General features: G+C 67.3%; 51 protein-coding genes (2 of these 51 only partly in view). 24 read left to right on the top strand and 27 right to left on the bottom strand.

Features of this window, described 5'->3' with window-relative positions; genetic code table 11:
• The 3 genes in view from trpS to DKG74_RS16205 are tightly spaced (at most 58 nt apart) and all read right to left on the bottom strand, a layout consistent with a single transcriptional unit that may run on beyond the window.
• On the bottom strand, nucleotides 1-259 hold the 5' portion of the coding sequence (gene trpS, locus DKG74_RS16215) for a tryptophan--tRNA ligase (protein WP_109907223.1). 740 nt of this gene lie to the left of the window's left edge; 259 of the gene's 999 nt are visible here — the first part of the coding sequence; it begins with the start codon at nucleotides 257-259; its stop codon lies off the left edge, out of view.
• A 58-nt stretch (nucleotides 260-317) separates the two neighbouring features.
• A complete protein-coding gene (gene murJ / locus DKG74_RS16210; protein ID WP_207779383.1) occupies nucleotides 318-1,871 on the bottom strand; it encodes a murein biosynthesis integral membrane protein MurJ in 1,554 nt (517 codons plus the stop codon).
• A 13-nt stretch (nucleotides 1,872-1,884) separates the two neighbouring features.
• The gene (locus tag DKG74_RS16205; RefSeq protein ID WP_109907222.1) at nucleotides 1,885-4,683 is read right to left on the bottom strand and encodes a [protein-PII] uridylyltransferase; all 2,799 of its coding nucleotides are present in this window, start codon (nucleotides 4,681-4,683) and stop codon (nucleotides 1,885-1,887) included.
• 159 nt (nucleotides 4,684-4,842) lie between these two features.
• On the opposite strand from DKG74_RS16205, the gene DKG74_RS16200 reads away from it, so the two are divergent.
• Nucleotides 4,843-6,045: a low temperature requirement protein A gene (locus tag DKG74_RS16200; RefSeq protein WP_109907221.1), complete on the top strand. Its 1,203-nt coding sequence runs from the start codon at nucleotides 4,843-4,845 to the stop codon at nucleotides 6,043-6,045.
• Nucleotides 6,046-6,049: 4 nt separating this feature from the next.
• Here DKG74_RS16200 and mutS read toward each other — a convergent pair whose 3' ends face one another.
• Genes mutS through DKG74_RS16180 form a run of 4 tightly spaced genes read right to left on the bottom strand, consistent with a single transcriptional unit; the run spans nucleotide 6,050 to nucleotide 10,099 of the window.
• Complete coding sequence (gene mutS, locus DKG74_RS16195) at nucleotides 6,050-8,764, bottom strand: DNA mismatch repair protein MutS (protein ID WP_243404154.1); 2,715 nt, start codon at nucleotides 8,762-8,764, stop codon at nucleotides 6,050-6,052.
• Between the two features lie 26 nt (nucleotides 8,765-8,790).
• Nucleotides 8,791-9,096, bottom strand: a complete 306-nt coding sequence (locus DKG74_RS16190; protein WP_109907220.1) for a type II toxin-antitoxin system RelE/ParE family toxin — start codon at nucleotides 9,094-9,096, stop codon at nucleotides 8,791-8,793.
• Between the two features lie 2 nt (nucleotides 9,097-9,098).
• Complete coding sequence (locus tag DKG74_RS16185) at nucleotides 9,099-9,377, bottom strand: ribbon-helix-helix domain-containing protein (RefSeq protein ID WP_109907219.1); 279 nt, start codon at nucleotides 9,375-9,377, stop codon at nucleotides 9,099-9,101.
• 53 nt (nucleotides 9,378-9,430) lie between these two features.
• Nucleotides 9,431-10,099, bottom strand: a complete 669-nt coding sequence (locus tag DKG74_RS16180; protein WP_109907218.1) for a GntR family transcriptional regulator — start codon at nucleotides 10,097-10,099, stop codon at nucleotides 9,431-9,433.
• Nucleotides 10,100-10,366: 267 nt separating this feature from the next.
• Between DKG74_RS16180 and DKG74_RS16175 the strand changes: the two genes are divergently transcribed.
• The 4 genes from DKG74_RS16175 (at nucleotide 10,367) to DKG74_RS16160 (ending at nucleotide 16,421) form a co-directional block, all read left to right on the top strand.
• Nucleotides 10,367-11,530: a benzoate/H(+) symporter BenE family transporter gene (locus tag DKG74_RS16175; RefSeq protein ID WP_109907217.1), complete on the top strand. Its 1,164-nt coding sequence runs from the start codon at nucleotides 10,367-10,369 to the stop codon at nucleotides 11,528-11,530.
• Nucleotides 11,531-11,662: 132 nt separating this feature from the next.
• Nucleotides 11,663-13,924 carry an NADP-dependent malic enzyme gene (locus DKG74_RS16170; protein WP_109907216.1) on the top strand — a complete coding sequence of 754 codons (2,262 nt, stop codon included), beginning with the start codon at nucleotides 11,663-11,665 and terminating at the stop codon, nucleotides 13,922-13,924.
• A 25-nt stretch (nucleotides 13,925-13,949) separates the two neighbouring features.
• A complete protein-coding gene (locus tag DKG74_RS16165; RefSeq protein WP_109907215.1) occupies nucleotides 13,950-15,293 on the top strand; it encodes an ATP-binding protein in 1,344 nt (447 codons plus the stop codon).
• Between the two features lie 96 nt (nucleotides 15,294-15,389).
• Nucleotides 15,390-16,421, top strand: a complete 1,032-nt coding sequence (locus tag DKG74_RS16160; RefSeq protein ID WP_109907214.1) for a PstS family phosphate ABC transporter substrate-binding protein — start codon at nucleotides 15,390-15,392, stop codon at nucleotides 16,419-16,421.
• A gap of 122 nt (nucleotides 16,422-16,543) precedes the next feature.
• Here the strand turns inward: DKG74_RS16160 and DKG74_RS16155 are convergent, their stop codons facing one another.
• Nucleotides 16,544-18,274, bottom strand: coding sequence for a calcium-binding protein (locus tag DKG74_RS16155; RefSeq protein ID WP_165837724.1), 1,731 nt, complete (start codon nucleotides 18,272-18,274; stop codon nucleotides 16,544-16,546).
• Nucleotides 18,275-18,644: 370 nt separating this feature from the next.
• Here DKG74_RS16155 and DKG74_RS16150 point away from each other — a divergent pair, with 370 nt between their 5' ends.
• The 6 genes from DKG74_RS16150 (at nucleotide 18,645) to phoB (ending at nucleotide 24,760) form a co-directional block, all read left to right on the top strand.
• Nucleotides 18,645-19,703, top strand: coding sequence for a substrate-binding domain-containing protein (locus DKG74_RS16150; protein ID WP_109907212.1), 1,059 nt, complete (start codon nucleotides 18,645-18,647; stop codon nucleotides 19,701-19,703).
• Between the two features lie 96 nt (nucleotides 19,704-19,799).
• Nucleotides 19,800-21,173, top strand: coding sequence for a phosphate ABC transporter permease subunit PstC (pstC, locus tag DKG74_RS16145; protein ID WP_109907211.1), 1,374 nt, complete (start codon nucleotides 19,800-19,802; stop codon nucleotides 21,171-21,173).
• Entirely contained in the window at nucleotides 21,170-22,492 is a 1,323-nt protein-coding gene (gene pstA, locus DKG74_RS16140; protein ID WP_109907210.1) for a phosphate ABC transporter permease PstA, read from the top strand. The genes pstC and pstA overlap by 4 nt, the downstream gene beginning before the upstream one ends.
• Nucleotides 22,493-22,497: 5 nt before the next feature.
• A complete protein-coding gene (pstB, locus tag DKG74_RS16135; protein WP_109907209.1) occupies nucleotides 22,498-23,298 on the top strand; it encodes a phosphate ABC transporter ATP-binding protein PstB in 801 nt (266 codons plus the stop codon).
• A 19-nt stretch (nucleotides 23,299-23,317) separates the two neighbouring features.
• On the top strand, nucleotides 23,318-24,034 hold the full coding sequence (gene phoU / locus DKG74_RS16130; RefSeq protein ID WP_109907208.1) for a phosphate signaling complex protein PhoU: 717 nt from the start codon (nucleotides 23,318-23,320) through the stop codon (nucleotides 24,032-24,034).
• Between the two features lie 15 nt (nucleotides 24,035-24,049).
• Nucleotides 24,050-24,760 (top strand): phosphate regulon transcriptional regulator PhoB, encoded by a 711-nt coding sequence (gene phoB, locus DKG74_RS16125; protein WP_109907207.1) that lies wholly within the window; start codon nucleotides 24,050-24,052, stop codon nucleotides 24,758-24,760.
• Here phoB and DKG74_RS16120 read toward each other — a convergent pair.
• Nucleotides 24,754-25,785 (bottom strand): AraC family transcriptional regulator, encoded by a 1,032-nt coding sequence (locus tag DKG74_RS16120; RefSeq protein WP_109907206.1) that lies wholly within the window; start codon nucleotides 25,783-25,785, stop codon nucleotides 24,754-24,756. The genes phoB and DKG74_RS16120 overlap by 7 nt on opposite strands.
• A 136-nt stretch (nucleotides 25,786-25,921) precedes the next feature.
• On the opposite strand from DKG74_RS16120, the gene DKG74_RS16115 reads away from it, so the two are divergent.
• Entirely contained in the window at nucleotides 25,922-27,388 is a 1,467-nt protein-coding gene (locus DKG74_RS16115) for a flavin-containing monooxygenase (protein ID WP_109907205.1), read from the top strand.
• Here the strand turns inward: DKG74_RS16115 and DKG74_RS16110 are convergent, their stop codons facing one another.
• From DKG74_RS16110 to DKG74_RS16085, 6 genes are all read right to left on the bottom strand, one after another.
• The gene (locus DKG74_RS16110) at nucleotides 27,389-28,243 is read right to left on the bottom strand and encodes an EamA family transporter (RefSeq protein WP_109907204.1); all 855 of its coding nucleotides are present in this window, start codon (nucleotides 28,241-28,243) and stop codon (nucleotides 27,389-27,391) included.
• 95 nt (nucleotides 28,244-28,338) lie between these two features.
• A complete protein-coding gene (locus DKG74_RS16105) occupies nucleotides 28,339-29,475 on the bottom strand; it encodes an alpha-hydroxy acid oxidase (protein WP_109907203.1) in 1,137 nt (378 codons plus the stop codon).
• A complete protein-coding gene (locus tag DKG74_RS16100; RefSeq protein ID WP_109907202.1) occupies nucleotides 29,472-29,753 on the bottom strand; it encodes a hypothetical protein in 282 nt (93 codons plus the stop codon). The genes DKG74_RS16105 and DKG74_RS16100 overlap by 4 nt, the downstream gene beginning before the upstream one ends.
• The gene (locus DKG74_RS16095) at nucleotides 29,750-30,178 is read right to left on the bottom strand and encodes a putative toxin-antitoxin system toxin component, PIN family (RefSeq protein ID WP_109907201.1); all 429 of its coding nucleotides are present in this window, start codon (nucleotides 30,176-30,178) and stop codon (nucleotides 29,750-29,752) included. Before DKG74_RS16095 ends, DKG74_RS16100 begins: the two co-directional genes overlap by 4 nt.
• Nucleotides 30,179-30,228: 50 nt before the next feature.
• Nucleotides 30,229-31,404 carry a dual-specificity RNA methyltransferase RlmN gene (gene rlmN, locus DKG74_RS16090; RefSeq protein ID WP_109907200.1) on the bottom strand — a complete coding sequence of 392 codons (1,176 nt, stop codon included), beginning with the start codon at nucleotides 31,402-31,404 and terminating at the stop codon, nucleotides 30,229-30,231.
• Between the two features lie 17 nt (nucleotides 31,405-31,421).
• The gene (locus DKG74_RS16085; RefSeq protein ID WP_109907199.1) at nucleotides 31,422-31,883 is read right to left on the bottom strand and encodes an invasion associated locus B family protein; all 462 of its coding nucleotides are present in this window, start codon (nucleotides 31,881-31,883) and stop codon (nucleotides 31,422-31,424) included.
• A gap of 177 nt (nucleotides 31,884-32,060) precedes the next feature.
• Between DKG74_RS16085 and DKG74_RS16080 the strand changes: the two genes are divergently transcribed.
• Complete coding sequence (locus DKG74_RS16080) at nucleotides 32,061-32,627, top strand: sigma-70 family RNA polymerase sigma factor (protein ID WP_109907198.1); 567 nt, start codon at nucleotides 32,061-32,063, stop codon at nucleotides 32,625-32,627.
• Entirely contained in the window at nucleotides 32,627-33,304 is a 678-nt protein-coding gene (locus DKG74_RS16075; RefSeq protein WP_109907197.1) for a ChrR family anti-sigma-E factor, read from the top strand. Before DKG74_RS16080 ends, DKG74_RS16075 begins: the two co-directional genes overlap by 1 nt.
• Before the next feature lie 46 nt (nucleotides 33,305-33,350).
• Here the strand turns inward: DKG74_RS16075 and DKG74_RS16070 are convergent, their stop codons facing one another.
• The 3 genes from DKG74_RS16070 to DKG74_RS16060 all read right to left on the bottom strand — a co-directional run bounded on the left by DKG74_RS16070 (nucleotide 33,351) and on the right by DKG74_RS16060 (nucleotide 37,328).
• Complete coding sequence (locus DKG74_RS16070; RefSeq protein ID WP_109907196.1) at nucleotides 33,351-35,663, bottom strand: calcium-binding protein; 2,313 nt, start codon at nucleotides 35,661-35,663, stop codon at nucleotides 33,351-33,353.
• Nucleotides 35,664-35,787: 124 nt separating this feature from the next.
• Nucleotides 35,788-36,228, bottom strand: coding sequence for an SRPBCC family protein (locus DKG74_RS16065; protein WP_109907195.1), 441 nt, complete (start codon nucleotides 36,226-36,228; stop codon nucleotides 35,788-35,790).
• A 113-nt stretch (nucleotides 36,229-36,341) separates the two neighbouring features.
• A complete protein-coding gene (locus DKG74_RS16060; protein ID WP_109907194.1) occupies nucleotides 36,342-37,328 on the bottom strand; it encodes a 2-hydroxyacid dehydrogenase in 987 nt (328 codons plus the stop codon).
• A gap of 201 nt (nucleotides 37,329-37,529) precedes the next feature.
• On the opposite strand from DKG74_RS16060, the gene DKG74_RS16055 reads away from it, so the two are divergent.
• The 3 genes from DKG74_RS16055 to DKG74_RS16045 all read left to right on the top strand — a co-directional run bounded on the left by DKG74_RS16055 (nucleotide 37,530) and on the right by DKG74_RS16045 (nucleotide 40,122).
• Entirely contained in the window at nucleotides 37,530-38,081 is a 552-nt protein-coding gene (locus DKG74_RS16055; RefSeq protein WP_109907193.1) for an SH3 domain-containing protein, read from the top strand.
• Entirely contained in the window at nucleotides 38,078-39,085 is a 1,008-nt protein-coding gene (locus tag DKG74_RS16050) for an asparaginase (RefSeq protein WP_109907192.1), read from the top strand. Before DKG74_RS16055 ends, DKG74_RS16050 begins: the two co-directional genes overlap by 4 nt.
• 62 nt (nucleotides 39,086-39,147) lie before the next feature.
• Entirely contained in the window at nucleotides 39,148-40,122 is a 975-nt protein-coding gene (locus tag DKG74_RS16045) for an NADPH:quinone oxidoreductase family protein (RefSeq protein ID WP_243404153.1), read from the top strand.
• A 146-nt stretch (nucleotides 40,123-40,268) separates the two neighbouring features.
• On the opposite strand, the gene DKG74_RS16040 is transcribed toward DKG74_RS16045, so the two are convergent.
• The 4 genes from DKG74_RS16040 to DKG74_RS16025 all read right to left on the bottom strand — a co-directional run bounded on the left by DKG74_RS16040 (nucleotide 40,269) and on the right by DKG74_RS16025 (nucleotide 43,910).
• A complete protein-coding gene (locus DKG74_RS16040) occupies nucleotides 40,269-40,727 on the bottom strand; it encodes a VOC family protein (RefSeq protein ID WP_109907191.1) in 459 nt (152 codons plus the stop codon).
• A gap of 49 nt (nucleotides 40,728-40,776) precedes the next feature.
• Nucleotides 40,777-41,592: a class I SAM-dependent methyltransferase gene (locus tag DKG74_RS16035; RefSeq protein ID WP_109907190.1), complete on the bottom strand. Its 816-nt coding sequence runs from the start codon at nucleotides 41,590-41,592 to the stop codon at nucleotides 40,777-40,779.
• 149 nt (nucleotides 41,593-41,741) lie between these two features.
• Entirely contained in the window at nucleotides 41,742-42,956 is a 1,215-nt protein-coding gene (locus DKG74_RS16030; protein WP_109907189.1) for an argininosuccinate synthase, read from the bottom strand.
• A gap of 63 nt (nucleotides 42,957-43,019) precedes the next feature.
• Nucleotides 43,020-43,910, bottom strand: a complete 891-nt coding sequence (locus DKG74_RS16025; RefSeq protein ID WP_165837723.1) for an acyl-CoA thioesterase domain-containing protein — start codon at nucleotides 43,908-43,910, stop codon at nucleotides 43,020-43,022.
• Between the two features lie 100 nt (nucleotides 43,911-44,010).
• On the opposite strand from DKG74_RS16025, the gene DKG74_RS16020 reads away from it, so the two are divergent.
• On the top strand, nucleotides 44,011-44,535 hold the full coding sequence (locus DKG74_RS16020; RefSeq protein WP_243404152.1) for a winged helix-turn-helix transcriptional regulator: 525 nt from the start codon (nucleotides 44,011-44,013) through the stop codon (nucleotides 44,533-44,535).
• 19 nt (nucleotides 44,536-44,554) lie between these two features.
• On the opposite strand, the gene DKG74_RS16015 is transcribed toward DKG74_RS16020, so the two are convergent.
• The 4 genes from DKG74_RS16015 to DKG74_RS16000 form a co-directional block, all read right to left on the bottom strand.
• Nucleotides 44,555-46,036: a M81 family metallopeptidase gene (locus DKG74_RS16015; protein ID WP_109907186.1), complete on the bottom strand. Its 1,482-nt coding sequence runs from the start codon at nucleotides 46,034-46,036 to the stop codon at nucleotides 44,555-44,557.
• A 95-nt stretch (nucleotides 46,037-46,131) separates the two neighbouring features.
• On the bottom strand, nucleotides 46,132-46,881 hold the full coding sequence (locus DKG74_RS16010) for a Bax inhibitor-1/YccA family protein (RefSeq protein WP_109907185.1): 750 nt from the start codon (nucleotides 46,879-46,881) through the stop codon (nucleotides 46,132-46,134).
• Nucleotides 46,882-46,941: 60 nt separating this feature from the next.
• Complete coding sequence (locus DKG74_RS16005; RefSeq protein ID WP_109907184.1) at nucleotides 46,942-48,306, bottom strand: ATP-binding protein; 1,365 nt, start codon at nucleotides 48,304-48,306, stop codon at nucleotides 46,942-46,944.
• Nucleotides 48,303-49,040, bottom strand: a complete 738-nt coding sequence (locus tag DKG74_RS16000) for a response regulator (RefSeq protein ID WP_109907183.1) — start codon at nucleotides 49,038-49,040, stop codon at nucleotides 48,303-48,305. The genes DKG74_RS16005 and DKG74_RS16000 overlap by 4 nt, the downstream gene beginning before the upstream one ends.
• 155 nt (nucleotides 49,041-49,195) lie before the next feature.
• Between DKG74_RS16000 and DKG74_RS15995 the strand changes: the two genes are divergently transcribed.
• From DKG74_RS15995 to DKG74_RS15985, 3 genes are read left to right on the top strand one after another with little or no spacing between them, the layout of a single operon-like run.
• The gene (locus DKG74_RS15995; protein ID WP_109907182.1) at nucleotides 49,196-49,600 is read left to right on the top strand and encodes a hypothetical protein; all 405 of its coding nucleotides are present in this window, start codon (nucleotides 49,196-49,198) and stop codon (nucleotides 49,598-49,600) included.
• Between the two features lie 22 nt (nucleotides 49,601-49,622).
• The gene (locus tag DKG74_RS15990; protein WP_109907181.1) at nucleotides 49,623-49,874 is read left to right on the top strand and encodes a hypothetical protein; all 252 of its coding nucleotides are present in this window, start codon (nucleotides 49,623-49,625) and stop codon (nucleotides 49,872-49,874) included.
• A 27-nt stretch (nucleotides 49,875-49,901) separates the two neighbouring features.
• Entirely contained in the window at nucleotides 49,902-50,738 is an 837-nt protein-coding gene (locus DKG74_RS15985; RefSeq protein ID WP_109907180.1) for a sterol desaturase family protein, read from the top strand.
• A 79-nt stretch (nucleotides 50,739-50,817) separates the two neighbouring features.
• Here DKG74_RS15985 and DKG74_RS15980 read toward each other — a convergent pair whose 3' ends face one another.
• Entirely contained in the window at nucleotides 50,818-52,317 is a 1,500-nt protein-coding gene (locus DKG74_RS15980; RefSeq protein ID WP_109907274.1) for a CoA-acylating methylmalonate-semialdehyde dehydrogenase, read from the bottom strand.
• 146 nt (nucleotides 52,318-52,463) lie between these two features.
• On the opposite strand from DKG74_RS15980, the gene DKG74_RS15975 reads away from it, so the two are divergent.
• The 3 genes from DKG74_RS15975 to DKG74_RS15965 form a co-directional block, all read left to right on the top strand.
• The gene (locus DKG74_RS15975; protein ID WP_109907179.1) at nucleotides 52,464-53,363 is read left to right on the top strand and encodes a LysR family transcriptional regulator; all 900 of its coding nucleotides are present in this window, start codon (nucleotides 52,464-52,466) and stop codon (nucleotides 53,361-53,363) included.
• A gap of 71 nt (nucleotides 53,364-53,434) precedes the next feature.
• Complete coding sequence (locus DKG74_RS15970) at nucleotides 53,435-55,243, top strand: potassium/proton antiporter (protein ID WP_109907178.1); 1,809 nt, start codon at nucleotides 53,435-53,437, stop codon at nucleotides 55,241-55,243.
• Nucleotides 55,244-55,255: 12 nt separating this feature from the next.
• On the top strand, nucleotides 55,256-55,439 hold the 5' end (the start) of the coding sequence (locus tag DKG74_RS15965) for a magnesium transporter CorA family protein (protein WP_243404151.1). The gene runs 818 nt beyond the window's last position; 184 of the gene's 1,002 nt are visible here — the first part of the coding sequence; its start codon is at nucleotides 55,256-55,258; its stop codon lies beyond the right edge, outside the window.

The following is a 55,439-nucleotide window of genomic DNA, read 5'->3' as shown; positions in this document are numbered from 1 at the left end:
CCGCGACCTTCGACTGGTTGAACAGGATCGAGCCCTTGGGGTCGATGCCGGCGGCGATCAGGCTGGCCGCAACCTCGCGCGTTGCGCGGGCGAGGTCGGCCGGGTCCTGCCACACGGTGATCGCGTGCATGTCGACGACGCAATAGATGCACTCGTGGCCGTCCTGCAGCTTCACCCAGTTGCGGATCGCCCCGAGATAATTGCCAAGGTGCAGGTTGCCGGTCGGCTGGACACCGGAAAAGACGCGGGGCTTCGACATGATGGCTTCAGGCTCTTCGATTTGACCGCGCCCCTTATCGCGCGGGCGGATCGAACGGTCAACCGCCACCGCCCCGGCGGACCAGGCGCTTCAGGTCGGCGACAGCGACGGCGCGGAGCACGAGGGCGGCGATCAGGAAGCTGAGGCCGCCGGCCGCGACCAGCCCGGCCAAGGCGCCCACCTTCCACCACAGGGCGAGCTGGAACAGCGGGCGCAGCTGCCATTCGAGCAGCAGCAGCGCGGCCACCATGGCCGCCGTCGCCAGGGCGAAGCCGACCAGCCGGCGCAGCAGCCGGCGGTCGGGCTGGAAATGGCCGCGCTTGCGCAGGACCAGCATCAGCTGGGCCATGTTCACCCAGGCCGCCACGGTCGAAGCGAGGGCGAGACCCGCCTGATGCAGCCACCACATGGTCGCCAGCGCCACGGCGAAATTGACGAGAAGCGCGATGAGGGCGAGGCGCACCGGTGTCCGCGTGTCTTCCCGTGCATGGAAGGCGGGGGTGAAGACCTTGGTCGCGGTGAAGGCCGGCAGTCCGAGGCCGAGGATGCCGAGGGCCCGCGCCGTCTCGATGGTGTCGGCCGAAGTGAAGGCGCCATGCTGGAACAGCACGCCGATGATGGTCTCGGGGATCGTGGCGAGGGCGGCGGCGGCCGGCAGGGTCAGCAGGGCGGCGCCTTCGAGGGCGCGGTTCTGGGTCTCGACCGCGAGGTCGATATGGCCCTTGGCCAGCTGGCGCGAGAGAAGGGGCAGCAGCGCGGTCGAAATGGCGATGCCGATGACGGCGAGCGGCAGCTGGTTCAGCCGGTCGGCATAGAAGAGGTAGGAGACGGTGCCCTCGGGCAGCAGCGAGGCCAGCACCATGTCGACGAGGACATTCACCTGATAGATGCCGGCGCCGATGACGGCGGGCATCAGCAGGGCGAAGAAGCGGCGGATTTCGGCGCCGAAGCGCGGCCAATGCAGGCGGATGCCGAGACCGACCCGCTCGAGATGCACCATCAGCCAGACGAACTGCACGATGCCGGCCACGGTGACGGCGGCCGCCTGGGTGCGCTCGGTCGCGATATAGGTGTGCGGGATCAGCAGCGCGGTGATGAGGACGATGTTGAGCAGGATCGGCGTCGCCGCCGGCGCGGCGAAGCGGTGATTGGCGTTCAGCACCGCGCCCTGCAGCGAAATCAGGCTGATATAGGCGAGATAGGGAAAGGCGAGGCGGGTCAGGTCGACCGCCAGGGCGAATTTCGCCGGCTCGTCGGCATAACCGGGGGCGAGGACATGCATCGCCTGCGGCATGAACACCATGACGAGGGCGACGAAGGCGGTGACCGCGATGGTCAGCAGGGTCGCGATCTCGCCCGCGAATTGGGCGGCGCGGGCCTTGCCATCTTCCCCGGCCAGCAGGCGGGAATAGAGCGGCACGAAGGCCGCGTTGAAGGCGCCTTCCGCGAACAGGGCACGGAAGAAATTCGGCATCCGGAAGGCGACCAGGAAACAGTCGGCCGCCATGCCGGCGCCCAGCACCGCCGCGAACAAGGTGTCGCGGATGAAGCCGAGCACCCGGCTCACCATCGTATAGCCGCCGATGGTGGCGACGGAGCGCATCAACGCCATGTCGGTGCCGCCCTCAGCGCGTGGCGGCGCTGCGTTTGGCCGGCGGCTTGGCGGCGGCGTCGGCCGCCTCGGCCGGTGGGGGCGGCGCCAGCACCTCGATCAGGCGGCGCTCGATCGCCTTCAGCTTGCCGCCGTGGCGAATCTTGTGGCCGAACAGGTCCGAGACATAGAAGACGTCGACCGCCCGCTCGCCATAGGTCGCGATATGGGCGGAACGGATGGTCAGGTTCAGGGCGAAGATCGCCCGCGTCAGCTCGAACAGGAGGCCGGCGCGGTCGCGGCCGTTCACCTCGATCACGGTCAGCCGGGTCGAGGCGTTGTTGTCGATCAGCACCCGGGGCGCGACCTTGAAGTTCATGGTCCGCTTCGAGGGCACGGCGCGGCCTTCCAGCACCTCGCGCGGGCGAACCCGGCCCATCAGCACCTGCTCGATGGTGGTCGAGAGCTTGGCCAGCCGCTCCGGCCGGTCGAAGGGACCGCCGTCGGCATCCTGCAGGGTGAAGACGTCGAGCGCCATGCCGTCGTTGGTGGTGAAGATCTTGGCATCGACGATCGAGGCACCGCAGACCGAAATCGCCCCGGTCACCCGGGCGAACAGGCCCGGATGGTCGGCGGTGTAAAGCGTCACCTCGGTCACGCAGCGGAAACGGTCGGTCCGGGTGGACAGGGTCAGCGGCGCCTCTTCCCGGTCGGCCTCGCGCATCAGCCGGGCGTGGCGCTCGGCGCAGGCGGGGTCGGTCGAAACCAGATAGGATTCGGCATGGCGACGCAGGAAAGCCTCGACCTCGGCCGGCTTCCAGTCCTTCAGGCGGGCGCCGATATCGGCCTTGGCGCGGTTCAGCCGCTCCTTGGGCGCGCTGGCGTGGCCGCCCGACAGCAGGGGTTCGGTCTCGTAATAGAGGCCGCGCAGCAGCTGGCCCTTCCAGCCGTTCCAGATGCCGGGACCGACCGCGCGGATATCGGCGACGGTCAGCACCGCGAGCAGGCGCAGCCGCTCCGGGCTCTGCACCAGGTCGGCGAAATCGTGCACCGTCTTCGGGTCGGACAGGTCGCGCTTGAAGGCGGTATTCGACATGGCCAGGTGGTGGCGCACCAGCCAGGCGACGGTCTCGGTCTCGGCGGCGGACAGGCCGAGGCGCGGGCACAGGCGCTGGGCGACCTCGGCCCCGATCACCGAATGGTCGCCGCCCCGGCCCTTGGCGATGTCGTGGATCATGACGGCGCAGAACAGCACGCGGCGCGACAGGATCTTGTGGATGATGTCGGTCGCCAGCGGCAGGTCTTCGCCGAGGATGCCGCGCTCGATCTCGGCGAGGACGCCGATGGCCCGGATCGTGTGCTCGTCGACCGTATAGACATGATACATGTCGTATTGCATCTGGGCGACGACGCGGCCGAAGTCGGGCACGAAACGGCCGAAGACGCCAGCCTCGTTCAGGCGGCGCAGGGCGGTTTCCGGATCCTTGCGGCTGGTCAGGATGGTCAGGAACAGCGCATTGGCGGCGGGGTCGTTGCGCAGGGCAGCGTCGATCCGCTTCAGGTTGCGCGTGATCAGGTGCAGGGCGTGCGGATGCACGTCGAGTTCGTGACGCTGGGCGACCTCGAACAGGCGGATCATGTCGATGGGCGCCAGCTCGAACTGATTCTCGGCGGTGACGCCGATGCGCCCGCCCTCGACCAGGAAACCCTCGACCGACTTGGCCCGGCGCGACAGGGCCAGCAGTTTCAGCCGCGACGGCTTGCGCCGCGCCTCTTCCTCCAGATTGGCGCAGAAGATGCGGGTCAGCACGCCGACATCCTTGGCGAAGAGGAAATAGTGCTTCATGAAACGCTCGACACCCTTGGTGCCGGCGTGATCGGTATAGCCGAGGCGGCGCGCCAGCTCCGGCTGGACGTCGAAGGTCAGGCGCTCCTCCGGACGGCCGGTCAGGAAGTGCAGGTGACAGCGCACATCCCACAGGAAATTCTCGGCCTTGACGAAACGGCGGTACTCGTCGGCGGAGAGCACGCCCTTGTCGACGAGCTGGGCGGCATCGTCCACCCGGTGAACGAATTTGGCGATCCACCACAGGGTATGCAGATCGCGCAGCCCGCCCTTGCCTTCCTTCAGGTTGGGCTCGACCGTGTAACGGGAATCGCCCAGCCGGCGGTGGCGCTCGTCGCGCTCCTTCAGCTTGGCCTCGGCGAAGGCGGCGCCATGGCCGTTCACCACGTCGCGGCCGAAACGGTCCTTCAGCTCGGCGTAAAGCGCCTGATCGCCCCACAGCCAGCGCATCTCGAGAAGCGCGGTGGCGATCGTGTTGTCCTGCTTGGCGAGGCGGATGCAATCGTCGACCGAGCGGGTGGCATGGCCGACCTTGAGGCCCAGATCCCACAGGAGATAGAGCATGTACTCGATCACCTGCTCGTGCCAGGGCGTCTCCTTGTAGGGCAGCAGGAACAGAAGATCGACGTCGGAGCCGGGCGCCAGCTCGCCCCGGCCGTAACCGCCGAGGGCGATGAGGTCCAGCCGCTCGCCCGCGGTCGGGTTCTGCAGCGGATAGACATGGGTCACGGTGAAATCGTGCAGGACGCGGATCACCTGATCGACCAGATAGCACAGGCCGGCCGCGGTCTCGCGCCCACTGGCATTATCGGCCTCCAGCCGCCGCCGGCATTCGGCGCGGCCTTCCGCCAGCGCGGTCTTCAGCGCCTGCACCAGCTTTGGCCGCAGGACGTCGACATTTCCCTCGCCCTCGGCGAAAGCCTCGATGGCCTCGACCAGCAGCTTGCGGTCGATGATCGTGCGGCGATGCTTGACGGCGATATCCATCGGTTCCTCTGAACGGCCAGACCTTATAGGTAAGGCAGGCCGGGCGTGAAGTCGATGACCCACGTTTTTCGGGGCGCTTTCCCGCGAGACGGGAGCCGGGGTTGCAGTGTGTCTCATTGCCGTTAGAATCCTGTCGTGCCCGATGCCCCGGAGACGCCGATGACGACCCATGCCGCCACCCCGCATCCCCTGTTGCGGCACCGGGACGGTCACCACGCCAGGGTGACTTTCGAGGAATTGTTCTTCGATCTCGTCTATGTCTTCGCCGTTACCCAGCTCAGTCACAAACTGCTGCATCATCTCTCGCTCGCCGGCGCGGTCGAGGTGCTGATCCTCTGGTTCGCCGTCTGGCTGGGCTGGCAATACACCTGCTGGATTACCAATTGGTTCAATCCGGAAACCCCGGCGATCCGCGCGCTCCTGTTCGTCTCCATGCTGGTCGGCCTCGCCATGGCCTCCGCCATCCCCGAGGCTTTCGAGGACCGGGGCCTGATCTTCGCCGCCTGCTACGCCACGATGCAGGTCGGGCGCAGCGCCTATGTCCTCTTTCATCTGGGCGGCGATCAGGCGCTGTCGGCCAATTACCGCCGCATCCTCGGCTGGATGGTGATTTCCGCCGTGTTCTGGATCGCCGGCGCCTTCGCCCATCACGAGACGCGGATGCTGCTCTGGGCGATCGCCGTGCTCTGCGAATATGTCTCGCCCATGTTCGGCTTCGCGCTGCCGGGCCTCGGCCGCTCGCGGACCCGCGACTGGACCATCGAGGGCGGCCATCTGTCCGAGCGCTGCAAGCTCTTCGTCATCGTCGCCCTGGGCGAGACGGTGCTGGCCACGGGCGTGCCGCTGGCCGAGGCGGCGGTCTGGGACGGGCCAGTCCTGCTCGCCCTCGGCTCGACCTTTCTCGGCACGCTTGCCATGTGGTGGCTCTATTTCGGCACCTCGGGCGAGGATGCGACGGCGACCATCACGGGCTCCGACGATCCGGGGCGGATCGGTGCCTATTTCCATTATGTCCACGCGGTGCTGGTCGCCGGCATCATCGTGACCGCGGTCGGCAACGATCTGGTGCTCGTCCATCCCCACGGCATGGCCGAAGTCGCGCAGATGATCGTCATGGTCGCGGGGCCGGCGATCTACCTCGCGGGCAGCGCCATCTACAAGAAGATCGTCTATGACGCGGTGCCGGCCTCCCATGTCGTTGGCGCGCTGGTGCTGGCGGCGGCCGGCCCGCTCGGCCTCGTTGCCGATTTTCTCGTCATGGGCTGGGTCACCACCCTGATCATGCTCGGCGTCGCCTGGTGGGAGACGCGGGTGCGCCGGGTCTGCCGCGCGGCGCGGGCGGTGCCGGCGCCCGCCCATTGACGGCTCAGGCGCCGAGCAGCGCCTTCAGGCGGTAAAGCGCGTCCAGCGCCTCGCGCGGGGTCAGGTCGTCGGGCACGACCGCCTTCACCGCGTCCATGAGGGCGGCGGCGGCCGGATCGGCCGGGGCCTGCGCCGCCGGTTTCGGCCGCGCGGCAAGGGCGGCGAAAAGCGGCAGGTCGTCGGCCAGGGCGGCCATGTCGGGCCGCCCGCTGCCATTACCCGCCCCGCCCGATTCCAGCCGGTGCAGCACGTCTTCCGCCCGGGCGATGACGGCGGGCGGCAGGCCGGCCAGTTTCGCCACCTGGATGCCATAGGAGCGGTCGGCGGTGCCGCGCACCACCTCGTGCAGAAAGACGACCTCGCCCTTCCATTCCCGCACTTTCACCGTATGGGCCGCGACTTCGGGCAGTTTCTCGGCGAGGGCGGTCAGCTCGTGATAATGGGTGGCGAAGAGGGCGCGGGCGCGGTTCACCTCGTGCAGATGCTCGATCGCGGCCCAGGCGATGGAGAGGCCGTCATAGGTCGCGGTGCCCCGGCCCAGCTCGTCGAGGATGACGAGGCTGCGCGGCGTCGCCTGATTGAGGATCGCCGCCGCCTCGACCATCTCGACCATGAAGGTGGAGCGCCCGCGCGCCAGGTCGTCGGCGGCGCCGACGCGGCTGAACAGCCGGTCGACGATGCCGATCTCGGCCTGCGCCGCCGGCACGAAACTGCCGCATTGGGCCATCACCGCGATCAGCGCGTTCTGGCGCAGGAAGGTCGATTTGCCGGCCATGTTCGGGCCGGTCAGCAGCCACAGCCGGTTGCCGGGGCCAAGATCGCAATCGTTGGCGACGAAATCGCCCTCGCGCCCGGCGCCGAAGCCGGCCTCGACCACCGGGTGGCGCCCGCCCTCGATGCGGAAGGCGGTGCCGTCTTCCAGCACCGGCCGGGTGTAGCGGCGCCTTTCCGCCAGCTCGGCAAGGCCGGCGGCGCAGTCGATCTCGGCGAGGCCGAGGGCGGCATCGGCGATGGCCTCGGCCGCGCCCAGCACCTCGGCGACGAACCCGTCGAAAATCTGCACCTCGAGGGCGATGGCCTTGTCGCCCGCCCGGGCGATGCGGTCGGCGAGTTCGCTCAGTTCGACGGTCGAGAAGCGGACGGCGCTGCCCAGGGTCTGGCGATGGATGAAGCGGCTGTCGGTCGCCAGCTTGTCGGCGTGCAGCGGCGTCACCTCGATATGATAGCCGAGCACATTGTTGTGGCGGACCTTCAGGATCGAAATCCCGGTATCGGCGCGCAACCGGCCTTCAAGGGCGGCGACGAGGCGGCGGCCCTCGTCGCGCAGCGCCCGTTCCTCGTCGAGGGCGGCGGACCAGCCAGCGGCGACGAAACCGCCGTCGCGGGCGAGGGCAGGGGGCTCCGCCACCAGCGCCTCGGTCAGGCGGCGCGCGAGTTCGCCCTGATCGCCGAAACGGGCCAGTGCCGCGGCGAGGCCTTCCGGCGGGGGCGACAGATCGGCCTGGCCGAACAGGCGGGCGACATCGGGCAGCAGGGCGAGGCCCTGACCGATGGCGGCGAGATCGCGGGGGCCGCCCCGACCGAGCGCCAGCCGGGCCAGCGCCCGCTCGAGATCGGGCACCCGGCGCAGCAGGGCGCGCAACTGCCGGCGCAATTCCCCCTGGTTCAGCAGGTGGCCGACCATGTCCAGCCGGCGTTCGATGGCCGCGACCTCGGTCAGCGGCGCCGAGAGATATTGCTTCAGCAGGCGGGCGCCGGCGCCGGTCACCGTCTCGTCCATGAGGGCAAGCAGGCTGCCGCTCCGGCCGCCGTCCGGGCCCTGGATCAGCTCGAGGCTGCGCCTTGTCGCGGCGTCGATCGCCATGCTCGCTCCGCCAGCGAGGCGCCGGGGTGGGCGCAGCCGGGCGAGGCGGCCCTTCTGGGTCAGCTCGACATAGGCGAGGACGGCGCCGAGGGCGGAGAGTTCGGCGCGGGAGAAGGCGCCGAAACCGTCCAGCGTGCCGACGCCGAAGACTTCGCGCAGGCGCCGCTCGGCCGCGCCGGAATCGAAACGGGCGGCAGGCAGGGGGGTCAGGCGGTCGTCGAAAGCGCCGTCGAGGGCGAGCAGGGCAGGTTCGTCCAGCCGCCGGTCCGAGACCAGCAATTCGCCGGGCGCGATGCGGGCGAGTTCGGCGCCCAGCTGGCCCGGGGCGACGGCGACGACCTCGAACAGTCCGGTCGAGACATCGGCGAAGGCAAGGGCGAGGCGGCCCTCCGCCCCGCCGAGGGCGGCGAGCAGATTGTTCGAGCGCGCGTCGAGCAGCGTCTCCTCGGTCAATGTGCCGGGGGTGACGATACGGATCACCTCGCGCCGGACCAGGGTCTTGCCGGCGCGCTTCTTTGCTTCCGCCGGGTCTTCCGCCTGTTCGCAGATCGCGACCTTGAAGCCTTTCCGGATCAGGCGCGACAGATAGGCGTCGGCGGCATGGACCGGCACGCCGCACATGGCGATATCCTGGCCAAGATGCTTGCCCCTTTTGGTCAGGGTGATGTCGAGGGCGGCCGAGGCCGCTTCCGCGTCCTCGAAGAACAATTCATAGAAATCGCCCATGCGATAGAACAGCAGGCAACCCGGATGGGCCGCCTTGATGCCCAGATATTGCTGCATCATCGGGGTCGCGCCGGACAGGTCCGGGGCATTCACGGCTTCGGAATCGCTGGGGTCAATCTCGCTCGACATGGCGGGTAACTTAAGCGGCGGCCCGCTCAAACCAAACGGGAAAGATGGCGCCGCCCGTCGATCACGCGGACGATCTCCACCACCTCGACCGGCCCCTCGCCATCGGGCGCGAGGCGATAGAGGATGAGGTAAGCCCCCTCGACCAGACAGCGGTAGCCGGGCTTCACATCGTCGCGCCGGGGGCCGAGGCGGGGAATGTCGCCGAGACTGTCGATCCGTCGTCGCAAGGTTTGATAGACGGCGGTCGCGGCGACGGGGTTGTCGGCGGCGATGAAACGCCAGATCGACCGCAGGTCGCTTTCCGCCCGGGGCCGGATGACGACAGCCGCCATGGTCAGGCGCGGGCCTTGCGCCTACTCGTTTCCGCGATCATTTCATCGAGGATTCTGTCGCCGTCGAAGGGGACCGCGGGTCCGCTTGCCTCGCCTTCGTCGATCAGCTCGCGCAGCCGGGCGATATCGGCCAGATGCCGCTCCCGCCCGTATTGCCAGTCGCGCAGCGCTTCCCGGACGATTTCGCTGATCGTCGCATATTGGCCGGACTCCACGGCAGATTTCATCTGGGCCAGTTGCTCGGCGGTGACGGCGATGCTGATCTTCTGGATGTCGGCCATGGGTACACCCCTCGCATTGGGTAGCAAATCTTACTACCAGATGCGACTGCTGCCTACCGCCGGGCGAAGAAGGCTTCGATGTTGCGGGCGGCGGTCTCGACATGGGCCTGCGCGATGCGGGCCGCGCCTTCGGCATCGCCCGCGCGGGCGGCGGCCAGCAGGGCGGCGTGTTCGTCCTGCGCCATGTGATCGCGGCCGAGGGCGGCGAAATGGAAGCGCAGGTAACGGTCGGCGGCGGCCAGATGCTGCTCGACGAGGGCGAGCAACCGGGGCCGCCCGGCCCTGGCATAAAGCGTCAGATGGAAGCGCCGGTTCAATTCGCCGAGGCGGGCAAGGTCGCCTTCCGCGTCCATTTCGGCGATCAGGGCCTCCGCCCGGTCGAAATCCTCGTGCGTCAGATGCGGCACCGACAGGCGCAGGGCCGCCGGCTCCAGCGCGGCGCGGATGGCGTAATTGTCGGCCGCGTCCTGTGCCGAGATGTCGGTGACCACGGCGCCCTTGTGCGGGGTGAAATCCACCAGGGCCTGCGCCTCCAGCTGGCGCAGCGCCTCGCGCACCGGCATCCGCGAGACGGCGAAACCGGCCGCCAGTTCTTCCTGCCGCAGCGGCGTGCCGCCGGGCAGGGCGCCGCTCAGGATCGCCTCGCGCAGCACCGATTCGACGAAAGCGGTGGCGGTGCGAAAGCGCGGGCGGTCGCGGGCGATCAGGTCGGCGATATCCATGCGGGCAGGACAGCACGCGGCTGGATGCGAATCAAGGCGATTGTCGATTGGATCCAATCTTGCTAGAGGAGGAGGGGAGACGGGAGGCGCGACGCCCGCCCTTTCCTCGTCATGCCGGCGAAGGCCGGCATCTCCGGACGGTGAGGCCCGGTGCCTTCTCGTCACGAGACCGCGGCCTTCGCCGGGGTGACGCGGTCGGGGGGCGCGGTGCCTTCTTGTCGCGAGACCCCGGCCTTCGCCGGGGTGACGCAGAGCCGAGGGCAAGTCATGGACAGGCAGGACTGGGTGCAGCCGGTGACGGCGGGGCTGATGGCGGCGGTGGTCGGTTTCGCCTCGTCCTTCGCCGTGGTGCTGGAAGGCCTGCGCGCCATGGGTGCCAGTCCCGGCCAGGCGGCCTCGGGCCTGCTCGCGCTCTGTCTCGCCATGGGGTTGCTGGGCGCGGGGCTCAGTTTCCGCCTGCGCCTGCCGGTCAGCATCGCCTGGTCGACGCCAGGCGCGGCGCTGCTGGCGGCGACGGCGGTGCCGGCGGGAGGCTTTCCGGTCGCGGTCGGCGCCTTCATGATCGCCGGACTTCTCGTCGTCGTCGCTGGCCTGTGGCGGCCGCTGGGGCGGCTGGTCTCGGCCATCCCGCCGACCATCGCCGGGGCCATGCTGGCGGGCGTGCTGCTTGGTCTGTGTCTCGCACCCTTCAAGGCGGTGGCGGCGCTGCCGCTGCTGGCCCTGCCCATCGTCGTGGCCTGGCTCGTCATGATGCGTATCCGGCGCCTGTGGGCGGTGCCGGTCGCCCTGCTGGTCACGGTGATCGCCGTCGCCATCGACGGCGGCGCGGCGCACAGTCTCGCACCCGGGGCGGCGCTCGCCCCGCATCTCGAATTCACCCTGCCGGTCTTCGACCTGCAGGCCACGATCGGCATCGCCCTGCCGCTGTTCCTGGTCACCATGGCGTCGCAGAACGTGCCCGGTCTCGCCGTGCTGCAATCGAATGGCTATCGCCCGGCGCCCGGGCCGCTTTTCGTCTCGACCGGGCTGGTTTCCGCGCTGACGGCGCCCTTTGGCGGCCACGCGGTCAACCTCGCCGCGATCACCGCCGCGCTCTGCGCCGGGCCGGAGGCGGCGCGCGATCCCGGCCGGCGCTGGCTGGCGGCGGTGGTGGCGGGCCTTGGCTATGTCGTCATCGGCATGGTGGCGACACTGGCGGCCCTCGTCGCCGCCGCGGCGCCGCCGGTGCTCATTCAGGCGGTGGCCGGCCTCGCCCTGATCGGCGCCTTCGGCAATGCCCTCAATGCCGCCCTGTCGGCCCCGAACGAGCGGGAGGCGGCGCTGATCACCTTCCTCGTCACCGCCTCGGGCATGAGCTTCGGCGGTATCGGTTCCGCCTTCTGGGGACTTGTGGCGGGCGGTGCCGTGTGGATATTTCTGCACCGTCATTGAGAAGAAACGAAAAGTTTTTAGGCTTTACTGGACAATAAATGGAAAGGGTAGGATAGTCCGCTCCCTCCGGCATCCGCCGCAATCGTCACATAGTGGGAGCAGGGCGCAGAGCGCGCCCGATTGGACAGGACCATGAGCACCAAGCGCACCGTCGTCTCGGAACAGGAAGCCCTGCTGTTTCACAGCCAGGGCCGGCCGGGCAAACTCGAGATCGTGGCGACCAAGCCGATGGCGACGCAGCGCGACCTCAGCCTCGCCTATTCGCCGGGCGTCGCCATTCCGGTCCATGCCATCGCCGCCGACGCCAGCACCGCCTATGACTACACGTCGAAGGGCAATCTGGTCGCGGTGATTTCCAACGGTACGGCGATTCTCGGTCTCGGCAACCTCGGCGCGCTCGCGTCGAAGCCGGTGATGGAAGGCAAGGCGGTGCTGTTCAAGCGTTTCGCCGATGTCGATTCGATCGACCTCGAGGTCGATACCGAGGACGTGGAGGAATTCATCAATTCCGTCCGCTACCTCGGCCCCAGCTTCGGCGGCATCAATCTCGAGGACATCAAGGCGCCCGAATGCTTCGTCATCGAAAGCCGGCTGCGCGAGATGATGGACATTCCGGTGTTCCACGACGACCAGCACGGCACGGCGATCATCGCCGCCGCCGGCCTGATCAATGCCCTCGACCTCACCGGCAAGTCGATCAAGGACATCAGGGTCGTGGTCAATGGCGCCGGCGCCGCCTCCATCGCCTGCATCGAGCTGATCAAGCGCCTTGGCCTGCCGCATGAGAACGCGATCCTGTGCGATTCCAAGGGTGTCATCTATCAGGGCCGCACCGAGGGCATGAACCAGTGGAAGTCGGCCCACGCCGTCGTCACCGACAAGCGCAGCCTCGAGGATGCGATGCAGGGCGCCGACGTCTTCCTCGGCCTTTCGGTCAAGGGCGCGGTGACGCGCGAGATGGTCGCCGCCATGGCGCCCCAGCCGGTCATTTTCGCCATGGCCAACCCGGACCCGGAAATCACCCCGGAAGAGGTCGAGGCCGTCCGCTCCGACGCCATCGTCGCGACCGGCCGCTCGGACTATCCGAACCAGGTGAACAACGTCCTCGGCTTTCCCTATATCTTCCGCGGCGCGCTCGATGTCCGTGCCCGGACCATCAATGACGAGATGAAACTGGCGGCGGCCCATGCCATCGCCAATCTCGCCCGGGAAGACGTGCCGGACGAGGTCGCGGCGGCCTATGCCGGCAGCCGGCCGCAATATGGCGCCAAATACATCATCCCGGTGCCCTTCGATCCCCGCCTGATCAGCCACATCCCGCCCGCCGTCGCCAAGGCGGCGATGGACACGGGGGTCGCCCGCCGGCCGATCATCGACATGAAGGTTTATCGCGACGAGCTGTCCGCCCGTCTCGATCCGGCGGTCGGGCTGTTCCAGCGGGTCTTCGACGAGGTGCGCGCGACGCCGAAGCGCGTCGTCTTCGCCGAGGGCGAGGAGGAAAAGACCATCCGCGCCGCCCTCGCCTTCCGCAATTCGGGCTATGGCACGCCGGTCCTGGTCGGCCGGGAAGAGCGCATCCGCCAGACCATCGAGGACATGGGCCTCGATACCGAGGCGGGGCTCGAAATCCACAACGCCCGCAACTCGACCCATACCACGCGCTACAGCGACTTCCTCTATGCCCGGCTGCAACGCCGGGGCCAGCTGTATCGCGACTGCCAGCGTCTGGTGAACAACGACCGCAACATCTTCGCCGCCTGCATGGTGGCGAATGGCGATGCGGACGCCATGGTGACGGGCCTCACCCGCTCCTATGCCGCCTCGCTCGAGGATGTGCGCAAGGTGGTCGATCCGGTGCCGGGCAGCCGCATCTTCGGTCTGTCCGTGGTGCTGGCCAAGGGCCGCACGATCTATCTCGCCGATACCGCGGTCGACGAACAGCCGACGCCGCAGGCCCTCGCCGACATCGCCCGCCAGTCGGCGGACGTCGTGCGCCGCCTCGGCCACGAGCCCCGGGTCGCCTTCCTGTCCTATTCCAACTTCGGCAACCGGCCGCGCACCTCGTCGACGACGGTGCGCGAGGCGGTCGCCCTGCTCGACCAGCAGGAGACCGATTTCGAATATGACGGCGAAATGATGGCCGATGTTGCCCTGAACCGGCAGCTGATGGGCCTCTATCCCTTCATGCGCCTGACCGAGCCGGCGAATGTGCTGGTCATGCCCTCGCTCTCGACCTCCATCACGGTCGCCAAGATCCTGAAGGAACTGGGCGGCGCCACGGTGATCGGGCCGCTGCTGGTCGGCATGTCGCAGCCGATCCAGATCGTGCCCCTCGGCACCGCGGTGTCGGACCTCGTGAACCTTTCGGCCCTGACCGCCTATATGGCACGCTAGGGACCGAATCGGTTCCGGAGCGACGATGGGCAAAGTGGATTCGGGGTTCATCGTCATGGCGCTTCGTCTCGCGGCGCCGGGGCTTGTCGCCCTGGCGCTGCTGACGGCCGGTGGCCAACTCGGCGCCGGCGGCGCGGGCCTCGGCATTTTCGCCATCGCGCTGGTTGCGGCCGTCATCGCGCAAATGATCCGCCGGCAACGGCGTGTCACGGTGGAAACCGTCGTCACCGCCGAGATCGAGGAGGCCGGGGAGGCCGTCGCCCGGCTCTCGGCGCAGGTGACGAACCTGCGCAAGGAAAAGGCCGAGGCGGAACGCGGGCACCGGGCCGTGCTCGATCTTCTGCCCGATCCGCTGATCCTGATCGACCGCGATCACGGCATCCGGCTGATCAACCGGGCGGCGCGCGGCCTGTTCGGCGATGCCGCGCCCGGGCGGCCGCTGGCGGCCGTGCTGCGTCATCCCGAGGTGCTGGAATCGGTCGATGCCGTGATCGACGGCGAAGAGGAAAGGGCGGAAATCGAGCTTTCCCTGCCGGTCCCCGTGGCGCGCGAACTCAATTGCAGCATCGCCGCCTTCGAGAAGCCGCTGGCTGGTGGCATCGTCGCCGCGCTGGTGTTTCGCGATCATACCCAGTCGAAGCGGGTGGAGCGGATGCGCGCCGATTTCGTCGCCAACGCCAGCCACGAAATCCGCACGCCCCTCGCCGCCCTCGGCGGCTATATCGAAACCCTGCTCGGCCCCGCCAAGGACGATCCGGTGGCCCGCGCCCGCTTCCTGACCACCATGGCGGCGCAGGTCGAGCGCATGACCCGGCTGGTCGGCGATCTTCTGTCGCTGTCGCGGGTCGAGTTGACCGAACACACCCCGCCGGACGATCCGGTCAGTCTGGGGATCGTGCTCAGGCGCGTGGTCCAGTCGCTGGAATTCCGCGCCCAGGCCAAGAACTGCAAGGTCGACATCGTGCTGCCGGACGGGTTGCCCGCCGTGGTCGGTGACGAAGGCGAGCTGGAACAGGTCTTCACCAATCTGATCGACAATGCGATCAAATACGGCAAGCAGGGCGGCATGGTGCGGGTCGAGGCGCGGCTGATCGACCATGTGCCCGCGCGCTCGGGCTGGACCGGCGATTCCCGCCCGGTCTCGATCGCGATCACCGACCAGGGGCCGGGCATCGCGCGCGAGCATCTGCCGCGCCTGACCGAGCGTTTTTACCGGGTCGACGCGGCGCGCAGCCGGGATCTCGGCGGCACGGGCCTCGGCCTCGCCATCGTCAAGCATATCGTCAACCGCCATCGGGGCGCCCTGACCATCGACTCGACGGTGGGCGTCGGCACGGTCTTCACCATCTATCTTCCCGCGAAGGCGTGAGCCTGGCGGAGTCACGAAAGTGAAACCGGTTCGTCATGGAGCGGTCGTCGACGCGGCGTAACGTCCGCGCCGAAATCAACCCCCGGGATTGGCTCCATGACCCTGAAATCCACCCTTGTCGCGCTGGCCGCGACGGCCGTGATCGCGACCGGCTTCGCCGGTGCCGCCGAAGCCCGCGACCAGATCCGCATCGTCGGCTCCTCGACCGTGTTCCCCTTCGCCACCGCCGTCGCCGAAGCCTTCGGCAAGGCCGGCACCTTCAAGGCGCCGATCGTCGAATCGACCGGTACGGGCGGCGGCCTGAAGCTGTTCTGCGCCGGTGTCGGCGACAGCTATCCCGACATCACCAATGCCTCGCGCCGGATCAAGCGGTCCGAGATCGACACCTGCCAGAACAACGGCATCCAGGACATCATCGAGCTGACCGTCGGTTATGACGGCATCGTCCTCGCCAACTCGAAGAAGGCCCCGGCCTTCGACCTGAGCCGCGCCCAGATCTGGAAGGCCCTGTCGGCCAGCATCGTTGTCAATGGCGCCGTGGTGCCGAACCCCTACAAGACCTGGAACGAGATCGACGCCAAGCTGCCGGCGGAAAAGATCGAAGTCCTGGGCCCGCCCCCGACCTCGGGCACCCGCGACGCCTTCAACGAACTCGTGATGGAAAAGGGCTGCGAGGACATCGCCGACAACAAGGGCCTGATCGCGGGCAAGGACTGCATGAAGATCCGTGAAGACGGCGTCTTCGTCGAAGCCGGCGAGAACGACAACCTGATCGTCCAGAAGCTGGTCGCCAATCCGACCGCCCTCGGCATCTTCGGCTACAGCTATCTCGAAGAGAACGAGGACAAGATCCAGGGCTCGCACATCGGCGGCGTCGCGCCGACCTACGAGAACGTCCAGGCCGGCACCTATCCGGTTTCGCGCCCGCTGTTCTTCTATGTGAAGAAGTACCAGATCGGCTCCGTCCCCGGCATCGCCGAATACATGAACGAGTTTTTCTCGGACCGTGCGATCGCCGCCAATGGCTACCTCGAGGGCAAGGGCCTGATCCTGCTGTCGCCGGCCGAACTGGCCAAGCAGCGCGACGTGGTCAAGAACCTGACCCCGATGGATACCGCGGCCTTCTGATCCAGCCCCCAGGGCTGAAACGATGAACGGCGGCCCCTGCGGGCCGCCGTTTTCTTTGCTTCCGTCTGCAAAAAACAGGGCCGCTTCCGGTCTCGACGGAAGCGGCCCTGCGGATTTTTCGATCAGACGAAGACGAAGTCGCTGGCGTCGATATGGGCGCTGTTGCTGAAGTAGATGCGCTCGCGGATCGAGCCATCCGCCGAGGTCACGCGCCAGGTCGTGTCGTCGATCTGCACGAAGCGGGCGCCCTGCGCCAGGGTGCCGTAGCCGTCGAAAACGATGCTGTCGCCGGCCGAGGCACCGTTGCCGGCGAAATCCGTGACCGTGTCGCCATGCGCATCGCCCGCGACGAAAAGGAACGTGTCGTTGCCGGTGCCGCCGCTCAGCCGGTCCTTGCCGTCGCCGCCATTCAGCGTGTCGTTGCCGCCGAGGCCGGACAGAATGTCGTCACCCGCCGCGCCGGTCAGGATATTGGCGACCGAATTGCCGGTGCCCGAAATCCCGTTGGCGGCGCTGGTGATGGTCAGGTTTTCGAGGCGGGATGCGAGGGTGTAGGAGAAGCCGACCTTCACCGTGTCGATGCCGCCCGTGCTGGTTTCGGTGATCTTGTCGCTGGCGCTATCGAGAATATAGGTGTCATTGCCGGCGCCGCCGATCAGCGTGTCGTTGCCGGCGCCGCCGTCCAGCGTATCGTCGCCCGCGCTGCCGGTGATCGTGTTGGCCAGGCCGTTGCCCGTGCCAGCGAAGGCGCCGGTGCCGGTATAGGTCAGGTTCTCGACATTGGCCGCCAGCGTATAGGCGGCGAGGGTGGTCTGCACCGTGTCCGTGCCGCCGTCCGCCGCTTCGGTCACCACGTCGCGGACATTGTCGACGACATAGAGATCGTTGCCCGCGCCACCGGTCATCTTGTCGATACCGGCGCCGCCGTTCAGCGTGTCGTTGCCGGCGCCGCCGTCGAGCGTGTCGTTGCCGCCGCCGCCATTCAGGATGTCGTTGCCGGCGTTGCCGTAATAGGTGACGCCCGTGGTCGCGCCCGCCGCGACACTCAGCGTATCGGCGCCCGAGCCACCGACCACGGTCTCGAAGGCCGCGCTGAAGGTGAAGTTGGTGGTGACCGCGACCTGCAGTTCCACCCGGTCGTTGCCGCCGTCGTCACTCAGGGTCAGGCTGCCGCCCTGATAGATGAAGGTGTCGTCGCCGAGGCCGCCGTTCAGCGTGTCGGTACCGCCGCCGCTCTTCAGGATGTCGTTGCCGTCGCCACCGTTCAGCGTGTCGTTGCCGGCCCCGCCGATCAGCGTGTCGTTGCCCTTGCCGCCGTTCAGGATGTCGTTGCCGTCACCGCCGTCGAGCGTGTCGTTGCCATTGCCGCCCGTCAGCGTGTCGTTGCCACCCCGGCCGGCATAGCTGATGGCCGTGGTGGTGCCGGCGAGAACTGCGATCGTGTCGTCGCCCGTGCCGCCGAGGACAATCTCGAAGGCGCCGCTCAGGCTGAAATTGGTGGTGCCCGAGACCTGCATGTCGATGGTGTCGGTGCCGCCGGCGTCCGACAGGGTCAGGCTGCCGCCCTGATAGATATAGGTGTCGTTGCCCAGGCCGCCGTCGAGCGTGTCGTTGCCGCCACCGCTCTTCAGGATGTCATTGCCGGCACCGCCACGCAGCGTGTCGTCGCCGGTGCCGCCGTCGAGGATATCGTCGCCGCCGCCGCCCTCGATCGTGTCGTTGCCGGCGCCGCCGCTGATCGTGTCGGCCCCGGTATCGGTATCGGGCGAACCCGACGCATAGCCGTAAAGCTGGTCATTGCCGCTGGTGCCGGAAATCGTGTCCGCACCATTCGTTCCGTAGGTCACTGCCATCATGCACCTCGATCTGTACCGGCGCCCAGACCACGGCGAAGGCGCGCGCGATTCGCCGACGCACGCCCGAGGTCACGAAGCGACGGCCAGAGCATACAGATTGGCGATTGCGCTGGCAGCCACCATTTTCCCCGTTCGGGGAAGGGATTGACCCATCCGCGGGGCGCAAGGTCGCGGATGACCTTCGGCAGAGGTCTATGCGGCGGCGGCGGGCCGACTGTCATAAAACAGCAATCGGAATGTCATATGAACGTCCCGTCGGCTGACTATGGTCCGACGCGAGACGGCGCGGAAGCCTTTCGCGCGTCCCGTGGCGGCATTATTTGCGGCCTGAATTCTGCGTCCATTGAAACATCTCGAGGATAGAACCATGGCCACCAAGAACAGCCTCGCCGCCCTCGGCGTCGCCGCCGTGCTGGCGACCGCCTTCGCCGGTCAGGCCGCCGCGCGCGACCAGATCCGCATCGTCGGCTCCTCGACCGTGTTTCCGTTCACCACGGCGGTTTCCGAGGCCTTCGGCAAGCTCGGCGCCTTCAAGACCCCGATCGTCGAATCGACCGGCACCGGCGGCGGCATGAAGCTGTTCTGCGGCGGCGTCGGCGTCGACACCCCGGACATCACCGGCGCCTCGCGCCGCATCAAGGCCTCGGAAATCGAGACCTGCGCCAAGAACGGCGTCACCGACATCGTCGAGGTGAAGATTGGCTTCGACGGCATCGTCTTCGCCAACGAAAAGTCGGGCCCGGCCTTCGACGTGGACAAGGCGGTGATCTGGAAGGCCCTGGCGGCCCAGGTCGTCGTCGACGGCAAGCTCGTGGCCAATCCCTACAAGATGTGGAACGAGATCGACGCCAAGCTGCCGGCGACCAAGATCGAAGTCCTCGGCCCGCCCCCGACCTCGGGCACGCGCGACGCCTTCAACGAACTCGTCATGGAAAAGGGTTGCGAGGAAGCGGGCGCGATCGACGCCATCGTCGCCTCGGGCGTCGACAAGAAGGACGCCGGCAAGGCTTGCATGAAGGTGCGTGAAGACGGCGTCTATGTCGAAGCCGGCGAGAACGACAATCTGATCGTGCAGAAGCTGGTCGCCAACCCGAACGCCTTCGGCATCTTCGGCTACAGCTTCCTCGAAGAGAACGCCGACAAGATCAAGGGCGCGACCATCGAGGGCGTGAAGCCGGAATACGAGGATATCTCCTCGGGCAAATACGGCGTTTCCCGCTCGCTCTATGTCTATGTGAAGAAGGCCCATGTCGGCACCGTGCCGGGCATCCAGGAATTCCTCGTCGAATACACCTCGGACAAGGCCATGGGCGAGAATGGCTATCTCGCCGACAAGGGCCTGATCGCCCTGCCGGCGGAAGAAGCCGCCAAGGTGCGCGCCGATGCCACCGGCCTCGTGCCGATGGACACGGCGAGCGTGAAGTAAGCGACATCGCAACACGGCGGCGGCCCAATATCGGCCGCCGCTTCCCGTAGCGGCCCGCGCCTCCCCCCGACGCCGGGGCCTGCGAAAGACGCAAAGATGCCGAGTTACATAGTCATCGCGACCATCCTCGTCCTGTCGGTGATCGGCTTCTACATGGGCCGTTCCACCGTCCTCGGCCGCAATGGCGGCAAGACGCGGGGTCTGCATTCCCTGCCCGGCTACTACGGCTATTACATGGCCCTGTGGTGCGCGGCGCCCGCCCTCCTCGTCGCCGGCCTGTGGCTGATCTTCGAGGGCAGCATCGTCGACGGCATCCTGCGCGCCGGCATTCCCGCCGACATCCCGGTCGAACGGCATTCGCTGTTCATGACCGACGTTCACAATCTCGCGCTGAACGGCACCATCGCCGGCGAGGTCACGGACACCCTGCGCGCCGCCGCCGACCGTTACCTGCAGCTGATGGACTATTCGTCGATCGCCATGGCGATCGGTGCCCTCGCCGTCGGCATCATCGGCCTCGCCTTCGCGCAGAGCCGGATCACCCCCCGCCTGCGCGCCCGGCCCCGGGTCGAGAAGGCGGTGATGATCACCCTGATGGCCGCTTCGACCATCGCGGTGCTGACCACCGTTGGCATCATCCTGTCGCTGCTGTTCGAATCGGCGCTGTTCTTCGAGAAGGTCTCCTTCACCGAATTCCTGTTCGGCATCCAGTGGAGCCCGCAAACGGCGATGCGTGCCGACCAGGTCGGCTCGACCGGCGCCTTCGGCGCGGTGCCGCTGTTCGCCGGCACCCTGCTGATCACGGCGATCGCCATGCTGGTCGCGGCGCCGATCGGCCTGATGTCGGCCATCTACATGTCTGAATATGCCGACCGCCGCGTCCGCTCGGTGCTGAAGCCCGTGCTCGAGGTGCTGGCCGGCATCCCGACCGTGGTCTATGGCTTCTTCGCCGCCCTGACCGTCGCCCCCTTCGTGCGCCAGCTGGGCCAGATGGCCGGGCTCGACGTCGCCTCCGAATCCGCGCTCGCCGCGGGCGTCGTCATGGGCGTGATGATCGTGCCCTTCGTCTCGTCGCTCTCCGACGACGTGATGACCGCGGTGCCACAGGCCATGCGCGACGGCTCCTACGGTCTTGGCGCCACCAAGTCCGAAACCATCAAGCGGGTGATCATCCCGGCGGCGCTGCCCGGTATCGTCGGCGCCCTGATGCTGGCGATTTCCCGCGCCATCGGCGAGACCATGATCGTCGTCATGGCCGCCGGCCTCTCCGCCAATCTGACCGCCAATCCCTTCGAGGCGGTGACCACCGTGACCGTTCAGATCGCGACCCTGCTGGTCGGCGACCAGGAATTCGACAGCCCCAAGACGCTGGCGACCTTCGCCCTCGGCCTCGTGCTGTTCGTCGTCACGCTCTGCCTCAACATCGTGGCGCTGCGGATCGTCCGCAAGTATCGGGAGCAGTACGAATGACCGACGTCGCGAACAAATTCGTCGTCGAGCCCTTCTCGGCCTCGACCGAAAAGCGTGAGAAGTTCAATCGCCTGCTGAAGAAGCGCTATGCCGCCGAGGCACGCTTCAAGATGTGGGGCATCGCGGCTGTTTCCGTCGCGGTCGTGTTCCTGATCCTGCTGATCGGCTCCATCGTCCTGCAGGGCTCCTCCGCCTTCGTGACCACCAAGGTCGAGCTGGAGCTGACCCTCGATCCGGCGGTCATCGACCCGCAGGGGACGAAGGATCCCAAGGTCATTGCCAACGCGGATTACAATGCGATCATCCGCGCGGCGATGCAGAAGAAATTCCCCGAGGTCACCGGCCGCCAGCCGACCCGCCAGATGATGGCGCTCATCTCCTCGGGTGCCGGTTACGAGGTCGCGGCCTATGTCCGCGACAATCCGGACCTGATCGGCCAGACCATCACGTTCGAAGTCCTGACCGACGATCTCGTCGACATGCTGCGCAAGGGTTACATCGACCGCAACGTGCCCGAGGCCGACCGCAAGCTGAACGACCTGCAGATCGGCATCTATGACAAGCTGGTGGCCGACGGCACCCTGTCGGGCGCGGTCAACACCGAACTGCTGACCACCGGTGACAGCCGCGAGCCCGAGAACGCGGGCCTGTGGGGCGCCGTCGTCGGCTCGTTCCTGACCCTGGTCGTCACCCTCGGCATCGCCTTCCCGCTCGGCGTGATGGCGGCGGTCTATCTCGAGGAATTCGCGCCGAAGAACCGGCTGACCGACATCATCGAGGTGAACATCAACAACCTCGCGGCGGTGCCCTCGATCGTCTTCGGCCTGCTCGGTCTCGCGGTGTTCCTGAACTTCTTCGGGATGCCCCGTTCGGCGCCCATCGTCGGCGGTCTCGTGCTGGCGCTGCAGGCCCTGCCGATCATCATCATCGCGTCGCGCGCCGCCATCAAGGCGGTGCCGCCCTCGATCCGCGAGGCCGCGCTCGGCATGGGCGCCTCGCCCATCCAGACGGTGATGCACCACACGCTGCCGCTCTCGATGCCGGGAATGCTGACCGGCGCCATCCTCGGCATGGCCCATGCGCTGGGCGAGACGGCGCCGCTCCTGATGATCGGCATGGTCGCCTTCATTGTCGACATCCCGTCGGGCTTCACCTCGCCGGCGACGGTGCTGCCGGTGCAGATCTACCTCTGGGCCGACAGCCCGGAACGCGCCTTCGTCGAAAAGACCTCGGCCGCGATCATGGTACTCCTGGTGTTCCTGGTGTGCATGAACGCGATCGCGATCTATCTCCGCAAGAAATTCGAACGTAAGTGGTGAGTGCCATGACTGCCCTCGATTTTACCACCCACACCGTTCCCCTGGACGGCAAGGCCAAGATTTCGGCGAAGAACGTCAACCTCTGGTATGGCGAGAAGCAGGCCCTCTACAACATCAACCTCGAAATCGCCGAGCATCAGGTGACGGCGCTGATCGGCCCCTCGGGCTGCGGCAAGTCGACCTTCCTGCGCTGCCTCAACCGGATGAACGACACGATCTCGATCTGCCGCATCCAGGGCGACATCAGGATCGACGGCGACGACATCTATGCCCCCGAACTCGATGTCGTGCATCTGCGCGCCCGGGTCGGCATGGTGTTCCAGAAGCCCAATCCCTTTCCGAAGTCGATCTTCGACAATGTCGCCTATGGCCCCCGGCTGCACGGCCTCGCCGAGTCGAAGGACCATATGGAGCACATCGTGAAGTCGAGCCTGGAGCGGGCCGGCCTGTGGAAGGAAGTGTCGGATCGCCTGTCGGCGCCCGGCACCGGCCTGTCCGGCGGCCAGCAGCAGCGCCTGTGCATCGCCCGCGCCATCGCGGTCTCGCCCGAAGTCATCCTGATGGACGAGCCCTGCTCGGCCCTCGATCCCATCGCCACGGCGAAAATCGAGGAACTGATCGACGAATTGCGCGAGAATTTCACCATCGCCATCGTCACCCACTCGATGCAGCAGGCGGCGCGCGTCTCGCAGCGCACGGCCTTCTTCCATCTGGGCGTGCTGGTCGAGAACGGTCCGACCGAGGGGATTTTCACCAGCCCCGTCGACAAGCGGACGCAGGATTACGTCACCGGCCGCTTCGGCTGAGCCGGCAGGGAGCATTCAGATGGCCGACAATCACATCGTCTCCGCGTTCGACCAGGAATTGAATGCGCTGAAGACCAAGATCCTGCGCATGGGCGGCATCGCCGAGGCCAATGTGGCTTCCGCGATCCAGGCCATCGTGCGCCGCGACCGGGCCCTGGCCGAGCGCACGATCTCCTCGGACCAGCGCATCGACGTCTTCGACAGCGAAATCTCCGATCTCGTCACCCGGCTGCTCGCCCTGCGCCAGCCGATGGCGGTCGATCTTCGCTTCATCGTCGGCGCGATGAAGATGGCGACCGACCTCGAACGGATCGGCGACTACGCCAAGAATATCGCCAAGCGTTCCACCGCGCTCGGCGTCGCCGTGCCGCAGCAGCCGATGCACGCCATTCCGCGCATGGGCGAACTCGTGCTCGGCATGATCAAGGACGTGCTCGACGCGATCTCCAGCGAGGACGCGGAAAAGGCCACCGCCGTGCGCGACCGCGACCCGGTGCTGGACGAGCTTTACAACAGCGTCTTCCGCGAGCTGTTGACCTACATGATGGAAGACCCGCGCACGATCACGGGCTGCACCCATCTGCTGTTCATCGCCAAGAACCTGGAGCGGATTGGCGACCACGCGACCAACATGGCCGAGACGATCTATTACATCGTCCGCGGCCAGCGCATGGTCAGCGACCGGCCCAAGGCCGACGTCACCGCCGAAATGGCCGATCCCGGCCATGTCGCCTGATCGCATGGAGCCACGATGAAGCCCTCCATCCTGATCGTCGAGGACGAACCCGCGCTCGTTGACCTGCTGCGTTACAACCTCGAAGCCAACGGCTTCGAGGTGCGCGTCGGCATGGACGGCGAGGAAGCTCTCGTCCTCGTTGACGAGCGTCTGCCCGATCTCATCGTGCTCGACTGGATGTTGCCCTCGGTTTCGGGCATCGAAATCTGCCGCCAGCTGCGCCGCAAGCCGGCGACGCGGCAGGTGCCGATCATCCTGCTGACCGCCCGCACCGAGGAAAGCGACCGCGTGCGCGGCCTCGAATCCGGCGCCGACGATTATGTGACCAAGCCGTTCTCGCCGACCGAGCTGCTGGCCCGCATCCGCGCCGTGCTGCGCCGCTCGCGCCCTGCCCTGTCGGACGAGGGCCTGACCTACGCCGATGTCGAAATGGACCTGTCGGCCCACCGCGTGATGCGGGGCGGCTCGGAAATCCATCTCGGCCCGACCGAGTTCCGCCTGCTGCGCCATTTCCTGGAAAATCCGGGCCGGGTGTTCAGCCGCGAGCAGATCCTCGATGCCGTCTGGGGCCGCGATATCTATATCGAGCAGCGCACGGTCGACGTCCATATCCGCCGCCTGCGCAAGGCGCTGAACGCCCATGGCGGCAAGGACATGATCCGCACCGTCCGCTCGGCCGGCTACGCGATCGACACGCAGGGAGCGGGTCGCGGCCTGCGTTACTGAACGCCCGGACGCCGGCCGCCGAAGCGGCTGGGGCTCTGGCCGGTCCAGCGCCGGAAGGCGTGGGTGAAACTGGCGGTTTCGGCATAGCCGAGCCGCTCCGCCACGGCCTCCACCGCCATGCCGGTCTCGGTCAGCATGTCGACAGCGAGATCGTGGCGCAGGCGCGCCACCAGATCGCGGTAACCGATGCCCGCCTCGGCCAGCCGGCGGCGCAGGCTGCGCTCCGACAGGCGCAACTCGGCCGCTACCTCCGGCAGGTCGGGGAAACGGCCGGGCCGGGCCAGGATGCAGGCCGTTACCGTCTCGACGAAAGGGGCCTGACCGCGCAGGCGACGCAGGCGCTCGTGACAGGCTTCGACATGCAGCGCGGCGACCACCGGGTTCGCCTGCGGCAGCGGCCGGTCGAGGTCGATTCGGTCATAGAGCAATTCGTTGCCCTCCGCGCCGAAGCTGACCGGGCATTGCAGGGCGGCCTCGTAGAGCGGGGCCATGCCTTCAGGCTCGGCGAAGCGGAAGCGGGCGGCCCGGCTGGGCGGTGGCTCGCCCCACAGGTCGATGGCGATGCGCCGCGCGGCCGCAATATCCCGCTCCACCATGTAGCGCCGTAAGGACGGGGGCAGGCCCCGGTCGTCGAAATTGACCGCGCTGCCCTCGGCCTGATCGACGAAGGTGATGGGCATCACGCTATAGGTCAGGTCCTGATATTCGAGGCCGAGGGTCAGGGCGCTGCGCAGGGTCGCGCTGGCCAGCAGGGCGAAGCCCCAGACCCCGTAAGCCGCCACCCGGTAGCGCTGGCCAACGTCGAGGCCAAGGCCCGGCGGATCGCCCAGCGCCTGCAGCACCGCCGAAATTACCCGCAGTTCGACCGATGCCGCCACCTCGTTGGCCGGATCGTCCAGCAGGTCTGCCGGCAGCCCGGCCGCCGCGAGGAAGGGCGCGAGCGAGATCCCCCGCGCCGCCAGCGTGTCGCGCAGCACGCACAGGCTGGTCACGGGCCAGCGACGCCGGGTCAGATCGGGTGTCATGGCCGGTCATTGTGCCAGTCTGGCCGAAACTATCAAGTGTCTGGCCGATGCGAACGTGGTGTCGCCTGCGCCTTTTACCTATTCTCCTGTGCAAGAGGACGGCGCGAGACCGGTCTTTCGGGAGGAGAGAGCAGCCATGGCATCCGTGAAGGTTTGCGTGATCGGCACCGGCTTCGCCGGTCTGTGCACCGGCATCCAGCTGAAGCGGGCGGGGATCGAGGATTTCGTCATCCTCGACAAGGCCGACAAGGTCGGCGGCACCTGGCGCGAGAATTCCTATCCGGGGGCGGGCTGCGACGTGCCCTGCCATCTCTATTCCTTTTCGTTCGAGCTGAACCCGAACTGGTCGCGGCGCTTCGCCAAGCAGCCGGAAATCGTCGACTACATCGAACATTGCACGCGGAAATACGGTCTCGACCGCCATATCCGCTTCCGCTCGGAGGTTCAGGAAGCTCGCTTCGACGAGGCGCGGGGCCGCTGGACGGTAATCCTCGCCGATGGCGAGACGATCGACGCGCAATTCGTCGTCTCAGGGCTAGGCCAGCTCAGCCGGCCGCAATTCCCGAAGATCGCCGGCCTCGACCGTTTCAAGGGCAAGGCCTTCCATTCCGCCTATTGGGATCATGACTACGACCTGACCGGCAAGCGCGTCGCTGTCATCGGCTCCGGCGCCAGCGCCATCCAGTTCCTGCCGGAAATCCAGCCCAAGGTCGGCCGCCTGACCCTGTTCCAGCGCAGCCCGGCCTGGATCATCCCGCGCGACGACTACATGTTCCCCGGCTGGGCCAAATGGCTGTTCCGCAACGTGCCGGGGCTGCAGCGGGCCTATCGCAACTATACCTATCTGCTGCTCGAGTCGCGTTTCCCCTCGCTGCGCCGGGCCAAGGGCCTGTTCGCCACCCTTGCCCGCAAGCAGTGCCAGGCCCAGCTCGACAAGCAGGTGAGCGATCCCGTCCTGAAGGCCAAGCTGCAGCCCGATTATCCCGTCGGCTGCAAGCGTATCCTGATTTCCAACGACTGGTATCCGGCGCTGTCCCAGCGCAATGTCGACGTCGTCACCGACGGGGTCGCCGAGGTGACGGAAAAGGGTGTCGTCACCACCGACGGCAAGCTGCACGAGGTCGACTGCATCATCTATGGCACCGGCTTCGAGACCCAGAGCTTCATCGCGCCGATGAAAGTCTGGGGCCGTCAGGGCGCGGAGCTGAACGAGCGCTGGCGGAACGGCGCCGAGGCGCACAAGGGCGTCGCCATCGCCGGCTTCCCCAATTTCTTCGTGCTTTATGGGCCGAACACCAACCTCGGGCACAATTCGATCATCTTCATGATCGAGCGTCAGGTGAACTACATCCTGCAGTGCCTGCGCGAGGTCGACAGGCGCGGCGCCGCCAGCCTCGACGTGACGCCGGGCGCCATGAGCAGTTACAACGCCCACATCCAGCACGACTTCGACAAGACCGTCTGGAACACCGGGTGTAACAGCTGGTACAAGAACGCGGCGGGCAAGATCACCAACAACTGGCCCGGCTTCACCGTCACCTACTGGTGGATGATGCGGCACCCGGATTTCGCCGAGTTCCGCTTCGACGGCAAGGGCGCCTGATCAGGTCAGCTTGATGGCGACGGCCCCGGCGGCGACCAGCAGCGCCGCCGCCAGCCGCCGCCGGCCCACCTTCTCGTGCAGGATCACGGCGGCGAAACCGGCGGCGAACAGCATCGAGGTTTCGCGCAGCGCGGCGATGAGGGCGACCGGCGCCAGCGTCATCGCCGTCAGCACGAGGGCGTAGGAGCCGATGCAGCAGGCCCCGCCCAGCAGCGCGAGCGCAAGATCGCGCGCCCCCAGCAATGGCCGCAGCGAGGCGATGCCGTCGCGGGCCGCGATCAGCGCGAGATTGCCGAAAGCGCCAAGCGAGAACACCAGGATCGTGTAGGACAGCGGCGCGCCCGAGGCCCGCGCGCCGAGGCCATCCAGCAGGGAATAGGCCCCGATCATCAGGGCATTGGCCAGTACGAAGGGCAGGCCCCGCGCCCCGAAGGCCCCCCGCCCGCCGCCGAAGGCAAGGCCCGCCAGCGCAAGGCCGACACAGCCGATGCCGACCAGCCCCGGCCAGGGCAGCGGATCGTCGAAGATGAAGGGGGCAAGCAGCGCGGTCACCATGACGCCGCCGCCCCGCATCATCGGATAGGCGACGGAAAGGTCAGCCCTCGCATAGACCGCGGCGGTCAGGGCGAAATAGGCGATATGGACGGCGACCGACCCCGCGAGGAACGGCCAGGCCGCCGCCGCCGGCCAGGGAATGAAGGGCAGGGCGGCGAAGGCGATCAGAATGCCGCCGACGCAGATGCGCGCGGTCGCCCGCTCGGCGCTGCCCGCCCGCTTGACCGCGGTGTTCCAGCCGGCATGAAGCGCGGCGGCGGCGAGGACGAGGAGAAGGACGGACCAGGAGAGGGCGGGCATGATGGGGGCACTCGTGTTGTGCCCCCATCATGCGCCCGACATGACGGCTTCGTGAAGATGGATGCTGCGTCGCAGTGGTCTAGATGTCTAGAGCATCAGCGATCGAGGACGGCCGCCGAGACCTCGCGCACATGGCGCGTGCCGGTCAGCGCCATCGAGACGTCGAGTTCCCTGGCGAGAAGCTCCAGCGTCCGCGTCACCCCGGCCTCGCCCATGGCGGCGAGACCATAGAGGAAGGCCTTGCCGATCAGGCAGCCCCGGGCACCGAGGGCGAGGGCCTTCAGCACGTCCTGACCCGACTGCACACCACCGTCGAACAGGATTTCGGTCTGGTGGCCGATGGCGTCGACGATGCGGGGCAGGGCCTTGATCGAGGAAATCGCGCCATCGAGCTGGCGGCCGCCGTGGTTGGAGACGACGACCGCATCGGCCCCGGTCGCGGCGGCGGCCCGCGCGTCGCCGACGTCGAGGATGCCCTTCAGGATCAGCTTGCCGGGCCAGATCTTGCGCACCCATTCGATATCCTTCCACGACAGGGAAGGGTCGAACTGCTGGGCGATCCAGGACGACAGGGTGGTGAGCGAATCGGCGCCCGAGACGAAACCGGCGAGATTGCCGAAACTGCGGCGCCTGCCCATCAGGACCCGCAGCGCCCAGGCAGGCTTGGTCGCGATGTCGAGGGCGTTGGCGAGCGTGAGGCGCGGCGGCACGGCAAGGCCGTTCTTCAGGTCGCGGTGACGCTGGCCCTGAATCTGCAGGTCGAGGGTGAGCACCAGCGCCGAGCATTTGGCGGCGATCGCCCGCTCGACCAGACTCTTCGAGAATTCCCGGTCGCGCATGACATAGAGCTGAAACCAGAAGGGTTTCGTCGTCGCGCCGGCGACATCCTCGATCGAACAGATCGACATGGTCGACAGGGTGAAGGGCACGCCGAAGGCCTCGGCCGCGCGGGCGCCGCAAATCTCGCCATTGCCATGGAACAGGCCGGTGAGGCCGGTGGGCGCGATGGCGACCGGAATGGCCGCGTCCTCGCCCACCAGGGTCGTCGCCGTCGTGCGGTCCGAAACGTCGACCATCACCCGCTGGCGCAGGGCGAGGGCGGCGAGATCGGCCCGGTTGGCCGAAATCGTCCGCTCGTCGTAGGAGCCACGGTCGGCATAATCGAAAATCGCCCGGGGAATGCGCTTCCGGGCCAGCAGCCGCAGGTCTTCGATATTGGTGATCGTGGTCATGGCGCCCCTCCCGGGTCTTGTCCGGCCGGCTTTGTCAGCTCGTCACCCTTGTCCGGCTCCCGACCCGTACCCGCCCGGCGAAGGATCTCGATGGCCCCCGGAATATCTGCCCGCGCAGCCCGTTCGGCGAAATAGGCCTCGGTCCGCAAGGCGGAGAGTTTTTCGGCGACGGCGACATTGATGAGCTGGTTCAGGGCCACGCCTTCGGCCTCAGCCACTTTGCGCGCTTCCTCCAGCAACGATGTCTGAAGCCGGAGGGCGAAATTGCTCTTCTTCATCGGCCAGCCTCCAATCGTGCCCAGGCTTCGCCCGGGGAGGATAGGTCTATCCCGAACCGGGCCGGGGTATCGGCGAAATCGCGGGTGTTGAACGTCACGATGCCATCGGCCCGCCCATTGACCGCGGTTTCCAAGACCATGTCATCATTGGCGTCCCTCAGTATCGGTCGCCACAGAAACGCGAGACGGATGGGCTCCGCGACGGCGGCGACCGCATCGAGCAGAACGCCGACCTCTCCGACCGTCAGGCCGGACCGATCCAGATGCTCCGGTCGCAGGGCCACCGCTTCATACTCGATCATCAACGGCACCGAGACGACCAGCGTCAGTCGCCGTTCGAGTGCCGCGATCAGCAGACGACGGGAAGCCCCGGCCTCGCTGCGAAGCGCGGCGATGAAGGCTGCCGTATCCAGAACCAGCCGCATGGGTCATTCTTGCCGACCCTCATGATATTGCAAGCAATATCAGCCGTGGCTTACGCCACCGCGGCGGCGTCCTTGGCGGCGAAGGCGGCGTCGACCTGCTGGCGCAGGAGGTCGGCCTTGCGCTGGCGCACCGAATCGGATTTCAGCTGGCCGCAGGCGGCCATGATGTCCTCGCCCCGGGGCGTGCGCACCGGGCTGGCATAGCCCGCGTCGAAGACGATCTGGGAGAAGGTCTTGATCGCCTCGGGGGTCGAACGCTCGAAGGGCGCGCCGGGCCAGGGGTTGAAGGGGATCAGATTGACCTTGGCCGGAATGCCCTTGATCAGCTTGACGAGGGCGCGGGCGTCGGCCGGGCTGTCGTTCACATCGCGCAGCATCACATATTCGAAGGTGATGCGGCGGGCGTTGTTCAGGCCCGGGTAGTCGCGGCAGGCCTGCATCAGTTCCGCGATGGGATATTTCTTGTTCAGGGGCACGATGCGGTCGCGAATCTCGTCCGTCACCGCGTGCAGCGAGACCGCGAGATTGACCCCCAGCTCGTCGCCCGCGCGCTTCATCATCGGGACGACGCCGGCGGTCGAGAGGGTGATGCGCCGCTTGGACAGCGAGATACCCTCGTTGTCCATGACGATGCGCAGGCCCGCGGCGACATTGTCGAGATTATAGAGCGGCTCGCCCATGCCCATCATGACGATGTTGGACAGCAGCCGACCGTCGGGCGAGGATGGCCATTCGCCGAGGGCGTCGCGCGCGATCATCACCTGCTGCACGATCTCGGCCGGGCCGAGGTTGCGGACCAGGGTCTGGGTGCCGGTATGACAGAAGCGGCAGGTCAGGGTGCAGCCGACCTGCGACGAGACGCAGAGCGTGCCCCGGTCCTCGTCCGGGATGAAGACCGATTCGACCTCCTGCCCGTCCGGCCATTTCACCAGCCACTTGCGCGTGCCGTCGACCGACAGCAGCGCCCTGGTGATCTCGGGCCGGGCCACGGTCGCCCGTTCGATCAGGGCGGCGCGCAGGTCCTTGGACAGGGTGGTCATCTCCTCGATCGAGGTGACGCCCCGGCTGTAGATCCAGTGCCAGAGCTGCTGGATGCGCATTCGCCGGGGCTTGCCGCCCTGGCCGAGTTCGTCGAGCACGCGGCCCAGCGCCTCGCGGTCGAGCCCGATCAGATTGAGCTTCGAGCCGTCGGCGGGGAGAATCGGGCCTTGCGTGTCGGCGGTCATGGGGTTTCCGGTCGGGGTCAGAGATTGCAGGCCTTGCCGATCGCGTCGAGCGCGGCGGAAATGCCCTTCAGGCTGAAGGTGTCGGTCGTGTCGGTGCCGCGCTGGGAGGTGCCGGAAATGACGGCGGACGAGCCCTTGCGCATGGCCTGCACGATCTTCTCGTCGGTCGCGGTTTCGCGCGCCCAGGCATTCTCGCCGTCGGTGAACAGCTCGAAGGTCTGGCTGCCGATCTTCACCTTGGCGGTGGAGCCGGCCTTGAACGGATAGCCGATCAGAACCTGTACCTGATTGCGCACGCCGCCTTCCTGGAAATGCGAGATCAGGAAGAAGATGTCGCCCCGCTTCGCCCCTTCGGGCAGGGACTTGGACGGCTTGGACGAGACGAGGCAGACGTCCTTGCCGCCCTGCTTCGTCTTGTAGGCCTGCCAGTCGCCGAAGCTGCCGATCAGCGGATTATCTTCCGCGCGGGCGGAATTCATCGCTGCGGTTGCAGCGACCATTGACATGAACATGCCGAACGCGGCGAATAGGGAGCGTTTCATGGCGCCTGATCACAACCTTTGTCGAGAGCCCACAAGATAGCTGCCCGGGTCCCGCATTTCCACCCCTGGCCTTGCCCATTGTCCCCGCGGCCGCGCGCGTGAGATTTCAGCCCCATGCAAAGCCCGGATAACAACGAACGGGAAGTCCTGGCCGATTGGGTCGAAGCCGTCGCCGAAACGGGCGACCGGGCGGCCTTTGCGCGACTTTTCGCCTATCTGGCGCCCCGGCTCAAGGCTTTCCTGCGCCGCCTCGGCTCGAATGACGCGACCGCCGAGGAACTGGTGCAGGAGGTCATGCTGACGGTCTGGCGCAAGGCCGCGAGCTTCGACCGCCGACAGTCTTCCGTCTCGACCTGGGTCTACACCATCGCCCGCAACCGGCGAATCGACCTGATCCGGCGCGAATCGAAACCCGCCCTCGACCCCGAAGAGCCGCTGCTGCAACCCGCGGCCCCGGTCGCCGCCGACACCGTCGCCGACGAGGCCCGCCGCGATGCTGCCTTGCGCGCGGCGATCTCGACCTTGCCGCCGGAACAACTCGACCTGCTGCAACTCGGATTCTTCGAGGGAAAATCACATGTCGAGATTGCGGAGCTACGCAAACTGCCGCTCGGTACGGTAAAGTCTCGAATGCGTCTCGCTTTCAGTCGATTGCGTCGTGCCATGGAGTCGTACCAGTGATGCCGTCCCATCACCTGCCCGCCGAGCTGCTACTCGATCATGCCGCCGGCACGCTCGATCCCGCGCTGGCCGTGCTGGTCGAGGGTCACATCGCGCTGTGCCGCCAGTGCCGGGCCGAGGCCGGCGGGTTCATGGCGGTCGGTGGCGCGCTGCTCGATACGATCGAGCCGGTCGCCATGAGCGACGGCGCGCTGGATCGGTTGATGGCGCGGATCGACGCCGGCGATGGCGGATGGGAATCTTACCGCCGGCCCGAAGGCACGGTGGTTTCAGGGCCGGCCGATCCCCTGATCGACGTTTTGCCGCCCGCGCTGCGCCCGCTCGGCCGGCGCAGCCTGGCCAGGGCCCCGTGGCGCCGCCTCGTCCCCGGCGTGAAGGTGCTCGATCTCGACGTGCCCACCGGCGGTCGGGGCTCGGCGCAGATTCTGCGGGTCGATGCCGGCAAGGGCGTGCCGCGCCACACTCACCTGGGCAACGAATACACGCTCGTCCTGTCAGGCGCCTTCAACGATCACGCGGGCCGCTTTGCCCGTGGCGACCTGCAGATCACCGACCCGTCGGTGAAGCACAAGCCGATCGCCGAGCCGGGGGAGACCTGCATGGTTCTCGCCGTCACTGACGCCCCCCTGCGCCTGACCGGCGCCCTCGGCTTCATCCAGCGCAGCCTCGGTTACTGAGGCTGCCATGTCGCGTTTACACCGCTCCACGGCTTCGGCGACAGGTTCAGACTAGGGCAAAATCCTCAATCCTGAGCACAGGCTTGCCCGCTATCTTCGCGATCAACTCAAGCGTGTCCGTTTCGCCATCGTGCCAGAACAGGCGTCCGGTCGTGTCATGATAATAGAGACGGTCACCTTGCAGTCCCCTTGAACTGCCACCGACGGTCAATGCAAGGGTGCTTTCCGGCGCGATGCCAAAGCCCGTTCTGTCCAGGACGATTAGGTCGCCAAACGAAAAATCGTCGATCTGATCGGCGCCATCGCCGGGCATGTCGAAAACAAAACGGTCGGCCCCGGCGCCGCCTTTCAGCAGATCGGCTCCTGCCCCCCCTCTAAGCGTGTCGTTACCAGCCCCGCCCGAAAGGATGTCATTTCCATCCAAGCCCGACAGGTCGTCGGCCTTGCTGTTCCCCGTCACAGTATTTGCTGCGGCATTGCCAAACCCGACGTTGTCGCGGCCAACAGTGAAGACAAGATTTTCGATCCCATCGGTCAACGTATAAATTGTTAATTTGGTCTGGACTGTATCCGTTCCGGACACTTCCTCGATCACGTCACCAGCGTTATCAACAATATAAATGTCCGAGCCTCTTCCGCCACGCATCACATCGGTGCTGGTGCCGCCATCCAAGAGGTCATCGCCATTGCCGCCGATAAGTGTGTCCTTTCCTGCGAGGCCAAAGAGATAGTTGTTGCCCGCATTGCCGGTCAATATATTTGATCCGTAATTTCCAGATCCGTTTATATTTTCGGCGCCTATCAGCGCGAGATTATCTACGCCATCGGGCAAGGTGTAATCTGTAGCGGTAGACCTTACTGTATCAGTGCCTTCGTCATCGTCGACCACATCATTGATTTCGTCGACGTAATAAATGTCATTACCCGCGCCGCCATACATTTTGTCGACTCCGGCGCCGCCATTCAAAATATCGTTGCCTGTTTCACCGAAAAGAAGATCGCTGCCCCCGCGACCATAAAGGGCATCGTCACCGGCATCTCCCCAGAATTCATCCGCTTGAGAGGTGCCGAGGCTTTTGTCGCTGCCGCTCCCGAATGAGATCTGAGTGATCCGTTCCACCCGGACCACAGACGTCCCGTCACCAAGAACCAAGGGGGTGTCGGGCGCGGACAGTGCACTGAGGTCGATCGCGTAGCTGAAATCGGAAGCCCAAAGGAGCAGAGTTGCGGTGTCATATCCCGAGCCCCCATCGAGATTGTCGCCCCTTCGTCCGATCAGACTGTCGTCGCCGTCGCCCCCAAAAAGGAAGTCTGTCTCGTCGTCGTCATACCCGGGAGAGGCCGTGCCGCCATCCAGGGTGTCGTTGCCGGCATCGCCGTAGAGGCGGTCACTTCCGTCTTGGCCGTTAAGAACATCGTGCCCACCAGCGCCATGCAATAAGTCGTCGCCCCCGGGGAAATTGTAGGAATCACCGTGTAGTTCGTCATCGCCCTCGCCACCTGTCACGGTGTCCGCGCCGCTACCGAAGGTAATTTCAAACCGCTCGATATCCTTCAGCGTCACGGTGATGTTGCCAAGACCGCCGATTGCAAGAGCCACAGTCCCCGCATCAGCCTGACGGAGGTCGACGTTCAGACCGAGAGTGTTCGCTGTTGCCAGAATCGAATGCGCGACCCAGTGCTCCCACTGAACGATCAGTTCAAGATGAACGAGGTCATACCCGGCGCCGCCATCGACATAGGCGCCATATCCAGCGAAGATTTCGTCGTCCCCGGCCCCACCCTTGAGGTTGTCGCTGCCAACTACTGTATAGGTGTCACTGTCGGCAACTTTGACAACCTCAGCGCCATATCCTTCAATGATGTCGTTTCCGGCGCCGCCATCGACGAAATCCTCGCCCCGGCCGAAGGCAATGACGTCGTAACCAGTGCCTCCTTCCAGCGAATCATTTCCATCCGTGGCGATAGGGAGGTCAGTATAGGTCGGAGTGGCGAATTCCTCCTCGGCCCTATCGCCGTCGACATGGATCAATTGCCCGAGTGCTGTCGCCGTCGCGGTGGTGCTTACCTGACCATCGGAAAATTGCAGATACTCAATGCTCCACAGGCTGTCGGTACTGGATTTGCCGGCAACTGAAAGCGTATCAACAACATAATAAGTGTCCCATGGATCGGCATAGACGATGTAGCGTGATCGTGGACCTTCATAGACAGCCGTGTCGTTGCCACCGCCACCGTCAAGCGCGTCGCTTCCCTCACCACCGATCAGAACGTCGTTGCCGCCTTCGCCGTTGATTTCGTCCGCGGCGTCCGTGCCCGTAAGCGTGTTCGCCTTATTCGTCCCGTTTACAATGGCCATATTCGCACCCAACCCCAATTGCTCAATTTAAGATAGCAATCTGGAGTTGGGGGTCAACGAAGCGGGTGTTAATTTTCTTTAAACATCCACGAATCTAACACTACCGTTGGGCGTGTCGCGCATCTCAGGCCGCCTCCAGCTTGCGCTTCAGCTTGGCGAGGCCGCCGCCGATGATGGCGCGCACCAGCCATTCCGTCGGCAGGCCGGTGAAGGGAATGCGCGGGTCGAACTCGATCCGGTAGTCGATGGCGGTGGCGCCACCCGGGGCATCTGAAAGCCGGATGCGGCCGAGGTGGTTCTTCACCGGGCTGCCGTCGACGACCGTGTATTCGACATATTCGTCGGGCACCGCCGCCGTTACCTTTTCGTCGGTGTAGCTGACGCCGAAGGACACCCGCCGGACCGAGCCTTCGCCATTGACGCCGCCCGCGCCCGTGCCATCGACGATCCGCGTCGTCCGGCCGGGCAGCAGCGAGCCGAATTTCTCGTGATCGCCGACCCAGGAATAGACCAGCGGGCGCGGCGCCCTGATCGTGACGTTGAAGCTGATGTTGCGGCTGGCCATGGCGTCTTCCCTTGCGTATCCCCGCCCTGAGAAGTGCGGTCGGAGACGGCCGGAAGCAACGTCCGTTCGGAGTAGAAACGAAAAGCCCCGCCGGTAAGGGCGGGGCTGGTCGCTTACAGCAGGCCTTCGAGCACGCGGTCCGGCGGGCGGTGGCCGTCGGCGAAGGTCTTGATGTTGATGATCACCTTCTCGCCCATGTCGAGGCGGCCCTCGATGGTGGCGGAGCCCATGTGCGGCAGCAGCACGACATTGTCGAGCGCGACCAGCTTGGGGTTCACCGCCGGTTCGTGCTCGAACACGTCGAGGCCGGCGCCGGCGATCTCGCCGCCGACCAGCATCCGGGTCAGGGCATTCTCGTCGATCACTTCGCCGCGCGCGGTGTTGACCAGGATCGAATGCTTCTGCAGCAGCTTCAGGCGCCGCGCCGACAGCAGGTGATAGGTCGCCGGGGTATGGGGGCAATTGACCGAGAGGATGTCCATGCGGGCCATCATCTGGTCGAGGCTTTCCCAATAGGTCGCCTCGAGTTCGTGCTCGATGTCTTCCGACACCCGGTTGCGGTTGTGGTAGTGGATCGACATGCCGAAGGCGCGGGCGCGGCGGGCGACGGCGGTGCCGATGCGGCCCATGCCGATGATGCCGAGGCGCTTGCCCCAGATGCGGCGGCCCAGCATCCAGGTCGGCGACCAGCCGCCCCATTCGCTGGTGCGGATCACCCGCTCGCCCTCGGCCAGGCGGCGCGAGGTGGCGAGGATGAGGGCGATCGTCATGTCCGCCGTGTCCTCGGTCAGGACGCCCGGGGTGTTGGTCACGGTGATGCCGCGCTGGCGGGCGGCGGCGAGGTCGATATGGTCGACGCCGGTGCCGAAATTGGCGATCAGCCGCAGATTGGGATTGGCATGGGCGAGGATGCGGCCGTCGATCCGGTCGGTCACCGTCGGAACGAGCACGTCGGCGGTTTTCACCGCCTCGATCAGCTCGGCCTGGCTCAGGGGGTGATCGTCGGGATTGAGCTTGGTATTGAACAGCTCCATCATCCGCGTCTCGATCGCTTCGGGCAGTTTTCGCGTGACGATCACGAGCGGCTTCTTGACTGGCATCATCCTCTCCCTGGGTGCTGCGGACCTTGCCTTCCGCGGCAGAACATGGCCCTTCCTAGCAGGTTTGGCGACAGGTTCAAAGCCGGCGTTCGCCGGAAATCCGGGACTGCGGCGACGGGCGCCGCCTTGACCGCGGCGCGCCGCGCAACGACAGTGGCGACAAGACGATTCGACCCCCGGCGTGCCTGCCGATATTTCGAGATGATCCCTTTGTCCTCGCTTGTTCCCGCCTGCCTGTTTTTCGTCCTCGCGCTCGGGGGCGCCCTGCCGGCCCTCGCCCAGGACGGCACCGGCGCGCCCGCGTCCGGCGAGGAGGCACCGGCGGGCGAGCCCGGGGAAGCGGGGCCGCGCCTGCCGCGTTTCGCCTCCCTCGGCTCGAGCGAGATCAACGTCCGCACCGGCCCCGGCTCGCAATATCCGATCGCCTGGAAATATGTCCGCTCGAGCCTGCCGGTCGAGATCGTGGCCGAATTCGAATATTGGCGCAAAATCCGCGACCACGATGGTTCGGTCGGCTGGGTGCACAAGAGCCTGCTCTCGGGCAAGCGTTTCGCCTCGGTCGAAGGCGCGATCCGCGTGCTGCGCGACGACGCGGGCGAGGACGCGCGGCCCCTGCTGCGGCTGGAGCCCGGCGTGATCGTCCGCGTGGAGCGGTGCAAGGCGGACTGGTGCCGGGTCAAGGTGCAGGACAGCCGGGGCTGGCTGAAGCGGGACTGGCTCTGGGGCATCTACGCCGACGAAGTCATCAATTGAGCCCGGCCAACCCCGTCCTTGTCGAAGCGACGCGGGGTGGCCTCGTCGAAAGCCGCCATCGCGGCGCCTATGCCGTGGTCGACGCCGCCGGCCGGCTGGTCGCCGCAAGGGGCGAGATCGGGCGCGTCACTTTCCCGCGCTCCTCGATGAAAATCCTGCAGGCCATTCCGCTCATCGAAAGCGGCGCGGCCGACGCCTTCGCCTGCACCCCGGCGGAACTCGCCCTTGCCTGCGCCAGTCACAGCGGCGAGGCGATGCATGTCGAGGCGGTTGGCGCCTGGCTGGCGCGGATCGGTCGGGGCGAGGCCGACCTTGTCTGCGGACCGCAGATGCCGGCCTACGTCCCGGCGGCCGAGGCGATGATCCGCGAGGGGCGCCACCCCTGCCGCCTGCACAACAATTGCTCGGGCAAGCACGCGGGCTTCCTTACCCTCGCGCGGCACCTCGGCGCCCGGGCTGCCGGCTATAACCGCCGGGAGCACCCGGTGCAGCAGGCGGTCTTCGCCGCCGTCGCCGGCCTGACCGGCGCAGGCGAGGACATGGCCTTCGGCATCGACGGCTGCGCCGCCCCGGCACCCGCCTTGCCCTTGCAGGGCCTTGCCCTCGCCATGGCGCGGATCGCGGCGCCGGACGGTTTGCCCCCGGCCCGGGCGGAGGCGGTGTCGCGCCTGCGCGCCGCCATGGCCGCCCACCCCGAACTGGTCGCCGGCACGGGCCGGGCCTGCACCCGGCTGATGCGGGCCGCCGCGCCCGGCACCGTGGTCAAGGTCGGGGCAGAGGCGGTCTATATCGGTATCCTGCCTGCCCTCGGGCTTGGACTCGCGTTGAAGATCGACGACGGCGGCACAAGGGCGGCGGAACTTCTCGTCGCCGCCCTGCTCGACCGCTTCGGCCAGATCCGGCCGGAGGCGCGGGGCGACATCGCCGACCTGTTGGCGCCCCTGTTGCGCAACTGGGCGGGGGACGAGGTCGGCGCGCTGCGCCTCGCCCCGGATTGGGCTTGACCGGATTTTCCGAACGGGACACCCCAGAACTCGAACAATGAAAGTCTGGGAGGAGAGAGCCCGTGGTGAAGCAACTGCTGTGCAAGGCCTATGGCCCGCCGGAATCCCTCATGCTGGAGGATGGCCCGGCGCCCGCGCTGGGCAAGGGCGAGGTCCGGGTGCGCCTGCACGCCGCCGGGGTCAATTTTCCCGACGTGCTGATCATCCAGGGCAAGTATCAGTTCAAGCCGGAGATGCCCTTCGCCCCGGGCGGCGAGGCCGCCGGTGTCGTGACCGAGGTGGGCGAGCGGGTTTCGGGCTTTGCCGTGGGCGATAGGGTCATCGTCATGACCGGCTGGGGGGCCTTCGCCGAGGAAATCGCGGTCACCCCCGACCGGCTCGCGCCCCTGCCGCCGTCCATGTCCTTCGAGGAGGGCGCGGCCTTCCTGATGACCTATGCCACCTCGCACCACGCGCTGAAGCAGCGCGCCCGTCTGCAGAAGGGCGAGACCCTGCTGGTGCTGGGCGCCGCGGGTGGCGTCGGCCTCGCCGCGGTCGAACTGGGCAAGGCCATGGGCGCCCGCGTGATCGCCGGGGTCTCGACCGACGAGAAGGCGGAACTGGCGAAGCGCCACGGCGCCGACGAAGCCATCGTCTACAGCCGCGAGGGCCTGCGCGAGCGCCTGAAGGCATTGGCGCCCGATGGCGTCGACGTCGTCTACGATCCTGTTGGCGGCGATTATTCCGAACAGGCGCTGCGCTCCATGGCCTGGAAGGGCCGCCTCCTCGTCGTCGGCTTCGCGTCCGGCCCGATCCCGTCGATCCCGCTCAACCTCGCCCTGCTCAAGGGCTGCGAGATCGTCGGCGTGTTCTGGGGCGCCTTCACCGTGCGCGAGCCGGATCTGCACCGCGAGAATGTCGCCGAACTGATCCGCCTTTACGAGGAAGGCAAGATCAAGCCGCTGGTCAGCAAGACCTATCCCCTGGCCGAGGGCGGCCAGGCGATCCGCGACATGATGGAGCGCCGCGTCACCGGCAAGGTGGTCGTGACCATGTAACGCCCGGGGCCGCCTTCGTCGCAAGAAGGGCGGCTTCTCCCCTTTCGTCATGCCGGCGAAGGCCGGCATCTCGGGCCGGCAAGGGCGCCTTTCTCGTCCGAAGGCCCCGGCCTGCGCCGGGGCGACGAGGGCTGGGGCAGGCGGCCCTAGCCGCCCATGGCGGCCTTGGCGCGGCGGTCCAGCTCGTCCGGGGCGACATCCTCGACATGGGTCGAGACATGCCAGCAATGGCCGAAGGGGTCGATCAGGCTGGCCATGCGGTCGCCATAGAACTTGTCCTCGATCGCGCCGCGCAAACGCGCGCCCAGCGCCACCGCCCTGGCCGCCACCGCGTCGACATCGGCGCAGTAGAAGACAAAGCTGACCGGCACCGGCTTGCCCTTCTCCGGCGGCAGGGCGCCCATTTCGGGGAAGGGGTCGGCCAGCATGATCACGCCCCGGCCAAGGCGCAGTTCGGCATGGCCGATACGGTCGCCCGGGGCGGCGATGCGGAACAGCTCGGTCGCGCCGAAGGCTGCGACATAGAAGTCGATCGCCGCCGCCGCGCCGTCGACGATCAGATAGGGGGTGGTGGCCTCATAGCCATCCGGTATCGCCTTCACCATCTTCGCCTCCCGTTTGTTCCTGTTATGTTCTTTCCGGGCGGGCGAAGAGTCAAGCGGTGTGGCGGGCCTTCAGGCTGAACAGCAGGGGCGTGTCCGGCCCTGCTTCCGCCGGCCGGTGCCAATAGGCGCGGCTCTTGTCGGGCACCATGCCGGGCAGGGCCGCCCAGGCGGCGAAGGGATATTCGCGGAACTCGAACACGGTCAGTCCGGCCGCCTCCAGCGCCGCCATGATGTCGGCGATGGTCCAGGTCCAGCCAAGGCCGGCTTCGCGCGGCACATAGTCGGGCACGGCGTAATCGGGCACGCCGTCGAGGGCGACCGGCTCGTCCTTGTGGAAATAGTCGAAACGCTGGTACAGCCGGCCCGTCTCGTCCACGTCGAGGGCGAGGCCGAGCGGATGCGCCTCCATCATGTAGAACAGCCCGTCGGGGGCGAGGTGGCGGGCGATGACCCGGCCCCAGGCGCCAATATCCGACAGCCAGTTGATGGCGCCATGCGAGGTGAAGATACGGTCGAAACGGCTGCCGAGGTCGAGTGCCGCCACGTCGGCTTCGACGAAATCGGCCCAGGCCGACAGTTTCAGCTTCTCGGCGAGGCTTTCCGCCTCGCGGATCGCGGCGGGCGAGATATCGACCCCGGTCACCCGCGAGGCGCCGAGGCGCAGCAGGCTGAGGGTATCGAGCCCGAAATGGCACTGCAGGTGCAGCAGGGATTTACGCAGCAGGGGCGACAGCGCCTCCCGCTCGAGGGGGCCGACGGTGCAGCGCCCGGCGAGGAAGCCCTCGACGTCATAGAAGGCCGAGTCGCGGTGCAGGGCCGTGACTTCGTCCCAATGGCGGCGGTTGGCGTCGTGACGGTCGCTCATGGCCCCTCGCGGATGGGTGCGGTTTCCGGCAAGGTGGATGCCGGTTTGCCGCTGGAAACCGCACGATTAAAAGACTTTTGAGCGGCTTGCCGATTCGATGAACAGGCAATCCGCTCAAAGGGGGGCGGCGAGACGCCCCCAACCGGTCTTCAGCTGTTCATGCCGCGGCGGCGCAGCAGCTTCAGGCGCAGCGCGTTCAGCTTGATGAAGCCTTCGGCATCGTGCTGGTCGTAGACCGCGTCTTCCTCGAAGGTGACATGGCTGAGGCTGTAGAGCGTGTTCGGGCTCTTGCGGCCGACGACGCGGACCGAACCCTTGTAGAGCTTCAGCCGCACCGTGCCCGAGACATGCTCCTGGCTCTTGTCGATCAGGGCCTGCAGCATCTCGCGCTCCGGGCTGAACCAGAAGCCGTTGTAGATCAGCTCCGCGTAACGCGGCATCAGATCGTCCTTCAGGTGCATGGCGCCGCGGTCAAGGGTGATCGACTCGATGCCGCGATGGGCGGCCAGCAGCACGGTGCCGCCCGGGGTCTCGTAGACGCCGCGCGACTTCATGCCGACGAAACGGTTCTCGACGAGGTCGAGGCGGCCGATGCCATTGGCGCCGCCGAGGTCGTTCAGCCGGGTGAGCAGGGCGGCCGGCGACAGTTTCTCGCCGTCGATGGCGACGGCGTCGCCCTTCTCGAACTCAATCTCGACATAGGTCGGCTTGTCGGGCGCGGCTTCAGGGGAAACCGTGCGGGAATAGACGAATTCCTCGGGCTCCTGCCAGGGATCTTCCAGCGCCTTGCCCTCGGACGAGGTGTGCAGCAGGTTGGCGTCGACCGAGAAGGGCGCCTCGCCGCGCTTGTCCTTGGCGATCGGAATCTGGTGCTTCTCGGCGAAGTCGATCAGCCTGGTGCGCGAGGTCAGGTCCCATTCGCGCCAGGGCGCGATGACATGGATGCCGGGCTCCAGCGCGTAGTAGGACAGCTCGAAGCGGACCTGGTCGTTGCCCTTGCCGGTCGCGCCATGGGCGACGGCGTCGGCGCCGACCTGACGCGCGATCTCGATCTGGCGCTTGGCGATCAGCGGCCGCGCGATCGAGGTGCCGAGCAGATAGACACCTTCATAAAGGGCATTGGCGCGGAACATCGGGAAGACGTAGTCGCGGACGAAAGTCTCGCGCAGGTCTTCGATGAAGATTTCCTTCACGCCGAACATCTCGGCCTTCTTGCGCGCCGGCTCCAGTTCCTCGCCCTGGCCGAGGTCGGCGGTGAAGGTCACCACCTCGCAGCCATAGGCTTCCTGCAGCCACTTGAGGATAACCGAGGTGTCGAGCCCGCCGGAATAAGCGAGCACGACCTTCTTCACGTCGCGCGCCATAACATCCATCCTTGGATCCGCCCGTCGTCGGGCGCGCGCAGTATAGGCATTTGTGGCGGCGTCTCAAGCCGTGGGGGCGGTTTTCTCCGGGAAAGGCAGCAGGATGACCGGCATCGTCGCCGCGCCGATCTCGCCGTGACTGTCCGACAGGATCGCCTCGGCCATGCCGAAGCCGGTGCGGCCCCAGCGGCTGCGGGGGGTCAGGCCGATCCAGTCGCCGATGGGCCGGCGCCACAGGTTGACGCTTAGGGCCGAATTGGGGAAGGCGGCGGCGCGCGGCCGGGACCAGCCGTCGGGCCGGCTGATGCCGGCGGACCAGTCGGCGGCGGCGATCACCCGGGGCAGGGCATGGGCCTCGGGGCCAAGCTCGGTCAGCCCCCGGATCCAGACCGTGCCGCCCGGCGCCTCGCGCCATTCGAGCGCGTCCTTGAACCAGGTGCGGCCCGGGCGATGCGGCGGCTCGATCACCGGGAAGGACAGGGGATCGTGCTGCGGGGCATTGGGCAATTCGGCGAGGCCCGGAATGTCGATGTCCCGCGCGAAGGTGAAACGCCCCTCGGCCCGCAGGGCGCCCTCGACCTCGATGAAGGCATCGACCAGGTTCAGGCGCCGGCCGGGCTGGGCCACTTCGGCGAAGACGATCAGCCGGTGATCGGATTTCAGCGGGCGCAGGAACTGGATATGGGCGGCGATCGGCGTGCCCATGTCCTCCCGCGCCGCCAGGGCCTCGGCCGCATTGGCCAGCAAGCCGCCGATGGCGCCGCCATGCAGGGCATCGAACGGCCCATGGGACAGGGGCAGGGGCAGGTAATCTTCGCCGTCGCGGGCGAACAGGCCTTCGGCGGGCGGCAGTGCCGTTTCAGGCGGCGCCGCTTCCGCCGCTTCCCCGGCGTGGGGCGGAAACAGGCGCTCGACCTTCACGTCGGCAAAGCCGCCCCGGTTGGTATGGTTCATGACAAGTCCCCATCGAACATCATGGCGACGATTGAAGGTCATGTAGTTGCATCATGCAACTGCGCCCGCCGCAGGCCTGCGATGACCGTGGCGCAGTTGCATGACGAAACCATGCGCCCTATCCTCCCCGGTCATGACCCGCCATTCCTTCGCCGAGAAGAACTGTTCCCTTGCCCGCGCCCTCGACGTGGTCGGCGAATGGTGGAGCCTGCTCGTGGTGCGCGAAGCCTTCTTCGGCTGCCGGCGCTTTCAGGATTTCGCCGACCGCCTCGGCATTGCCCGCAACATCCTGTCGGCCCGCCTGAAGAAACTGGTCGCGGCCGGGGTGCTGGCGCGGGAAGAGCCCGATGCCGCCACCGTCGAATACCGCCTGACGCCGAAGGGCGAAGCCCTGATGCCGGTGCTGGTCGCCCTGCTGCAATGGGGCGATGCCCATGCCAACCCGGACCCGGCGCCCGTCGTGCTGACCGACCGGCGGGATGGCCGGCCCATCGCCCCCCTGGAGGTGCGCGCCGCCGACGGCCGCATCCTCGGCCCCCGCGACGTCAGGGCCGTTGCCGGTCCCGGCGCCGATGCCGAAGTGGTGGCCCGACTGCTGCCGGGCCGGCGTTCCGCCGTCAGTTGATGCAGGCGGCGTGCCGCCGTCAGTTGATCCGATCGAAGGGATAGATCGGCCGGGCCAGCCGGCCGTAGGACAGCTTGCTGTTGTCCGACGTCGTCACCCCTTCGCCGTCGAGGGTCAGGGTCGCCTTCGCCAGCGGCGCGAAACCCGCCCGGTAATGGATGCGGGATTTCAGCAGCAGATAACGCTTGGCCGCCGGGTCGATGCCGACGCTGGTGAAGACGCCGCGGTCCCAGGGTTCGTGATGGCGCGAGGTGATGACGATTTCCACCCGGCCATCGTCGATGGCGAGGACCGCTGTCGGTCCCATCTCGACGGTGACGCCCGTGTACATCGGCCCCCGCACGATGAAACGCCCGTCGGTCAGCACCTTCACCCGGCCGGTCACGCTCAGCGGCCGGCCTTCGAGGCCAAGGGCCGGCATGGCGATCCGCCCGCCAAGATCGAGGGTGATGGTGCTGCCGACCCCGGCCGCCGCCATGGCGGTCACCGCCTGCGGGTCGAAGACAGCGCCCACGGCGACATCGCGCAGGCCCTTGTCGATCACGGCGGCGATCACGCCCATGACGTCCTGCGTCCCGCCCGAGCCGCAATTGTCGGCGTGATCGAGCAGGATCACCGGCCCGCCCGCCTCGCCCAGCAGGGCTGCCCGGTCGAGGGCGGTCTCGATCGGCTCGTGGTCGTAGAGGAAATCGTCGCGCCTTGCCCGCGTGAAATCGACCAGATGGTCGACCGCGTCTTGCGCCGCCTTGCCGTCGCCATCGGCGACGACGACCGCCGCCATGCCAGCATGGGCGACATCGGCCATGGGAAAGCCGCCGAAGACGGTGGCCGCCAGCAGGCCCGCGTCCTCGAGCCGGCGCGCCTCGCCGACCACATCCTTCATCGGCGCATCGTCGGTGCCCATGCGCAGGGTCTGGGCCAGCACGGGGATGGGCGAAAAGGCCATGACCGGGCGGCATTTGCCGTCGATGGCGTCGAAGAGCACGCGGGCGATCCGCTCGCCCACCTCGGCCATGTCGACATGGGGATAGGTCTTGTAACCGATCAGGGCATCGCAATTCTCGACCATGGCCTGCGTCAGGTTGCAATGCAGGTCGCAGGTGACGGCGATGGGGACATGGGGCGCGACGGCGCGCAGGCGGCGCAGCAATTCGCCCTCGCCGTCGGCGACATGCTCGGCGACCATGGCGCCATGCAGGTCGAGCAGCATGGCGTCGACCCCTTGCCGGGCGGTCTCGACAATGGCGCCGGCCAGCGTCTCGTAAGCCTCGCGGGTGACGATGCCGCCGGGCATGGCCTCGGCCGCGACCGGGGTGATCACCTCGGCGCCGCGCGCCCGGCACAGGCGGATATAGGCGCCCATGGGCATGGCGGTATCGGCATAGGCGCGCTCGGCCGCCGGGCCGTAGTGGAGGCCCCAGGCCTCGAAACGGGCAAGATCGGTGACGAGGGGCGAGAAGGTGTTCGTCTCATGTTTCATCATGGCAACGAGCACTCTCATCACTGCGGTCCCCTTGTTTCGCCTTTCCCTCAGCCTAAACGAAAACGCCCGGCGGGGGGAGCCGCCGGGCGTTCGTCGTTATCCTGTGTATTCGATCAGCGGCGGTCGCCGAACAGGCGGACCAGCATGATGAACAGGTTGATGAAGTCGAGGTAGAGCTGCAGGGCGCCGAACACGGCCTTCTTGGTCGCGGTCTCGCCATCGTCGCCCTCGGCGTACATTTCCTTGATCTTCTGGGTGTCATAGGCGGTCAGGCCCGAGAAGACGAGGACGCCGATCACCGAGATCATCCACTGCATTGCCGAGGAGGCGAGGAAGATGTTGACCACCGAGGCGACCAGAATGCCGATCAGGCCCATGAACAGGAACGAGCCGAAGGCATCGAGGCTGCGCTTCGTCGTATAGCCCCACAGGCTCATGCCGCCGAAGGTCGCGGCCGAGATGAAGAAGACCCGCGCCACGCTCTCGCCCGTGAAGTTCAGCAGGATCGAGGCCAGCGACAGGCCGGTCAGGCCGGCATAGACCCAGAACGCGAGCTGCGCGCTCGACGCCCGCATCTGCTGGATGCGGAACGACAGGAAGAAGACGAGGGCGATCGGCGCGATCATGGCGATGAGGCCGATGCCGGTCGGGCCCCAGGCGTTGGCCTGCGGGTTGAAGGCGAAGAAAATGTCGCGCAGGCCGGTGTTGGCCACGGCCCAGGCGCTGACGCCCGAAAGGCCGGTCGCCATCGCCATGAACTGATAGACCCGCTGCATATAGGCGCGAAGGCCGGCGTCGAAGCTGACCGCCGATGCCCGCCCGCCCGCGACCGAGCCGGTGGGATAACGATTATAGTCAGCCATGGGAATTCCTCTGTTCACGATTGAACGATGGCCCAAATATCGTGCGCCGCGCGTCCCGGTTCAAGGAGATATGGCGGGCAGGCGCAGCAGGATGCGTGCCCCGCCCCCCGGCCGGTCGCCCAGCTCCAGCGCCCCGCCGAGACCGGCGGCGATTTCCCGGGCGATGGCAAGGCCAAGGCCAGCCCCTGCCCCCGCGGCGCCCGTCCCCTTGGTGCGGGCGGTATCGGCCTGCTGGAAGGGCTGCGCCAATTGCGCGCGCGCCTCGACCGGCAGGCCCGGCCCCCGGTCCTCGACCGCGAGGATGAAGAATTTGCCGTCCCGGGTCAGGGAGACTTCGGCGCCACCGGCATATTTCAGGGCATTGTCGACCAGATTGGCGAGGGCGCGGGCCAGCGCCGTCTCGCTGCCGGCGACCGGGGCGGCATCCGGCCCGATGCTGCCCGTAACCGCGAGACCGAGGGCGCGGCGCTCCTCGATCTCGCGGCGGGATATCAGGGCGAGGTCGCTGCGGGCATCGCGGTCGGCGCCGAAACTGACCCTGGCGAAGGTCAGGCTGTCCTCGACCATGCGGCCCATGTGGTCGAGATTGCGGATCCATTGTTCCCGCTCCGCCGCGTCCGGCAGGAATTCGGCGCGCAGGCGCAGCCGGGTGAGATAGGTGCGGAGATCATGGGCGAGGGCGCCCAGGATGAAGGCGCGGTTGCGCATCAGCTCGGCGAGGCGCCCCTGCATGTCGTTGAAGGCGCGGATCAGCACCCGCACCTCGGCCGCGCCGGCTTCCTTGACCGGCCGGGGTTCGGCATCGCGCCCGAAATCCTGCACCGAGCGGGCAAGGTGGCGCAGCGGCTTCGATTCCCGGGTGAACAGGACGACGACCAGCAGCGCGACCATGAAGCCGATCACCCCGGCGAAGAAGCCGGGCTGCAGGCCGAACAGCCGGGGCATCAGGTCGCCGTCGGCGAGGACATGGAGATAGCGCCCGTCGGCCAGCCCGACCGTCGCCGCCACCTTGCCGGCGAACAGCCGGCTGAGCACGGGCAGGCGCCGGCTCTGCTCGATGTCGGTTTCCATGCGGATGACGACCAGCCGGGGCGGGGTCAGCGCCGGCAGCTCCGCCCGCACGCGGCCCTCCATCGGGCGAAGCGGGCGCCCGTCGGGCAGGTCGGCGCCGCGCTCGGCATTGATGCTGACCAGAAGGTCCTGGCTGTTGAAGGCGCGCAGCATGACCTCGCGCTCCAGCGGGTCGGCCTCGTCGACGAGGCTGGCCATGGCCGCCACCTGATCGGCGATGGGCGAGCGCAGGCGGGCATCGAAGGCCTGTTCCCGCCGCCAGAAATAGAGCGCGGTGGTGATCATCTGCACCAGGATCAGCGCCGCCAGCAGGATCAGCACCAGCCGCCAGACGATGCCGAGCCGGGCCATCATGGCCGGGCCTCCCCTGACCGAACCTCGGTCACATCGCCCGAGAAGATGTAACCGCCGTTGCGTACCGTGTTGATCAGGGCGGGCACGGCGGCGTCCGCGGCCTCCAGCTTGCGGCGCAGGCGCGAGATGCCGACGTCGATGGTGCGGTCGAAGGGATCGGCGCTGCGCCCCCGCGTCCAGTCCAGCAGCTGGTCACGGCTCAGCACCCGGCGCGGGTGTTCGACGAAACAGGCCAGCAGGTCGAATTCGGCCGAGGTCAGGGCGACGCGCCGGCCCCCCGCGTCCTCGACCAGCCGGCCATCCAGGTCGACAGTCAGGCTGCCGACGCGGAGGCGCCGCCGGGTGGGGGTGGCGGCCGGTGCCGGCCGTCCGCCCCGGCGCAGCACGGCCCTGAGGCGCGCCAGCAATTCGCGCGGGTTGAACGGCTTCGGCAGATAGTCGTCGGCGCCGAGTTCAAGGCCGACGATCCGGTCGATATCGTCGCCCTTGGCGGTCAGCATGATGATCGGAATATCGCCCCTTGGCGCGATGCGCCGGCAGATCGACAGGCCGTCCTCCCCCGGCAGCATGATGTCGAGCACCATGGCGTCGGGCGACAGGCGGGCCAGCACGACATCCATCGCCCGGGAATCCCCCGCCGTCTCGACGGCGAAACCCTCGCGCCGCAGGAAAGCGGACAGAAGGTCGCGGATTTCGGCGTCGTCCTCGACGAGAAGGATCGTCTTGTCGGTCATGGCCGGGATTGTCATCGAAGCCGGCACCTGCGCCAAGGCCCGTTACAAATCGTTACAAATCGGCGCCCGCCGGCAATATCCGGGCAAAGTCGGCCCCGCATGATCCATCCCATCGGCGGCGGGATGGACCTGCCGCAACCTTGAGGAACACCACCATGACCATGCGCAGCCTCGCCCTCGCCGCCCTGACCGCCAGCCTCGCCCTTGCCGCCGTCTCGGCCGATGCCCTCGCCCGCCAGCGTTCCGTCTCCGGCACCGGCGCCGGTGGCCATTCCTATTCGCGCCAGCTCGACAGCGGCTGCGCCAACGGCACCTGCAGCCGCAGCCGCGAAGGCGTCGGCCGGGCCGGCAACAGCTGGGGCCGCTCGGGCAGCGTCAGCAACAATGGCGACGGCACCTATTCGGTGAACCGCAGCGGCGAAGGCCGGCGCGGCGGCAGCTATACGGGCAGCGGTACCACCGACGGTCAGGGCACCTACAGCTATTCGGGCACGGCGACCGGCCCCAACGGCCAGACCGTGACCGTGGACAAGAGCCGCAGCGTCACCCCCGCCAACTGATCGTCCTGACCGGAGAAGCGCCATGATCACCCGCACCCTCGCCGTCGCCGCCCTGATCCTCGCCGCGGCCAGCCCGGCCTTCGCCCAGCAGGGCATGGCCAAGAAACTGCGCGCCGCCTGCGCCGCCGACGCCAAGGCGCTTTGCGCCGACGTCGAGCCGGGCGGCGGCCGCATCCTGCAATGTCTGAAGGCAAAGCAGGATCAGGTCTCCAAGGACTGCCTGTCGGCGATCGAAGACGCCCAGGCCGCCCGTGCCGCCGGCACGGCGCAGTAATCCGGCGCGCGAGGACGGGGGCCGATCATGGACGGGCTGACCGATGGACTGTTCGCCGGGGCGGCCCCGCGCTGGATCGGGCCTGCCGTCCTGCTCGCCCTCATCCTCGCCGAGGCGGGTCTCGGCGCCCTTCGGCACCGTCCGGCCTATGACCTGCGCGAGAGTCTGGCGACCGGCGTCATCATGCTGGGTCAGCGCCTGATCGGTCTCGCGGCGGCGCCCCTCGTCGCCGGTCTGTTCTTCGCGGCGGCAGAGCTCCGGCCCTTCGGACAGATCGCCATGGATCTGCCCGGCGTCCTGCTGCTCTTTCTCGGGGTCGAGTTCAGCTATTATTGGCATCACCGGGCAATGCACCGCTTTCGCCTGCTGTGGGCGACCCATGGCGTGCATCATTCCTCGACCCGGCTCAATCTGCTCGCGGCCTTCCGCCTCGGCTGGGGCGGCCAGCTCACCGGCGGTTTCCTGTTCTATCTGCCGCTCGTCCTGATCGGCTTTCCGCCGCTCGCCGTGCTCGCCATGCTGGCGGCCAATCTGTTCTATCAGCTGTTCCTGCACCTGAGCTGGCTGCCCGACCTCGGCCCGCTCGACCGTGTGTTGAACACGCCCCGCAACCACCATGTCCATCATGCGTCGAACGCGATCTGTCTCGACCGCAATTTCGGCGGCGTCACCGTCGTCTTCGACCTTCTGTTCGGCACCTATCAACCCCTGCCGGCCGAGCCCCTGCGCTATGGCACCGCGGCGGGCGAGGCGACGCGCAATCCCTTCCGCATCGCCCTTCGCGGCTGGCACGACCTCGCCCGGCGCCTGCTCGCCGCCCGCAGCTTCCGCGCCGCCGGCACCGCCCTGTTCGGCCGGCCGTAGGGCGGCCCCGCAAACGACAACGGCCGGACCTTTTGGGTCCGACCGCGCGCAGCGTCTCCTCCGCTTGATCTTGCGGCGCTTACTTCATCGTCGGGATCGAGAATTCGGCGCCCGAGCGGATGCCGGTCGGCCAGCGGCTCGTGACCGTCTTGATCTTGGTGTAGAACTTCACGCCCTCGGTGCCGTGCTGGTTGGTGTCGCCGAAGGCCGAACGCTTCCAGCCGCCGAAGGAGTGATAGGCCAGCGGCACCGGGATCGGCACGTTGATGCCGACCATGCCGACCTGGACGCGGCTGGCGAATTCGCGGGCCGAGTCGCCGTCGCGGGTGTAGATCGCGGTGCCGTTGCCGTAGGCGTGCTTGGTCGGCAGGTCGATCGCCTCGTCGAAGGTATTGGCGCGGACGATCTGCAGCACCGGGCCGAAAATCTCGTCCTTGTAGGTGCGCATGTCCGGCGTCACATGGTCGAACAGCGAGCCGCCGAGGAAGTAGCCCTTCTCGTAACCCTGGAGCTTGAAGTTGCGGCCGTCGACCAGCAGCTTCGCGCCTTCCTGCACGCCGAGGTCGATATAGCCCTTCACCTTGGCCAGATGTTCGGCCGAGACGACCGGGCCGTAATCCGAGGTCGGGTCGAAGCTGGGGCCGACCTTCAGCGCCTCGACGCGGGGCACCAGCTTCTCGACGAGGGCGTCGGCGGTCTCCTGGCCGACCGGCACCGCGACCGAGATCGCCATGCAGCGCTCGCCGGCCGAGCCGTAGCCCGCGCCGATCAGCGCGTCCGCGACCTGGTCGAGGTCGGCGTCCGGCATGATGATCATGTGGTTCTTGGCGCCGCCCATGGCCTGCACGCGCTTGCCGTTGGCCGTGCCCGTCGCATAGACGTAGGACGCGATGTTGGTCGAGCCGACGAAGGAGACGGCGTGGACGCGCGGGTCGGTCAGGATGGTGTCGACCGCGATCTTGTCGCCGATGACGACGTTCAGCACGCCCTTCGGCCCGCCCGCCTCGAGGAACAGCTCGGCGAGGCGCAGGGGCACCGACGGGTCCTTCTCGGAAGGCTTGCAGACGAAGGTATTGCCGCAGGCGATGGCGACGCCGAACATCCACATCGGGATCATGGCCGGGAAGTTGAACGGCGTGATGCCGGCGACGACGCCCAGCGGCTGGCGCATCGAATACATGTCGATGCCGGGGCCGGCGCCCTCGGTGAACTCACCCTTCATCAGATGCGGGATGCCGCAGGCGAATTCGATCACCTCGAGGCCGCGCTGGATGTCGCCCTTGGCGTCCGAGATCACCTTGCCGTGCTCTTCCGAGAGCAGACGGGCGAGACTGTCCATCTCGCGCTCGACCAGTTCCTTGAACTTGAACATCACGCGGGCGCGCTTCTGCGGGTTCTGCGCCGCCCACGACGGGAAGGCCGCCTCGGCCGCCGAGATCGCGGCTTCGACTTCTTCCTTGGTCGCGAGCGGGGCCTTGCGGATCACTTCGCCCAGGGTCGGGTTGAAGACGTCCTGGAAGCGGCCGCTCTGTCCCTGCAGATGTTCGCCGTTGATGAAGTGGGTCAGATGCGTCGCCATGGCGTTTCCCCGGTTGAATTCTTCGGCCGGAAAACTGGCACAGCCCGCATTTTTCTTCCACAGGCGTTGCCGCAGGATCATTGTGCGGAAACGCAGAGGGGCGGGGAGCGATTTCATGCAGGCATGTCGATGACCGGGGAGTACCGATGACCGGGCGGCTGGACTGGGACGACCTGCGCTATCTCCTCGCCGTCGCCAGGGCCGGGCGGGTCTCGCTGGCGGCGAAGCGACTCGGCGTCGATCATTCGACCGTGATCCGTCGCATCGGCGTTCTGGAAGAGGCCCTGGGCGCCCGCCTCGTCGATCGCGGGCCGACGGGTTACGACCTGACCGACCGGGGCGTCACCCTGGTCGCCGCGGCCGAGCAGATGGAGACCATGGCCCTTGGCGCCCTCGACCAGATCTCGGGGGTCGACGCGCAGATCTCGGGCGCGGTCCGGGTCGGCGCGCCAGACGGCTTCGGCACCCTGTTCCTGGCCGGGCGCCTCGGCAAGCTGGTCGTGCAGCACCCCGGGCTCGAATTGCAGCTGATTGCCATGCCGCGTGTCTTCTCGCTGTCCAAGCGCGAGGCCGATCTCGCCATCAGCCTGTCGCCGCCCCGCTCCGGCCGGCTGGTCGCGACCAAGCTGACCGATTACAAGCTGGGCCTCTACGGCGCCGAAGGTTACCTTGGCCAGCGGGGCACGCCGGCGGGGGTCGAGGATCTGCCCTATCACACCTTCATCGGCTATATCGACGATCTGCTGTTCACGCCCGAGCTCGACTATCTCGCCGAAATCCACCCGGGCATCCGGGCGTCCTTGCGCAGCGCCGGGCTGGTCGCCCAGCTGCAGGCGGCGAAGGCGGGTTTCGGTCTCTGCGTGCTGCCCCATTTCGCGGCGGTGACCGAGCCGTCGCTGATCCCCGTGCTGCCCGGGGCGGTGGACCTGACCCGTTCCCTCTACATGCTCACCCATTCCGACCTGAAGGACCTGCCGCGCGTTCGCGCGGTCAGCCGCTTTGTGGTCGAAGAGACACGCATGGCCCGGGAATTGTTCCTGCCGTGAAATAAAGTCCCGACCTCCCATGGCGGGGGCGCCGCCCTTCGTTAAAGTAGCGGCAGCCCGCTGGAGAGGACATGAGTCTCACCTATCAGATCATCCTTATCGGCGCCCTCATGGGCGTCTTCGCCATCGTCGCCGGAAGGGTCTCGTCCCGTCTGGGCGCGCCGGTCCTGCTGGTCTTCCTCGGCCTCGGGATGCTGGCGGGCGAAGACGGTCTCGGCATCCGCTACAACGATGTCTCGGGCGCCTATTTCGTCTGTTCGGTCTCGCTCGCCGTCATCCTGTTCGACGGCGGTCTGCGCACCCAGCGCAGCACGATCGCGGTCGCCGGCCTGCCCTCCCTTGTGCTCGCCACGGTCGGCGTCGCCATGACGGCGGGGATCGTCGGCCTCGCGGCCTGGGCCATGTTCGGCACGCCGCCGGCCGGCGCCCTGCTGATCGGCGCCATCGTCGCCTCGACCGATGCCGCGGCCGTGTTCTTTCTCCTGCGCCTGCAGAAACTCGACATCGCGCGCCGTGTCGCCTCCACCCTCGAAGTCGAATCGGGGCTGAACGATCCGATGGCGATCTTTCTCACCCTGCTCGCGATCCAGATGATCGGCGCGGGCGGCCTGTCGCTGGGCGAAGGGGCGCTGACCTTCCTCGTCCAGATCGGCGGCGGCGCGCTGGCGGGCTGGGCCGGGGGTCGGCTGCTGGTCTTTCTCGTCAACCGGCTGGAAATCGCGGCCGGGCTCTATCCCATTCTCGTCGTCATGTCGGCGCTGACCATTTTCGCCGGGGCGCAGCTGCTCGATACCTCGGGTTTTCTCGCTGTCTATGTCGCGGGCTTCATCCTCGGCAACGAACGGCACCGGGCGAGCCAGCTGATCCTGCGCTTCAACGACGGGATCGCCTGGCTGGCCCAGATCGCCATGCTGCTTACCCTCGGCCTTCTGGTGACGCCGACCAAGCTGTTGCCGGTGCTGCTGCCCGCGCTCGGCGTCGCCGCCGTCCTGATGATCGTGGCGCGGCCGCTCGCGGTGTTCCTGTGCCTGTGGCCGTTCCGCTTCTCGATGCGCGAGCGGGCTTTCGCGGCCTGGGTGGGCCTGCGTGGCGCGGTGCCGATCTATCTCGCCCTGCCGCCGATCATCGAGCATATGCCGGGGGGCGAGACGCTGTTCGGCGTCGCCTTCGTCGTCGTTCTGACCTCGCTCATGCTGCAGGGCTGGACCGTGGCGCCGGCCGCCCGCTTCCTCAATCTCGCCCTGCCGCCGTCGAAGGCGCAGGCCGACCGGCGCGATGTCGACGTGCCGCTCGGCGCGCATCGCGACATCGTCGGCTATACCGTGCTGCCCGGCTCCAGCGCCCTCGACAGGCCGTTCTTCGCCCTTGCCCTGCCGGAGGGGGCGCGCGTGCTTTCGGTGCTGCGCGGCGGCGCGGTGGTCGAGACCTCGGACGTCGATCATCTGGCGCCGCGCGACTATGTCCTCATCATCGCCGATCCGGAGCAGATCCATACCCTCGACCGGCTGTTCGCGCCCCGGCGCGGCGCGGGCAGCGTGCAGGCGGGCGAATTCACCGTCGATGCGCGCCAGGCCATCGACGATCTCGGCCGGCTCTACGGCATCGAGGTGCGGCCGCAGGATGCGGGCAAGACCATCGGCGCCGTGCTGGCCGCGGCCTTCGGCGGCAAGCCGGTGGCGGGCGACCGCCTCGCCTACGGTCCGGTCGAACTGGTGGTGCAGGGCGTCGACGATGACGGCACGGTCGAACATGTCGGCCTCGCGCTGGAGCCCGAGGCGGAGCGGCCGACCGTCGCCCGGCTGGTGGCGCGGGCGCGCCAGCGTCTGCGCGTCGCTGGTCGCCACATCGCGCGGCTTGCAGGCCGGGGTCGCCGGGCCTAGAAGGGTTCCGAAGTGCAACGCCGGAAAGGGACGGTCGGCGGGATGGTCACGCTCTACCATATCCTCGACGGCAAGCTGGTGCGCACGCCCTGGCTGCTCGGCTCCGCCCTGCCCGAGCGGCTGGTCTGGGCCGACATCATGGAGCCCTCGACCGACGAGGAGCATTCGCTCGAGGCCCTGCTCGGCCTCGACCTGC

The organism is Zavarzinia aquatilis, from assembly GCF_003173035.1.
Taxonomy (GTDB): domain Bacteria; phylum Pseudomonadota; class Alphaproteobacteria; order Zavarziniales; family Zavarziniaceae; genus Zavarzinia; species Zavarzinia aquatilis.
The sequence above is the reverse complement of the archived record's forward strand: the minus strand, read 5'-3'. Positions and strand labels throughout refer to the sequence as shown.

Excerpts from the sequence above, each read along its gene's own strand:
- murJ (WP_207779383.1), bottom strand. The coding sequence starts at position 1,871 with ATGGCGTTGATGCGCTCCGTCGCCACCATCGGCGGCTATACGATGGTG.
- DKG74_RS16205 (WP_109907222.1), bottom strand. The coding sequence starts at position 4,683 with ATGGATATCGCCGTCAAGCATCGCCGCACGATCATCGACCGCAAGCTG.
- DKG74_RS16200 (WP_109907221.1), top strand. The coding sequence starts at position 4,843 with ATGACGACCCATGCCGCCACCCCGCATCCCCTGTTGCGGCACCGGGAC.
- mutS (WP_243404154.1), bottom strand. The coding sequence starts at position 8,764 with ATGTCGAGCGAGATTGACCCCAGCGATTCCGAAGCCGTGAATGCCCCG.
- DKG74_RS16190 (WP_109907220.1), bottom strand. The coding sequence starts at position 9,096 with ATGGCGGCTGTCGTCATCCGGCCCCGGGCGGAAAGCGACCTGCGGTCG.
- DKG74_RS16185 (WP_109907219.1), bottom strand. The coding sequence starts at position 9,377 with ATGGCCGACATCCAGAAGATCAGCATCGCCGTCACCGCCGAGCAACTG.
- DKG74_RS16180 (WP_109907218.1), bottom strand. The coding sequence starts at position 10,099 with ATGGATATCGCCGACCTGATCGCCCGCGACCGCCCGCGCTTTCGCACC.
- DKG74_RS16175 (WP_109907217.1), top strand. The coding sequence starts at position 10,367 with ATGGACAGGCAGGACTGGGTGCAGCCGGTGACGGCGGGGCTGATGGCG.
- DKG74_RS16170 (WP_109907216.1), top strand. The coding sequence starts at position 11,663 with ATGAGCACCAAGCGCACCGTCGTCTCGGAACAGGAAGCCCTGCTGTTT.
- DKG74_RS16165 (WP_109907215.1), top strand. The coding sequence starts at position 13,950 with ATGGGCAAAGTGGATTCGGGGTTCATCGTCATGGCGCTTCGTCTCGCG.
- DKG74_RS16160 (WP_109907214.1), top strand. The coding sequence starts at position 15,390 with ATGACCCTGAAATCCACCCTTGTCGCGCTGGCCGCGACGGCCGTGATC.
- DKG74_RS16155 (WP_165837724.1), bottom strand. The coding sequence starts at position 18,274 with ATGGCAGTGACCTACGGAACGAATGGTGCGGACACGATTTCCGGCACC.
- DKG74_RS16150 (WP_109907212.1), top strand. The coding sequence starts at position 18,645 with ATGGCCACCAAGAACAGCCTCGCCGCCCTCGGCGTCGCCGCCGTGCTG.
- pstC (WP_109907211.1), top strand. The coding sequence starts at position 19,800 with ATGCCGAGTTACATAGTCATCGCGACCATCCTCGTCCTGTCGGTGATC.
- pstA (WP_109907210.1), top strand. The coding sequence starts at position 21,170 with ATGACCGACGTCGCGAACAAATTCGTCGTCGAGCCCTTCTCGGCCTCG.
- pstB (WP_109907209.1), top strand. The coding sequence starts at position 22,498 with ATGACTGCCCTCGATTTTACCACCCACACCGTTCCCCTGGACGGCAAG.
- phoU (WP_109907208.1), top strand. The coding sequence starts at position 23,318 with ATGGCCGACAATCACATCGTCTCCGCGTTCGACCAGGAATTGAATGCG.
- phoB (WP_109907207.1), top strand. The coding sequence starts at position 24,050 with ATGAAGCCCTCCATCCTGATCGTCGAGGACGAACCCGCGCTCGTTGAC.
- DKG74_RS16120 (WP_109907206.1), bottom strand. The coding sequence starts at position 25,785 with ATGACACCCGATCTGACCCGGCGTCGCTGGCCCGTGACCAGCCTGTGC.
- DKG74_RS16115 (WP_109907205.1), top strand. The coding sequence starts at position 25,922 with ATGGCATCCGTGAAGGTTTGCGTGATCGGCACCGGCTTCGCCGGTCTG.
- DKG74_RS16110 (WP_109907204.1), bottom strand. The coding sequence starts at position 28,243 with ATGCCCGCCCTCTCCTGGTCCGTCCTTCTCCTCGTCCTCGCCGCCGCC.
- DKG74_RS16105 (WP_109907203.1), bottom strand. The coding sequence starts at position 29,475 with ATGACCACGATCACCAATATCGAAGACCTGCGGCTGCTGGCCCGGAAG.
- DKG74_RS16100 (WP_109907202.1), bottom strand. The coding sequence starts at position 29,753 with ATGAAGAAGAGCAATTTCGCCCTCCGGCTTCAGACATCGTTGCTGGAG.
- DKG74_RS16095 (WP_109907201.1), bottom strand. The coding sequence starts at position 30,178 with ATGCGGCTGGTTCTGGATACGGCAGCCTTCATCGCCGCGCTTCGCAGC.
- rlmN (WP_109907200.1), bottom strand. The coding sequence starts at position 31,404 with ATGACCGCCGACACGCAAGGCCCGATTCTCCCCGCCGACGGCTCGAAG.
- DKG74_RS16085 (WP_109907199.1), bottom strand. The coding sequence starts at position 31,883 with ATGAATTCCGCCCGCGCGGAAGATAATCCGCTGATCGGCAGCTTCGGC.
- DKG74_RS16080 (WP_109907198.1), top strand. The coding sequence starts at position 32,061 with ATGCAAAGCCCGGATAACAACGAACGGGAAGTCCTGGCCGATTGGGTC.
- DKG74_RS16075 (WP_109907197.1), top strand. The coding sequence starts at position 32,627 with ATGCCGTCCCATCACCTGCCCGCCGAGCTGCTACTCGATCATGCCGCC.
- DKG74_RS16070 (WP_109907196.1), bottom strand. The coding sequence starts at position 35,663 with ATGGCCATTGTAAACGGGACGAATAAGGCGAACACGCTTACGGGCACG.
- DKG74_RS16065 (WP_109907195.1), bottom strand. The coding sequence starts at position 36,228 with ATGGCCAGCCGCAACATCAGCTTCAACGTCACGATCAGGGCGCCGCGC.
- DKG74_RS16060 (WP_109907194.1), bottom strand. The coding sequence starts at position 37,328 with ATGCCAGTCAAGAAGCCGCTCGTGATCGTCACGCGAAAACTGCCCGAA.
- DKG74_RS16055 (WP_109907193.1), top strand. The coding sequence starts at position 37,530 with ATGATCCCTTTGTCCTCGCTTGTTCCCGCCTGCCTGTTTTTCGTCCTC.
- DKG74_RS16040 (WP_109907191.1), bottom strand. The coding sequence starts at position 40,727 with ATGGTGAAGGCGATACCGGATGGCTATGAGGCCACCACCCCCTATCTG.
- DKG74_RS16035 (WP_109907190.1), bottom strand. The coding sequence starts at position 41,592 with ATGAGCGACCGTCACGACGCCAACCGCCGCCATTGGGACGAAGTCACG.
- DKG74_RS16030 (WP_109907189.1), bottom strand. The coding sequence starts at position 42,956 with ATGGCGCGCGACGTGAAGAAGGTCGTGCTCGCTTATTCCGGCGGGCTC.
- DKG74_RS16025 (WP_165837723.1), bottom strand. The coding sequence starts at position 43,910 with ATGAACCATACCAACCGGGGCGGCTTTGCCGACGTGAAGGTCGAGCGC.
- DKG74_RS16020 (WP_243404152.1), top strand. The coding sequence starts at position 44,011 with ATGACGAAACCATGCGCCCTATCCTCCCCGGTCATGACCCGCCATTCC.
- DKG74_RS16015 (WP_109907186.1), bottom strand. The coding sequence starts at position 46,036 with ATGAGAGTGCTCGTTGCCATGATGAAACATGAGACGAACACCTTCTCG.
- DKG74_RS16010 (WP_109907185.1), bottom strand. The coding sequence starts at position 46,881 with ATGGCTGACTATAATCGTTATCCCACCGGCTCGGTCGCGGGCGGGCGG.
- DKG74_RS16005 (WP_109907184.1), bottom strand. The coding sequence starts at position 48,306 with ATGATGGCCCGGCTCGGCATCGTCTGGCGGCTGGTGCTGATCCTGCTG.
- DKG74_RS16000 (WP_109907183.1), bottom strand. The coding sequence starts at position 49,040 with ATGACCGACAAGACGATCCTTCTCGTCGAGGACGACGCCGAAATCCGC.
- DKG74_RS15995 (WP_109907182.1), top strand. The coding sequence starts at position 49,196 with ATGACCATGCGCAGCCTCGCCCTCGCCGCCCTGACCGCCAGCCTCGCC.
- DKG74_RS15990 (WP_109907181.1), top strand. The coding sequence starts at position 49,623 with ATGATCACCCGCACCCTCGCCGTCGCCGCCCTGATCCTCGCCGCGGCC.
- DKG74_RS15985 (WP_109907180.1), top strand. The coding sequence starts at position 49,902 with ATGGACGGGCTGACCGATGGACTGTTCGCCGGGGCGGCCCCGCGCTGG.
- DKG74_RS15980 (WP_109907274.1), bottom strand. The coding sequence starts at position 52,317 with ATGGCGACGCATCTGACCCACTTCATCAACGGCGAACATCTGCAGGGA.
- DKG74_RS15975 (WP_109907179.1), top strand. The coding sequence starts at position 52,464 with ATGACCGGGCGGCTGGACTGGGACGACCTGCGCTATCTCCTCGCCGTC.
- DKG74_RS15970 (WP_109907178.1), top strand. The coding sequence starts at position 53,435 with ATGAGTCTCACCTATCAGATCATCCTTATCGGCGCCCTCATGGGCGTC.